Consider the following 56,415-nt stretch of genomic DNA (forward strand, 5'->3'; position numbering starts at 1 on the left):
TTTGTTGGGCTTAAATCTACTCTATTTAACCATCTGTATATCGAGGCTTTTCCTATTTTATATATCTTGGAAGCCTCAGTTATTTTTCCTCCAGCTTCTATATAAGCTACTACCCTTTGCCTTAAATCTAAACTGTAAGCCATTGTTTAAACCTGTTCATTTTGTACACTCCATAATTTTACATTAAATTCTCTCATCGTTAATTGAAATGACTATAAAGGTAGTATTAGCATATAGTGAATATGGAGAGAGCAGCGAGAACTTTGTAAGAGTATTAGAAAAAGAAAATCTAGAATATGTACTAGCTATAAGGAGTGATCATGGAGTCTGGCTTGGGAAAGAGGAAAGAGTAAGAGCGAACAAATGGAGAAAATTTGAGAGAGAATTTGCAAGTGGAAAGTCGGAAGTAAGATACGAATAAGATACGTGAGAGAAATTATTTATGGAAGGAGAGGGGAAAAAAGATATTAGCAAGTAACGGATAACAAGGAGAAAATGCCGTCAAATTCAACGTATTTTATTATGACAAAAGTATCAGAAATAAAATATAAAGAAGTGGGTAACTTATATGGAGCAAGGAACTGGATAGAGTATGGATTAAAGCAAATAAAGAATGAACTGGGGTGGGCAGATTTTAGAATGATGGACTATTCCAGAATAGAAAAATGGCGGGAAATAGTGATGAGCGTATATTTAATGGTAAGTCTTCAGATAGAAAATTTGCCTCCGCATGATAACTCCTTAAACAAATCAAAACAGACTAGGGAGATAGCTTATCAGAATATACAAAAACATCCTTGGTGGAATCAAAAAAGTGGATGGAAAAACATACTTAACAACATGAAATTAATAATTCAGCCATTATGTTACTTTAATTTATTAAAGCCGTGGATGACGGTGATTTATACACCTCAGTTATTGAAAAACTTCCATTGCTTATTTGACAGATTGAAGAAGGCAGTAATGGCTTTAGGAGACCTTATTATTGCTCCAATTATTTTACCTTTCCACCTACACTGATAGAAGAGTGATAAGTTGGAAATTAAGAACATCTTCGCTGATACTAAACATTAACCCGATCATATCTCAGCACTTTCTGTTTGATTAACTGTAGAGGACTAAAAAAGGTAGAAGAGAGAACCCCTTAGCAAATAGGATTAACTGACTTCTACCCTACAACCTATTGACAGGATGCTGTTTTGATGGATAATTTACTGTTTGGTCAAACGGGTTAATACCGCATTAGAGCGTTCAATGAAACCTTTCATGCCCTCCGCATCAAAACCTTTTTGGGCCATCAATGCCAAGTCATAAACATGTTGACAAAGGGATTTTGCTAATTCTGCTGAGGGAGATTCCCCACTGCCAGTGACAATACCGCCTTGGCTGAGGGAAAGAATGTTTTTAATTAGGGGGTGGTTGGTGTTAATGGCTAACACATGTTGTTCCGGGAAAGCCATCGCCTGCTGTTGCATCATGGCAGTCATTTCCTGGAGGCGTCGCATGGCTTCCGGTAGAAGTACCATGGCTGGAGGGGTAGATTGGGGATCGTCGGATTTTAATGATTGGGTTTTGATGTTGATGTTGGGATTATTGAGGGCCTTTTCAAAGATTTCTTTGATTTGCTCACTGCGGGATTTGTTGGTGGCGGGGTCCACAATGTCGCTGGCTTTATCCTCTTCAATCAAACTTTGATCCAGTTCTGAATCTACCCGGGAAAATTTGACGTCACTGTATTCTTTTTCTAGGAAAGGAATGAAGTAATTAGTGTCAATGAAAGAATCCATAAATAGGACCTCAATACCCTGGTTTTTATACAGTTCCACATAGGTGGCTTGGGTAGCTTGATCGGTGCAGTAAAAAACTCGATTTTCGTGGCGTTCTTTATTGCGTTCCAAATAACGTTTCAGGCTGGTGTAACCTTCTTTTTCGTAGGGATTAACCCCGTCACTCTGGTTAGTTTCAGCCCAGGCATCACCATCTTCGGTCAGAACTTCTACCTTTGGTTCCGTACTTTCTGCTGTGGCTTTATAGGTGGTGCGGTAGAGCAATAAATCTTCTACTTGTTGTTTGAATTTATCTTCCCGCAGGGAACCAAATTTGACAAAGGTACCAATGTCTTCCCAACATTTGAGATATTCTGCCGGATTTTCGTCGTACAAAGATTTAAGGCGATCGCCAACTTTTTTGGCAATGTAATCAGCAATGCGACGCACAGTGCGGTGATTAGTGAGGGCACTGCGGGAAACGTTGAGGGGAATATCGGGACTATCAATTACCCCCCGGAGCGGCATCAAAAATTCGGGAATGACTTCTTCGCAATGGTCACTGACAAAAACTTGATTGCAGAAAAGTTTAATTTGCCCTTTGGACACATCCACATCGGGGCGTAATTTGGGAAAATAGAGAATACCATTGAGCAAGAAGGGATAATCGGTGTTTAAATGCACCCACAACAGGGGATCTTCCTGGAAAGGGTAAAGATAGCGGTAAAACTCCAGGTAATCTTCTTTGGTTAAATTTTGGGGTGATTCCTTCCAGATGGCCCGCTGTTTATTTAGCGTTTCCCCTTCAAAGCGGATGGGCACTGCCATAAAGTCAGAATAGGTTTTCACCAATTGCCGGATGCGACCAGTCTCCAAATATTCCTGTTCATCGTCCAGCAAAGTTAGGGTGACTGTGGTTCCTACCTGCTGACGATCGGAATCCGTCAGTTCAAATTCCGGTGAACCGTCGCAACTCCAATGCACCGCCTGGGCCCCCTCTTGGTAAGAAAGGGTGTCAATTTCCACTTTTTGGGACACCATGAAAGCGGAATAGAAACCCAAACCAAAGTGACCAATCAAATCATTGGCAGACTTTTGGAACTTTTCAATGAACTCCTCCGCACTGGAGAAAGCCACTTGGTTGATGTACTTTTTCACTTCATCGGCGGTCATGCCAATGCCGTTATCGGTAATAGAAAGGGTTTTATTCACCTTATCCACTACCAGTGTAATTTGGGGATCGGGCACTTCTCCAGAGCCGTCGCTGGCAAAAGCAGCCATTTTCCGTTTACTAATGGCATCAACGGCGTTGGAAATTAATTCCCTTAAAAAGATTTCATGGTCAGTGTAGAGAGACTTTTTAATAATCGGGAAAATATTCTCGGTATGGATTGTGATATTGCCTTTTTCGAGTACTGCCATAGGTCTTTAGATTTAATGTTTAGGATTGTTAGGAAATTTAGTGGATTAGCAAAACTTCCAGGAACCTAGTCAGCTCCCCAGATTTGCCCAGCGCCCCAGCAATGGGGGTAACCCCATCATCATACGAAGCCAGGGACAGTTTACTCAGCGGCAGTTTCCGACCTTTGCCATTTCGGTTATCCGTACCCCCACAGTGATCTGACAACTCAGCTCCGAATCCCAACGGCGATCGCCATTCTTGCTTGGGGCATTAAAACCCGCTGGTTAGCCGGAATTTCCGTCCAGATTCCCTTTCCAGATGTCCCCCTCGGTTCTAAACTTGACTTCGAAGTGTGTTGTTGGCAATCGAGAGGTCTGCTTGTGAAACGTGTCTTAGCGATTATCCTGGGCGGTGGGGCCGGGACCCGCCTCTATCCTTTAACCAAACTCAGAGCCAAACCCGCAGTTCCCTTGGCCGGAAAGTATCGCCTCATCGATATTCCCGTCAGTAATTGCATCAACTCAGAAATCGTTAAAATTTACGTCCTTACCCAGTTTAATTCCGCCTCCCTTAACCGTCACATCAGCCGGGCCTATAATTTTTCCGGCTTCCAAGAAGGATTTGTGGAAGTCCTCGCCGCCCAACAAACCAAAGATAATCCTGATTGGTTTCAGGGCACTGCTGATGCGGTACGGCAATACCTCTGGTTGTTTAGGGAATGGGACGTAGATGAATATCTTATTCTGTCCGGCGACCATCTCTACCGCATGGATTACGCCCAATTTGTTAAAAGACACCGGGAAACCAATGCCGACATAACCCTTTCCGTTGTGCCCGTGGATGACAGAAAGGCACCCGAGCTGGGCTTAATGAAAATCGACGCCCAGGGCAGAATTACTGACTTTTCTGAAAAGCCCCAGGGGGAAGCCCTCCGGGCCATGCAGGTGGACACCAGCGTTTTGGGCCTAAGTGCGGAGAAGGCTAAGCTTAATCCTTACATTGCCTCCATGGGCATTTACGTTTTCAAGAAGGAAGTATTGCACAACCTCCTGGAAAAATATGAAGGGGCAACGGACTTTGGCAAAGAAATCATTCCTGATTCAGCCAGTGATCACAATCTGCAAGCCTATCTCTTTGATGACTATTGGGAAGACATTGGTACCATTGAAGCCTTCTATGAGGCTAATTTAGCCCTGACCAAACAACCTAGTCCCGACTTTAGTTTTTATAACGAAAAAGCCCCCATCTATACCAGGGGTCGTTATCTTCCCCCCACCAAAATGTTGAATTCCACCGTGACGGAATCCATGATCGGGGAAGGTTGCATGATTAAGCAATGTCGCATCCACCACTCAGTTTTAGGCATTCGCAGTCGCATTGAATCTGATTGCACCATTGAGGATACTTTGGTGATGGGCAATGATTTCTACGAATCTTCATCAGAACGAGACACCCTCAAAGCCCGGGGGGAAATTGCCGCTGGCATAGGTTCCGGCACCACTATCCGCCGAGCCATCATCGACAAAAATGCCCGCATCGGCAAAAACGTCATGATTGTCAACAAGGAAAATGTCCAGGAGGCTAACCGGGAAGAGTTAGGTTTTTACATCCGCAATGGCATCGTAGTAGTGATTAAAAATGTCACGATCGCCGACGGCACGGTAATCTAGGGCCAGTTTCTTTCCTCGCACCATAGCCATGACCGCTCCCGTTAAAGCAGTAAAATCCCTGAGCCAAAAGTTTGCCCCCCTCCGGTCTGTCCTGGATCAATTGGACGGCCTGGGCATTCTTGCCTGGGGGATTTTGATGCTCAAGTACTCTTTTTCTGGGGAATTGGGTTTACTCATTCATCCCAACTATTTTGGGTTGGTGACAGTGACGGGGTTCGTCCTATTGTTTTTGGGCGGCCTGCGATTGTTTCAAACCGGCAGACGTTGGTTAAAGAGAGCCCGCCGCAGTGGCAATGGTAACCAAGACAGTGTGACCCACGTAACGGTTTTACCCCTAGGACTGGGCACTGCCCTGTTGTTAGTTACCGCTGTGATGGGGCTTTTTATTACTCCGTCCGTTTTCAGCAGTCAATTGGCCATCCAACGGGGCATTAGTATGACTTTGCCCCCCACCCAAACCCAGATATCCAGCTTTGCCTCCCAGATTAAGCCGGAGGATCGCACCCTAGTGGACTGGGTCCGCACCATCAGCGCCTATCCAGAGCCTGACGTTTACGCCGGCCAAAAGGTTGATGTAACTGGCTTTGTCGTTCACCCTGAATACTTGCCAGATAACTACCTCCTCATTAGCCGCTTCATTCTGACTTGCTGTGCAGTGGACGCTTATCCTGTGGCTTTGACGGTCCGTTTAGAAGGTTCCCGTAGTCAATATCCCCCCGATACTTGGCTAACCATCCAAGGACAAATGGTGGCCGCAACCTTACCCAGCTCAGCGGATCAGGGCAGACAAGGGGCAGAAAAGCGTCAGGTTGTGGTGGAAGCTCAGTCGGTGGAAGTGGTGCCAACTCCGGCTGATCCCTATAGTTACGCCGATTGAACCATTGACAAAGGAACCTAATCTGTTCCGAATCCATCGATACAAAAGCGGGAATTACGTCAGAAACGATTAGCGATTCGCTAAGATAACTCAGCATTGTTACGTAAATGTGTTGACCAGTATGAAAGGTTTGTCTGGGCTGTTACAGTTTTTCATCGGCTTTATTTTGGGGGTAACCTTGTTTGTGGGGGGAATTTCCCTAGCCGGTTATCTGGTTTTTAATCGTTTTGCGGCCAGTCCGGAAAAGCCTTTATTTCCCGAAGAACAAAGTCAGCCCCAAGATGACCAGCCTTCCCCCACAGGGACAGAATCGCCCCAAGCATCACCGTCACCAAGTCCTTCCCCTTCCCCCACAGAGGAACTTCCCTCTGGGGCCTATAAAGCCAAGGTAATTTGGAATGGAGGCTTGAATGTTCGTACCGAGCCAGATCGGGAGTCTGATTCCCTTGCTACGATCAACTACAATGACGAAGTGGTGGTGCTGGCAACCCAGGGGGAATGGTCTAAGTTGAGGCTGTCTGGAGGCACAGAAGGATGGGTGAGATCGGGCAATCTGGAAAAACTCCCAACACCATAGCTACTCTCGGAGCAGAAACCCAGGCAAAGAAAAATAAAATAAAAGTTGATTAATTCCGACCATCCAAACATTTAGGGGCAGGACATTGTATTGCATTGGTTTAATTAGTGGCACTTCCGTGGATGGCATTGATGCCTGTTTAGTCGACATTAGTGGGTCTGGATTAGACCTCAAGGTTGATTTGTTGCGGGGGGAAACCTACCCTTACCCCGATGCATTGCGCCAGGAGATTTTAGCTTTGTGTGCAGGAACTCCCGTTAGTCCGGAGGCGATCGCCTTTTTGGATGACAGTATTGCCAAGGAATTTGCCCAGGCGGCCCAGCAAATTCAACAATCTTTGCCCCCAGCGGATCTCATTGGTTCCCATGGCCAAACTATTTTCCACCGTCCCCCCAATCCAGAGAAAGCCTTTTCCCTCGGTTACAGTTGGCAGTTGGGCCGGGGAGAGGCGATCGCCAATTTGACAGGCATTACCACGGTGAGTAATTTTCGGGCGGCGGACATTGCCGCAGGGGGCCAGGGAGCACCATTAGTTTCTAAAATCGATGTCTGCCTGTTGAGCCATCAAAATGAACACCGCTGTGTGCAGAATTTAGGTGGCATTGGTAATGTGACCTATCTCCCTCCCCGCAGTCAGACAAATTGGCAGGAAAAAATTTGTGGCTGGGATACGGGGCCCGCCAACGTCCTAGTTGACCTGGCAGTGCAAAAATTTACCCAGGGAGAAAAAACCTATGATCAGGGGGGACAATGGGCGGCCCAGGGTAAGCCCCGCCAAGAACTGGTAGACCAATGGTTACAAGAACCCTTTTTCGAGCAATATCCGCCTAAATCCACCGGGCGGGAATTGTTTGGGGCGTTGTACCTCGATAACTGTTGGATAGAAGCCCAGCGCCATGGCTTGAATGAAACCGATTTTTTGACCACTCTGACAGAATTTACGGCCCGCTCTGTAGTGACTGAATACCAAAGATTTTTACCCCAACTGCCCGATCGCCTGTTACTGTGTGGCGGTGGTGCCCATAACCTCTATCTGAGGGAGCGGCTCCAATATCACTTAGGCTCCAACACAAAAATTCAGCGCACCGACGATGTTGGTCTGAACAGCGATTTCAAAGAGGCGATCGCCTTTGCGGTGCTGGCCTATTGGCGTTTCCAGGAGCAATTTCCAGGTAATGTCCCCCTAGTCACCGGTGCTAGTCAAGATTGTCTGTTGGGGGATATTCACCTTGTCCCAGTTGGTAGTTAAATAGCTCCAAAGAACTACTTCACTTTGATCTTTGATTAATTGTTGGTAGCTTCCGCCAATTCCGCCAGTCTCTCCTGTTGATCCTGGGAAATGCAAGACTCGATGATAGTGTGAATTTCCCCTTCCAGAGCCGTGTTTAAATCAAAGTTGCGTCCCAAGCGGTGGTCGGTAACTCGATTATCTTTGTAGTTATAGGTGCGGATTTTCTCCGAACGGGAACCCGTACCCACCTGCGATCGCCGATTGGAACTGATGGCATCATTTTGTTCTTGGAGCATCATGTCATAGAGCTTGGCCCGGAGAATTTGCATCGCCCGTTCACGGTTTTGGAGTTGGGAACGTTCTTCGGTGCAAAAAATCCGAATACCTGTGGGTTTATGGAACAGATCCACCGCCGTTTCCACCTTGTTAACGTTCTGTCCACCGGCTCCACCGGAGCGAGCCGTACTCATTTCAATGTCTTTGGGATCAATTTTTACTTCCACATCATCCACTTCCGGCATGATGGCCACCGTAGCCGTGGAGGTATGCACCCGACCCCCAGCCTCCGTCACCGGCACCCGTTGCACCCGATGCACCCCTGCTTCAAATTTCAACTGGCTGTAAACCCGGTCCCCTTTAACTTCCAGAATGGCTTCCTTAAAGCCTCCCATATCTGCTAAGGACTCACTCAGCAGACTCACTTTCCAACCCTGACTTTCGGCATACCTGGTGTACATACGTACTAAATCTCCAGCCCAGATACTAGCCTCATCTCCCCCGGTGCCGGCGCGGATTTCCAACATAATATTTTTCTCATCGTTGGGGTCCTTGGGCAGAAGGAGGATAGTTAGGCGCTTTTCCAACTCCCCAATGGCATTTTCCAGTTCCTCCACTTCCAACTGGGCCATTTCCCGCATTTCTGGGTCATTGCCAGATTCTTTGACAATTTGTCGGGCCCCTTTTAAATCTTCCTGGCTTCTTTTCCAAGTCTCGTAGGTATCAACTGTTTCTTCCAAGGACGAGCGGGCTTTGGCTACCCGTTGCAATTCATCGGGGTTGGTGGCAATGTCCGGATCCGCCAGCATCCTAGTCAATTCCTGATAGGTCTGCTCCACAGAAGCTAGTTTGTCTAAGAGGTACGTTTCCGCCATGGTCTGCCTTGGGTCAAAATGCTCAGTCTTCTATTCTAACTCCCCCAAGACCCCCCTGCTTTTTCCCCTTGCATTGATCGCCAAATGGTTAGTCCGCATCTTCAAATAAAAGCTCTTCTAGAATATGTTTGAGTTCATCATTGTCGGGGTGCACCAACTCAATTTGTGTTTCACTAATGGCTTTAGCAAGAAATAATAAAGGCGCTAGGGGAGTGTAAATGCTATAGCGTTCTTCCTCGTGGTAAAAACTAGCCAGGAATTGCAATTCTTCCTCTTCCATTTCCCCAGCCGGATCGTTCCCTTCAATTTCCAGGGTGAGAATATCTTCATCTTCAATGGGGGGCAGTTCACCACTGACGGTGAGGGTGTAGGCAGTGTACTTCAACGACAAATCTAATTCTGCCAGTACGGCCTTAGCATCTGCAAAAATGCCACTAATTTCTTCTTGGTCCTCTAGTAAAATTGCCTCAGCATCTTCTGTTTCATCGTCATCTTCTTCCCAGGCAATAATTACCACCGGGATGTCAACGGGCATCAATAATAAGTATTGAGCGTCCTCTTGTTCGAGGGAGTTTTCCACGTAGCAATCTAAAGGCCGCCCCGCTTCATCGTAGAGCGTTATGCTATCGCTTTCATCCGGTTCATTTTCTTGATTAAACAGATAAGCAGACATATAACTTAATAATGTTATTGAGTATTAAGAGTATCACGGAAGAAGCAGATATTTAAGAAGAGAACTCAATCAAAGTTTAGATGATCTAGCCAATTAGTTTTTTCAATAATGTTAACTCCGTTGATATCCGTAAGATTATATTGCAATGGGGTAATGGTGATGAAGTTATCTTGGCTAGCCTGGACATCAGTGGGAATGCGGCGGTTGAGACGGAGATAGTCTGGTTGGGGAATTTCTTTTACCCTTTCCCCCGCTAGCCAGTAGTAGCGTTTTCCCCGGGGATCATACCTTTCTTCAAAGGTTTCGCTATAGCGTTGCAGTCCCTGGCGGGTGAGTCTAACTCCGGCAATCTGCTCCGCTGGTACCGCTGGAATATTGATGCTAAATAAGGTCGGTTCCGTCAATGGCGATCGCCAGAGGTGTTGGACAAAGCAATTGGCAAAGTCGGCGGCGGGCTGAAAATCGGTGGCGGTAAAACTGACCAAACTCAAAGCAATGCTAGGAATGCCCTCGATCAACCCTTCCATGGCGGCGGAAACTGTACCGGAATATAAAACATCAGTGCCGAGGTTAGCACCGTGGTTAACTCCGGAAAGGACAAAATCCGGATAACGGGGCATCACCGCATGGAGGGCAAACTTCACACAGTCAGCGGGGGTACCGGAACAGGACCAAGCCTTGATGCGAGGATCAAAAACATCCTCCACAATGCCCGCTCGAATGGGTCGATGGAGGGTCAGACCATGGCCGGTGGCGGATCTTTCCCGGTCAGGACAGACCACTGTGACTTCATGGCCTGCGGCGACTAGGGTGTTGGCCAAGGTACGTACCCCTTGGGAAAAAATGCCGTCATCGTTACTGACAAGGAGATTGAGGACCGGGGATGGGGTCATAGGACACCAAAGAATCGAGATTGTGCCTGCCAGCCTTAACGATATCAGGCTATGTCCCGCTTAAACTCTGATTCTTACCAGGTAACTCCTGGGCTCCATGGGGCCACAACCAGGCAGTATTTTGTTCCTTTGGCCAATGGGGCGATCGGGGAAAAATGGCTTGATCTGGCATTTACGAGAAAAATTTTTATTTTTTAATGATTTATTTTTTCCTATTAAAATCTTTTTTTTACCTTTGGAAACCAACTGCAATCTGAGAAACCATCTTGTTTTTTTAAAGAAATATTATTAATCTGAAATTCAAGGGAAGTTAATCAATGCCAATAATTATCTCGCATTATTAATCCCCCTTTATCTATCTGGTTGAGTTGGATTTAGCTGATAGTTTATCACCAAAATAACAAGCAAAATCAAATCCAAGCTTAAACCCAAAATCTTACTTCGTAATTATTCGCTATGACTACTACCCAATTAGGATTACAGGAACAAAGCCTGTGGTCACGGTTCTGTTGTTGGATTACTAGCACTTCTAATCGCCTTTACATCGGCTGGTTTGGGGTGTTGATGATCCCCACTTTGTTAACCGCTACCACCTGTTTTATTATCGCTTTCATCGCCGCTCCCCCGGTGGATATTGATGGCATTCGGGAGCCCATTGCTGGTTCTTTACTGTACGGTAACAATATCATCACTGCCGCCGTAGTGCCCAGTTCCAATGCCATTGGCTTGCACTTTTACCCCATTTGGGAAGCCCATAGCCTCGATGAATGGCTTTACAATGGTGGCCCTTACCAATTGATTGTTTTTCACTTTTTAATTGGGATTTTTTGTTATCTCGGTCGTCAATGGGAATTGTCTTACCGTCTAGGAATGCGTCCTTGGATCTGTGTTGCCTATAGCGCCCCCGTCGCCGCTGCCACTGCTACTTTGTTAATCTATTCCATTGGTCAAGGCTCTTTCTCCGATGGTTTACCCCTAGGCATCAGTGGTACTTTTAACTTCATGTTGGTGCTGCAAGCGGAACATAACGTATTGATGCATCCTTTCCACATGTTAGGGGTAGCTGGGGTGTTTGGTGGGGCTTTGTTTGCCGCTATGCACGGTTCCTTGGTTACTTCTTCCTTAATTCGAGAAACTACAGAAGTTGAATCCCAAAATCAAGGTTACAAATTTGGTCAAGAGGAAGAAACCTACAACATCGTTGCTGCCCACGGTTACTTTGGTCGCTTAATTTTCCAATATGCTTCCTTTAACAATAGTCGGGCTCTCCACTTCTTTCTGGGAGCTTGGCCAGTGGTAGGCATCTGGTTTGCCGCTTTGGCAGTTTGTTGTTTCGCTTTCAACCTCAACGGTTTTAACTTCAACCAATCCATTCTGGATGCCCAAGGCCGTCCCGTGAGCACCTGGGCCGATGTGATTAACCGTGCCAACATTGGTTTTGAGGTGATGCACGAACGCAACGTTCACAATTTCCCCTTGGATTTAGCTTCCGGTGATGCCCAAATGGTGGCCCTGAACGCCCCCGCCATTGAAGGCTAGTGCCATTGCCATAACTGCTTTCGGTTAGACTTCGTTTCATTTGGTTAATCAAGGGCACTCTCGCAATGGGGTGCCTTTTATGGTCCAAGGTTAAAGTTAAGCCAGTAAAGTTTAAGTCTATTTCTAGGGTGAAATGTAATGAATCAATTTAGGGACTGGGGTTTTTCCACTGATTGGTGGCAAGGCAAAAAAGGGGAATATTGGGTACTTGGGCAAACAATTCTCTCCGTTGGATTTGTACTGTTACCGGTTTATACTCCTACTAATTTACAGTTACTAGCTGAACAAAATCAGTGGATTGCCTGGGCTGGTACTCTGTTTTTTGGCATGATTGCGGCAGTTTTGCTGATTGGGGGGGGTCTGCATTTAGGGGAAAATCTGACTCCCTTGCCCCATCCTAAAAAGGATAGTCAATTGGTCACCACTGGTATTTACAGCATGGTCCGTCATCCCCTCTACGGCGGCGTGGTTTTTCTGGCGATCGCCTATGGCTTTTGGCAATGGAGTTTGACCCATTTAATCGGAGCAGTGGTGTTATTTATATTTTTTAATCTCAAAGCTAATCGGGAAGAAATTTGGCTCCAAGATAAATTTAACGACTATGGCAATTATCGAGACCAGGTGAAAAAGCTGATTCCTTGGCTTTATTAAAGGAATATGAAGAAAAATATGGGAAAAAACTATGTGGGATGAAAGATTTAGCCAGTCAGAATATGTTTACGGTACAGAACCGAATGATTTTTTGGTCAGTGTGGCCAATCAAATTCCCCAGGGAAAAATTCTTTGTTTAGCAGAAGGAGAAGGTCGTAATGCTTGTTTTTTAGCAAGTTTGGGTTATGAAGTGACCGCGGTGGATCAATCTTCGGTCGGTTTAGCCAAAGCAAAACAATTAGCCCAGGAAAAAGGTGTAAAAATTACCACTGTCCAGAGTAATTTAGCCGATTTTGACATTGTCGCGGATGCCTGGGAAGGCATTGTTTCCATTTTTTGCCATTTACCTTCTAGTTTAAGACAACAACTTTATCCCAAAGTTTATCAAGGCTTAAAACCTGGTGGAGTGTTTATTTTAGAAGGTTTTGCTCCAGAACAATTACAATACAACACCGGTGGCCCAAAGGATTTAGATCTATTGCCTAAGTTGGAAACGTTGCAGAGTGAATTGCCGAGTTTGAATTGGCTAATTGCCAACAATTTGGAACGAAATTTAGATGAGGGAGCTTACCATCAAGGGAAAGCCGCCCTAATTCAGCTATTGGGACAAAAGTAAACCACAATCGAATTTAATTATTCCATTTCCATGGCATCAATTGTTTTCCGCTACCTTACTGTTCTCGTTTTTTCTCTTTGCTTAATGGGGTTTTTTTCCCCGCCGACCCTGGCGGCAGGTTCTCCTCCCTTGCTGAATTCAGAGCTCAATCCCCAGACTCAAACAATGGATTTGGCGATCGATAGCTTTTTAGATTCTATCCCTGCCAATTATTATGCTATTCGTACACCGGCAGCCCTGAAAAAACGATTAGATGATGCAAAAACTACCTTAGTGGATGTGAGGGAAGTTAAGGAATATCAAGCTGGACATATTCCCGGAGCAATCAATATTCCCTTGCGGACTTTAAGCCATAATCTGGCACAGATTCCCCCAGACAGAAAGGTTATTTTTTACTGTTCCACTGGCTACCGTTCCGCCATGGCGATGATGGCTTTAAACCTTTTAGGCTACGAAAATGTTCTGGCATTTTCTCCTAGTTTTACTGGCTGGCAAGCGGCAGGGGAAGCAATTGCCAAAGCTTGATTAATGAATCCGACGAAATCTTCCTTTGTGCATAGTTAAATTACCCCCTTAACAAAAATTTATTGTTATAATAAAAAAAGTAAAGACAAGAAGAATAGTTTCAATATTTTATCCTTTACTTAATTGCGTAAGGATTTCAATTAATCTTAGGAAGAAATTTTTCCATCCCCCATACGGAGATTATAATCATGGCTACTAACATGGGTTCCATTGATCGTTTGATTCGCTTAGTTATTGCTTCAGCTCTGCTCTATCTTGGTCTTTTTTTCTACTCCGGCACTAGCCTGGGACTTGGACTTACTGCCGGAGGCGGATTGATGCTATTTTCCGCTACTTTTGGCTTTTGTGGGCTGTATAAATTGCTCGGCATTAGCACCAAATAGATCCGTATTTTGACTGTTACTGCTCACATTGTTTTGTTCTTTTCTCACCCTATTTAGCACTAATTTAATCATGGATAACACACAGGCGATCGCCCCCCCTTCCTATTCCCGTCGTCAATTACTCAACTTTTTAGCTGGCACCACCGTTGCTGTCACCGCCAGTGCAGGAGCCTACGCCATGGGGAAATTCTTTGTGCCCCCGGCTGAAAAAGGTGGAGCCGGAGGAGGCATTATTGCCAAGGATGTTTTGGGTAACCCCATCCCTGCTTCCCAAATTTTGGCGGAAGCTCCCGGCACCAGGGCTTTAGTGGCTGGTTTGGCTGGTGATCCCACCTATTTGATTGTTAAAGAGGACGGTAGCCTCGACAGTATCGGCATTGTTGATAGTTGTACCCACCTGGGTTGTACTTTTCCCTGGAATGGCAATGATCAAGAATTTCAATGTCCCTGCCATGGTTCCCGCTACCATCCCGACGGCTCTGTGGCCCGGGGGCCCGCTCCTTTGCCCTTGAAAATAGTGCAGGTGGCCGTGGTAGATGATCAAATTTTCATTTCCCCTTGGACAGACCTGGATCCCCGCACGGGAGAGAAACCCTGGTGGGTTTGATAATTTTCAATTTTTGGCCAACAATCTTCAAAAGCTAAACTATTTTGGTCTTGTTAACTTATGTGGATTAGTGCCACCGTTGCGTATATTCATTACCTCAGTTTTATGGTTGCCTTTGGGGCATTGGTTACGGAGGCCCTGACTTTGAAAAAAGACCCTAATCTGGAGGAGTCCTGGCGATTGGTCATTGCCGATGCCGTTTATGGGCTGTCCGCCACGGCCGTCTTGGTTACGGGAATTTTGCGGGTGATGTATTTTGGCAAAGGCACGGATTATTACCTGAGTCATCATATTTTCTTTGCCAAAGTGGGACTATTCATCGTGGTGGGGTTACTTTCCCTCTATCCCACTTTCTCGTTTTTGATGTGGATTAAAGCCCTACGCGATCGCCAGGCTCCCGTGCTGGAGGAAGGCAAAGTGTCTGTATTGCGGTGGTTGATTCGGGGAGAATTGGTTGGATTGGCCCTAATTCCCTTCACTGCCGCTCTGCTGGCTAGAGGTTTATAACAGTCAAGGGTGAATCATACCTAGGAACTAGGTCAATTAACTCCTGGTCATTGTTAGGGATGCCAATTGGGACCATCCCTGGGCTAGAATATCGCTCAGACTCACACCTCCATAGTTCTAAGCTTGTTTGACTTTGCCCTAACCTGAATAAACCGCCGTTGCTTGGTGGCCTCGCCATGACTGACTACTCCGCCCTTGATAAATCCTCTTTCGCTGCCAGTGAGTCTGACTACATTCAAGCAGAGCTAATGGCCGAGGAGGAAACTGGCCCTAGGGTGAGCTATGACCCAGGGGAGTCTAGCTTGGCCGCCCTAGAGCCGCCCCTAGAAGCAACAGGAAGTTTTGAGTTTAATTTTATTGACCGCCCAGTCCCCCAAGAAGAGGTACAGGGCACCCATCCTGCGGAAGAAGTTCTTACCCGTTTATTTACCCCTTGGAGTTTGGCGGGGTTGTTGATGTTGGTGGTGGCCAATGGACTGTTAACAATTTATGGTTTGACGGCTCGATCGCCGGGACCGACGATGGCGATCGCCCATTTTGACGGTTTGCCCCCCATTCCTCCTGGCTTACCTCCAGTGGCCGATGCTGGCCCTGGACTCAATCTACAAAAGCTCAGCGAAATGGCTGTGGTACGAGATCCTCAACCTACGGCTCCTTCTGCTCCCCAGGCGATCGCCAGTCAGAATGTGCCAAGTAACCCTCCCGCCGCAATGGTTCCCCAGGCCCAGCCAGTGCCCATGGCCGGCTACAGCCCCTATTTAAATGCTCCTGGTTACACAGCCGCCGTTCCCGGTGCCATTACCCCTCCCCAATCCGTGCCTTCAGGGCAGCCACTGCCCACCATTGCCATTCAACCTATCCGTCAGGCCCCCACCCCTCCTTTACCCCCTCCCCCTCCGCCGCCGATAAATACGGGCATTGGTAATGGGATTGTTTCCCCACCGCCAGTGGCCAGGGCCGATTACGGTAATCAGGTTAGTGCTGCCCCTAGTTCCTCCTCTGCCGGTGGAGCCACTGTGGAGTCGCAAATGTATCAACAGTTGCCCAGTGGATCTGCCCCCAGTGCCGTTGCCAGTAGTCAATCTCCCAATCAAAAAAACTTTCATCAAGTGACAAGAACTTATAATCAGGGAGGAAGCGCTAGTGAGCGGGAAACTAACCCCGCCACCCAACAGTTAGTGCAGGAATTGGAAAGCCTTAACCAGGCTCCCTATTAGGGTTGGCCCTCTTTGTCATGGAACTTTTTAATCGGGTTGGACGGGTGTTGAAATCCCAGTTAACCCATTGGCAACAGCAACAGGAAGCGCCGGAGGATCTCCTCGAACGTCTATTGGGCGAGATGGAGTTGGAGCTGATCGAATTGCGGCGGGCCTTGGCCCAAACCATTGCTACTTTTAAAAGTACGGAACGACAGAGAGATGCTCAGCAGTTAATTGCCCAACGCTGGTACGAAAAGGCTCAGGCTGCCCTGGATAGGGGTAATGAGCAATTGGCTAGGGAGGCCCTTGGGCAAAGACAGTCCTATCAGAGTCATACGGAAGCCCTAGGTAAATCCCTCGGGGAACAACGGGCCCTGGTGGAACAGGTGCGGGGACAATTACAAAAGCTGGAGCGCAAATATCTGGAGCTGAAAAGTCAGAAAAATCTTTACCTCGCCCGCTTAAAATCGGCGATCGCCGCCCAAAAAATTGAAGAGATTGCGGGCAATTTGGACAATGCCAGTGCCAGTAGTTTATTTGAGAGAATTGAAACCAAAATCCTGGAGTTGGAAGCGGAACGGGAATTGCTCAACCCTCCCCCATCCCCGCTAGATAAAAAATTTGAGCAGTGGGAGGAACAACAGGCGGTGGAAGCAACCCTTGCGGCCATGAAAGCTCGACGCTCTCTCCCTCCCCCTTCCTCGTAAAAACCATAATTGCTAACGATAAATTAGCTGTCAAAATGACCAATCTTCCCCACCAATGTGAGCAAATTTTTCTCTTGGACGGTGGCCTGGAAACGGAAATGATCTTCAACCGAGGTTTTGATCTACCTGCCTTTGCTGCCCATACCCTACTGTCCGATCCCCTGGGACGGGAAGCGTTAAAGAACTACTTCCATGGTTTCTTAGATTTGGCCAAAGAAAAGCAATTTGGCTTTTTGATCGACGCACCCACTTGGCGGGCTCAACCATTTTTTGCGGAAGAGTTGGGGGTGAGCCTGGAAGAAATTCGGCAGGCTAATTTTCGAGCGGTGGAATTTGCCAGGGCACTAAAACAGGCTTATGTTAACGAGATCCAGCCCTTGCTAATTAATGGTTTGATTGGTCCCTGTGGAGATGCCTATGGTGGCGAACATTTCAGCAATGCGGAGGCAGCCCAAGTCTATCACCGGCAACAAATTAGCTGGTTAGCGGAGGCCGGAGTCGATCTATTGGGAGCATTTACCCTGACTAGCGTTAATGAGGCGATCGGTATTGTCCGGGCTAGCCAAGAATTTTCCTTACCCGTCTCCATTTCTTTCACAGTGGAAACGGACGGTCGCTTGCCTACGGGGACGGCCCTGTCGGAGGCGATCGCCATTGTTGATGAAGCTACCAATCAGGGAGCGGCATACTTTATGGTTAATTGCGCCCATCCCGACCACTTCCGTGCCGTAATCAGAGAAGAAGCTTGGCTGAGTCGCTTGGGGGGTTTTCGCTGTAACCCTTCCCGTCGTAGTCATGCCCAGTTAGATCAAGCAAATTTTCTCGACATTGGTAACCCGGTGGAATTGGCCCACTCCTATTGGACGCTGAAACAAAAAGTCCCTTCAGCCAATGTTTTTGGGGCCTGTTGTGGTTCTGACCTCCGGCATATCAGAGAAATTGCCAAGGTCTTTGACGAAAAAATCTCGAAGATTTAAAAAACGTCTAGAACTGTCTGCGGGCAAAAATCAGATTTGCCAGGGTCAGCATCAGCACGATGTAGAGAATGCCATAGAGAAGGTTCGCCCAAAGTTCACCGCTGGCGGGCAGAATTCCATACACCGCCTCATTTTTCAGGTTAAATCTCTCCAGGTTAGGCAATACCAGGTAGAGATATTTGGTCAGGGTTTCGATGTTGGCATTTTTGGTAATTTCCCCCAATTTAAGCAAATCACGACTGATATGCCCCATAAAATACACCCCAAAACTGAGCAGGGTGGCCAAAATTGAACTGGTGAATACCCCAAATAAAATGGCGATCGCCGTGAGAACTGCTAATTCTAATAACAGAAAAGCTTGGGAAATGAGAATGGCAGTGGGGGAAAAGGGGATTTTGGCCCAGGCCAACATGACCAAGTAAATGCTGGTCATAATCACCAACATGGCAGTCAGCACCCCCGATAATCCCAGATGTTTGCCGATAATAAACTCACTGCGGCTGAGGGGCTTGGGAATGAGCACCAACACCGTGCGCTTATCAATTTCTTTGTTAATCAAACCTGTACCGACAAAAATCGCCACGATCGCCCCCAACAGGGAAGTGGCCGCTAAACCGAGGTCGAGGAAAATTTTGCCATCCGCCCCAACGGAAATTTCTGGCAGGATCCGCAGGGCTAAGGCCATTAAAATGGCGAAAAATCCGATCACATAAAGAATTCGGTCCCGAATAACTTCCCGAAAACCATTGGCGGCGATCGCCCAAATTCTGAAAATATTGACCATAATTTTTCAGTCAATCCACTTAAATCGCAATGATCCTAACGATCAATTAAATAATAAAAAACCCACCGAGCTCGAACAAGATGGGTCATGGCAAAACTTCTATTCTCAAAGCGCTGGCATAAACCAGACCTATTCCGCCGCTGGGACGCCATCCAATAAACCATGGCGATCGAGCACTGCCTGTAACTGAGACTCCTCATCCTGGGAAAGGGAAGTTCTCAGCACTTTACCGCCGTATTTGCTCACATCGGCCAAAACCTTATCGGGGGTAACTTTTTTGACTAGGACAAATAGGGCCGAACTACCGGGGCACATGGTTTCCCCCAGTTCCCGCATAAAATTGTCATCTACACCAATGTCACTGAGGGCACCGGCCAAGGCACCACTGGCAGCTCCCACCGCAGCTCCCAACAGGGGATTGAAAAATAAAATACCGATCAATAAACCCCAAAAGCCGCCACTAACGGCGCCGGAACTGGTGAGATTAATGGCTTGCTTGAGCTTGACTTTGCCCTTTTCGTCTTTGACCACAACGGCGGCATCTTCCATTTCGATCAAATGCTCTACTTGTAGCTTGGCCAGGGCAAGGCGTACTTCCTCTGCCTTGTATTCATCATCGTAGCCGATAACAATTAAGTCACTCATAAAACTTTACTGAAAATAATTGGTGATTACTAGGCTCCATGGTAGCAGTTGGGTTCAATCTTGAAAGTTGGGGTAACCGTCAATACAACATTGGCTCCATGGCTGGTCAATCCATTACAATTTGGGTTATTCGGTGACGCCCCAACCTCCACACCTCCGTTAGATCCCATCTGGATAAAACTAATAAACTCTATTACCCATGATTAAAGCCTACGCTGCCCTGGAAGCCAACGGAAAACTCCAACCCTTTGAATACGACCCCGGTGCCCTGGGTGCTAATGAGGTGGAGATTGAGGTGCAGTATTGTGGGGTGTGCCACAGTGATTTGTCCATGATTAATAACGAATGGGGCATTTCCAATTACCCCCTAGTGCCGGGTCATGAGGTGGTGGGTACTGTGGCCGCCATGGGCGAAGGGGTGAACCATGTTGAGGTGGGGGATTTAGTGGGGCTGGGTTGGCATTCGGGCTACTGCATGACCTGCCATAGTTGTTTATCTGGCTACCACAACCTTTGTGCCACGGCGGAATCGACCATTGTGGGCCACTACGGTGGCTTTGGCGATCGGGTTCGGGCCAAGGGAGTCAGCGTGGTGAAATTACCTAAAGGCATTGACCTAGCCAGTGCCGGGCCCCTTTTCTGTGGAGGAATTACCGTTTTCAGTCCTATGGTGGAACTGAGTTTAAAGCCCACTGCAAAAGTGGCAGTGATCGGCATTGGGGGCTTGGGCCATTTAGCGGTGCAATTTCTCCGGGCCTGGGGCTGTGAAGTGACTGCCTTTACCTCCAGTGCCAGGAAGCAAACGGAAGTGTTGGAATTGGGCGCTCACCACATACTAGATTCCACCAATCCAGAGGCGATCGCCAGTGCGGAAGGCAAATTTGACTATATTATCTCCACTGTGAACCTGAAGCTTGACTGGAACTTATACATCAGCACCCTGGCGCCCCAGGGACATTTCCACTTTGTTGGGGTGGTGTTGGAGCCTTTGGATCTAAATCTTTTTCCCCTTTTGATGGGACAACGCTCCGTTTCTGCCTCCCCAGTGGGTAGTCCCGCCACCATTGCCACCATGTTGGACTTTGCTGTGCGCCATGACATTAAACCCGTGGTGGAACAATTTAGCTTTGATCAGATCAACGAGGCGATCGCCCATCTAGAAAGCGGCAAAGCCCATTATCGGGTAGTGCTCAGCCATAGTAAAAATTAGCTCTGCAAAGGTTGCTTCTGGGTCCGTGGAATGGTCAAACGGAGTCGATCTCAGTTTTGATACGCTCTATCTGGAAAGCTTGACATTCGATGGGGTGTGAGATTCAACGGGCTAGGCAAAACCCCTGACAGATAGCCGAGGCAAAGGATTTCGGCAGTGTTAAAACAAACAATTCTGACCAAGACATTACTGCTAGAATGGCACATTGAACCAGTTCTTCAGGTAAAAGCAGTATGGGTCGCGCCAAGAAAGTCGTTCTCGCCTATTCCGGTGGGGTAGATACATCGGTTTGTATTCCCTATTTGATGCACGAATGGGGCGTTGAGGAAGTTATTACCCTCGCGGCGGATTTGGGCCAGGGGGATGAACTGGGGCCGATCCAGGAAAAAGCCCTGCGGTGTGGTGCGGTAGAATCCTTGGTTATTGACGGCAAGGAAGAATTCGTTAAGGAGTATGCTTTTCGTTCTATCCAGGCCAATGCTCTCTACGAAAACCGTTATCCCCTCTCCACAGCCCTAGCCCGGCCCTTAATTGCCAAAATGCTGGTGGAAGCGGCGGAAAAATACGGTGCCGATGCGGTGGCCCATGGTTGTACTGGTAAGGGCAATGACCAAGTGCGGTTCGATATCAGCATTATGGCCCTAAACCCCAATTTGAAGGTGTTGGCCCCAGCCCGGGAATGGAAAATGAGCCGGGAAGAAACCATCGCCTATGGGGAACGGTATGGCGTAGAATCCCCCGTGAAAAAGTCTTCCCCCTACAGCATTGACCGCAACATTCTCGGCCGTAGCATTGAAGCGGGGCCTCTGGAAGACCCCATGACCGAGCCCACGGAAGAAATTTATCTGATGACCAAGGCGATCGCCGACACCCCAGATGAACCGGAATATGTGGACATCGGCTTTGAAAAAGGTATTCCCGTTAGTTTGAATGGGGTGATGCTAGACCCCGTTACCCTGGTGGAACGCCTGAACGAAATTGCGGGGAACCACGGGGTAGGCCGTTTGGATATGGTGGAGAACCGGGTGGTGGGGATTAAATCCCGCGAGATTTACGAAGCTCCGGCTTTGCTAGTTTTAATTGATGCCCACCGGGATCTGGAAAGTTTGACCCAAACCGCCGATGTTACCCACTATAAAAACACCGTCGAAGAAATTTATAGTCAGTTAATTTACCGGGGATTATGGTACAGCCCCCTCAAAGAAGCCCTGGATGCTTTTATTGTCAAAACCCAGGAACGGGTTACGGGCATGGTGCGGGTGAAATTCTTCAAGGGCAATGCCAACGTTGCCGGTCGTAAATCCGATTACTCCATCTATGATGCGGAATTGGCCACCTACGGCATGGAAGACCAATTCGACCATAAGGCGGCGGAAGGCTTTATCTATATTTGGGGCTTACCCACCAAAGTTTGGGCCCAGAAAATGCGCGGTTAAGTCCTCACTGCCCTAGTTTTTCCTCCATTACTCGGAAATTCTAGTTCTTTGAACAATTGCCAACTAGTTAGACCCCGATCGCCAGGGATATGAACTTTGGACTGTCGGGGTTTTTGCTGTGGCTAATATGGTGCAGAAGCTCGGGACTGTGGAACAAATTACGGTTAAAATTTGGACTGTTGCTTTTTCTTTCTTCCCCATGCTGAGACTGATTACCGACTGTGATGGCCCGATTATGGATGTTTCTGATCGGTACTATCAGGTCTATCAGTACTGTCTTGAGCAGGTTAAATTGCCTGGACAAGATCTTAATGTATTGAGTAAAGCAGAATTTTGGCAAAGGAAACGGAGTAAGGTGCCCAAGGCACAGATTGGTCTGGACTCTGGCTTAACTAAGGAGCAAACGGAAGAATTTGTCGCTATCCGCAATCGCACCGTCCATAGCCAGCCCTATTTACCCTATGACCAGCCCCTGGCTGGAGTGGAGGAAATATTACAGGACATCAAAGACCGAGGCATTGATCTGGTGCTAATGACCATGCGGCGGGAAAGTGAACTGCAAGAAGCCCTAGACCGCAATCACTTTAACCATTTTTTTCCCATTGATCGCCGTTATTGTTTGGCTAATGATTATGTCAAAACCGGCGACACTAACGATAAACCCCGGTTGATGGAACGGGCCCTAGCGGAATTACCTCCGGCGGATAGTGTGTGGATGGTGGGGGACACCGAAGCGGATATTTTGGCGGCCCAGCGGGGCAATCTGCCGGCGATCGCTGTTTTGTCTGGCATTCGTAACCGGGAACAATTGGAACGTTATCAACCGGATTTTATTGTGGACAATTTAGCCGAAGCAGTGAATTTGTTTTACCAACACCATGGGGTTGAATAGGGATTAGTAGCAGTTGAATAAGTTTTGTGCCAACCCCTAGAAATCCAGTTCGCAAATCGTCCATACTAAATACTAGGGACTAACTAAGGCCCTGGTGGGGAGTGAAAATCAATAACACCAAAGCACCGAGTTGAGATCCTAGGAGCAAAATATGATTACCGTCGCACGAAAAACTACCATAACCTTAGGGCTAATGGCGATCGCCGTTAGTTCAGTGTGGCCAGCCCAAGCCCAAATGATGACCGAAGAAAATCTTAATCCCTTGCCCCAATCGGAAGGCAGTGCGGCGGATTTGGCCGGTATTTTGCCCAAGGATAGTGCCCTTTGGCTGGGAGGCGTGGGGGGAGAAGGGGATATCGATGCCGAGGGAGACTATAGTCCCTACGAAATCCGTTCCGACCAATTTGAAGGACAACTAACGGAAATGGAGGAACAGCAGTTACTAGAAAGCTCCCAACTACGCTTGGGTGTTGGCAGATTCTAGCCATTTTTGCAGTGTAGTTCTCTAATCTGTTTCTCCTTCACTTAATCCGGATACCAAATCGCCTCTACTTGTTTCACCAAATCTTCAGCCCAGGCAGTGGAAGGTTCCGATTCAACATCAGGGTTTAACAAAGTCACATGGCCCAGCTTCCGACCGGGACGACAGTCTCCTTTGCCGTACCAATGGACGTGGCTATGGGGCAGAGCGGCTAGTTTATCCAACTGTTGCTGATAATCCCCTGTAGATACTTCGTAGCCCAATAAATTCACCATCACCGCTTGGCCGCAACGCAAAGCCGATGAACCCAATGTTTGCCCAGTTACCGCCTGCAGTTGCAGAGCAAATTGGGAAGTGTGGCAAGCATCTAAGCTGAAATGGCCAGAGTTATGGGTGCGGGGGGCCAACTCGTTTACCAGTAACCTTTGCTCCGGGGTAGGGGTTTGGGTAGATGCTGGTAATAGAAAAAACTCGATCGCCAAAATACCCACGTAATCTAAATGGTTGAGAATGCGACGGCAGTAATCCTGGGCCGTGGCGGCAATGGCGGCATCAATGGGGGCAGGGGCCACCACCCAACGACAAACCTGGTCAATTTGCTTGGTTTCCACCACTGGGTAAATTTCCATTTCTCCCCTGGCATTGCGGACACCGATAACGGCCAATTCCCTTTCGTAGGGGACAAAACTCTCCACCATCCAACTACCGGGGGGAGCTTTACTTAAATCTGGTAAATCCGCTGGGGAATTAATAATTTGGGTTCCTTGGCCATCATAGCCATGGCGACGGGCCTTTAACACCCAGGGAAAATCGGGCAATTGGGCGGGCAACGATTCCAAAGCCCAAAAATCCGGTACGGGTAAACCGAGGTTTTGCAAAAAATGGCGTTGTTCCCATTTATCCAACAAAGGAGCGAGGGCATCGAGGCGGGGATGAAAAGTAATTCCTTGTTGGGCTAACTTTTCCAGGCTGGGCAGATCGACAAATTCATTTTCAAAGGTGATCACCCCACAGTGCTCTGCTAACTCCCTAGTTCCTTCCCCATCGGCGATCGCCGTCAATACCACTTTGTCCGCCAATGCCACGGCCGGATCACTTTCCCCAGGGGTTTGCACTGCAAGTTTTAATCCCAATCGGGGGGCTTCCTGGGCCATCATCCAGGCCAACTGTCCACCACCAATTACCCCCACTGTGGTTAATTTTGTTTCCATTGAGCTACAGACTACCGCCTAATCAATGGCGAAGTTTACAAGTTTACGTTTACGTCCGAAATTTCGCCGAACATCCTAGGAACAACCTAAGGATTCCCTCGTACTGATGCCAGTTTTGGGATTCACCCCATCCGCCACTTTACAAAGAGCTGCTATCTGTTCCGTGTCCAACACAGCGAGACTAAAATCAGCCCCTTGGATTTTGGCATTTTTAAAAGAAGTCCGGAGCATAATCGCTTCGGCTAAAATGGCGTTTTCCAAATTAGCCCCATTGAAACTGGTCAAATAGGTCAAACCATTGGTCAAATCCACCCCCTTCAAGTTGGCATCGGTGAGGTTAGCGCCATTAAACACTGATCCCCGCAAATCCATTGCTTCAAAAATGCTGCTGGTCAAATCCACATTGGTGAACTGGGCGGTGAGCAGGTCTTGGTCCCGAAAATCCGTTTCCGCCAACACCATATTTTCGAAAGCTGAAGCTCCCCCGGTTACGGAAGAAGAACTAGCGGCGATCGCCGGGGCAGACCAAATCAAACAAGCCACGGTGAGCACAACAAGGAAGGACTGACGAAACACTTTCAGCATTGGGGAAGCGATGACCTGAATTCAATGTGGCATAGACACCAACTAGATTATCAGTAATCAAGGCGCGGGCATACCCCCAATGGCAGGGAGAGGTTATGTTCCACTGATTTCCTCGGCGGCAAGAATTGGTAATCGACTCCGGAAGTAACTCATTCAACCAAAGATTTGTCCGGGTAAATTAAGTCTGACCTTGCTATGATCAGGGATGTCTTTTATCTTCTTTCATTAAATATGTACTATTTGCCCCAGCCTCCCTATTTTTTAATTGCGGTAGGGCTTTTTGTTGGGATTACCTGTGGCGCGGCCTTTGAAGCCACCTTAAAACAGAAAGTGAAGCTTTGGTTAAATACCCCCGCCAGCACACTAGCCGACCTGGATTTACAACTACCTTTCATGGGTATTTGTGTAGGGGTTTGTGTATTCCTAGCTTCTGGAGTGCAAATTTTTTTGGGTAATGGTTGGATTTCCTACGCCATTTCTTTGCCCATTACCGTTTTTATTGCAGCATTGGTGTGGCGACAATTAGATAGCTTACTAAAACAATTAAAAAGCGGTGGATCTGCGGCCATTGATTTAGATATTTTCTAGCTAGTGAGAAGGTTTGCCACAATTTTGTTATGGATGTTATGGATTTACCTGTTCTCGGCTCCACCCTATTTTTTACTATTTTTTCCCTAATTGGCTTGATATTTTTCATTCGTTCTTCAGTTAAAGACCGGACCCAAAGAATCCGGGCTTGGATCGATAACCCCGAAGCGGGCATATTGGATGAAATCAAAACCTATTTCAATAACCGAGCCTACCGCATTACCAACATTGACCCAGTCCAACAGGCAATCACCTTTGAAGGTAATGTACAAGCTAGCCCCTTTCTGGCAGTATTTTTGAGTCTGTTAGCTGCCCTAGGACTGCTCTGTTTAGCCTTGGTGTTAGCGGTATTTTGGCCCCAACGGGGTTTTCTATTTTTCTTCCTACTGTGGTTAGCGCCCTTAGCGGGAACTTTCTATTGGCAAAAAGCGGCCAGGGTAGAAGCAATTACATTGGAAGTGGGAGATCCGGATCAACCTTCCCATCCAGGACAATATCCCCTAACTATCACCGCCCATCGGGACGAGTTGCGGGAACTGCAAGCTCAATTTCCTTTGGATTGGCAAGGGGGAAGTTCCCATTAATATCAGCGATATTTAGCGATATTTTGGGAGATTTTTCCAATATTACCTGGTTATTCTTTCAATATTTGTTCCATTAACGTTGCTTGCTAACAACTAAATTTCAAATCCATGGGCTTAGCCGTTGACAGTAATTTAATTGGTAAAATTTTGGCCCCTGCCCTGAGGCTCTGGCTCCGCTCCCAGGTGGAAACAGTGGAGAGTTTGGAACTGGAAATTGATGGCAAAGACCGACAAATTTTACGGGGCTATGTGCCTAGGGTTGCCCTTAGTAGTGACAGGGCCATTTACCAAGGTCTACAACTAGGACGGGTGTTACTGCGGGGAGAAAATATCCGCATTAACATTGGCCAGGTAATCAAAGGCAAACCCCTAAAACTATTGGAGCCAATTCGGGTTAGCGGAGAGTTACAAATTTCCCAAAGCCATCTGCAAGCATCCCTAGCTTCTAATTTACTTGCCAGTGCTTTTGAGGAACTATTAGTAGCTTTGTTGGCAGAACAGGGAGTGGAAAATCCCCAGGGCAAGTTGAAGAATTACACTTTCCATTGGCAGGCGATCGCCTTAGAGCATCAATCTTTTCAGCTCAAAGGTGAAGTGCAAGACCCCCAGGGTCAAAGCCATGAGCTTTTGGTGCAGGCCCGTCTACAGTTGGCCAGCTCCAAAACCCTACATCTAGAAGACATTACCCTACTAGGATTACCGGCGATCGCCAACCGAAAGTTAGAGCGTTTGACCGTTGACCTAGGGGAAGACGTGGACCTTGAATCCCTCGATCTAAACAATGGCGAGCTTTTCTGCCTTGGGCGGGTATTAGTCCGCCCTTGAACCTTGGCAATCCGTCGGTAAAGTTGTCATTTACCCCCTAAATTCCCCAACATTTGGTGATTTGTATTTAGTTTCTCCAAACTTAGGGAACCAAGGGGCGTTCAAACAATTTATTAAACGTTGGAATAAACGCTGTTTCTCAAGATAGTGTAACCCTTGATTAACTCTTGAATACCCCGTCCCAAAGACCAGTCGGGAGTAAAGCCAGTGCTCAAAATTCTTTGGTTAGAAACAATGTAATCCCGCTTATCCGGATCCTCCCCGATGGGCGCTTCTAGATACACAAAATTGGGCAGATATTTACGGATTTCTGCACAAAGTTCCAGTTTGGATAAATTAGCATCCTCTAAGCCAACGTTATAGGGCTTACCCTTCATGGATTCAAAATTTTCCAAGCCATGGAGAAACACCTTGGCCACATCCCGGATATGAATATAATTGCGTTTAAAATGACCTTCAAAAATAACCACCGCCCGGTCATAAAAAGCACGGTAGACAAAGTCATTGACCAACAAATCCACCCGCATCCGGGGAGCCATACCAAATACTGTCGCCAGGCGAAAAGTCATACTGTTATCCCGGGCTAACACCGCTTTTTCCGCTTCCACCTTAGTTACTCCATAGAGGGAAATGGGTCGCAGGGGACTTTCTTCGGTACAAAATTTACCCTTTTCCCCAATGCCATAGCCACTATTGGTAACTGGCATCAAAATCCGCTGTTGGGGGCTGGCTAGTTGACAGATCATTTCCACCGCCGTCTGGTTAGTGGTTTTAGTGCCAATTTGATCGCGACTGCACAGGGGAGCTCCCACTAGGGCCGCCAGGGGAATTATGACATCGGCGGTTTTTAGCTGTTCTTTAATCAGGTCTTCCTTGCGGCAATCCCCCCGGATAACGTTAAAAGTTTCATACTGACAGCATTCCGCCAAGCTATTTTGCTGGAACATGAAGTTGTCTATCACCGTTACCTGGTATCCCGCCGCCAGCAAAGTGGGGGTCAGGACAGAACCAATGTAGCCACCGCCACCGGTAATCAAAATTTTCATAATCACTCCTCCATGTTCTCTTTAACTATTTTTGAGCAAAAAATATCCGTTCCCAGTAAAGCAAAAAAAGGGCAACTTGCCAGAATTATTGGGGAATGGTGAGAGCATCGTGGCGTTTGACCTCCTCCAGGTATTGCCCGATCGCCTCGGAGGTTTTGCCCATATAACGCACCACCCCCCGGTCTAACCAGATAGTGGTGGGACAGGCATCTTGAATAAAGCCCAGGCTATGGGAAACCACGAGAATCGTCGTATTGTGTCCCCAGAGCTTATCCATTCGGGCTTGGGATTTGTGCTTGAAACTTTCATCCCCCACAGATAAAACTTCATCCAAAATTAGAATATCCGGTTCCACATCGGTGGCAATGGCAAAACCCAACCGGGCTGACATCCCCGAAGAAAGGGACTTCACCGGCATATCCCCCAACGTTTGTAACTCAGCAAAATCCAGGATAGAATCCACCCGCTCCAACATTTCCTGGCGGGAAAATCCCAACATCACACCGTAGAGAATAATATTATCCCGCACACACAAATCCGGGTCAAAGCCAGCCCCCAGCTCGATCAATGGTGCTATTTCCCCCCTCACCCGCAAACTCCCAGCAGAGGGTTCCAAAATACCGCAAATTACCTTGAGCAGGGTGGATTTCCCCGAACCATTGGAACCAATAATGCCAACTTTCTCCCCCGTCACCACCGTAAAATCTATATTGTCTAGGATTAGCTTACGGGAGGGCTTACGATACTTACCCTCAATGAAAGATAGTACGGTGCGCTTCAGGTCGTAGGAAAATTCCTCCTGGGTTCGACGGTACAAAGAAACTTTATCAAGACGAATAACTTCAGACATCTAAAATTAGCTTTACAACAGATCCATGAAATTCTTTTGCCAGGAGCGAAAGCACAACCAACCCAGGGCCAATAAAATTAAACCATTTAATAGTCCATGAACAATCAAACCAGACTCGGGCAAATCCCCCGACAGGGAAATTTGACGAATACTGTCAATGATCGGTAACAGGGGGTTGATGACCAAAAAGCGGCGCACTTGTTCCGGCACAATTTCGGATGGATAGAAAATGGGAGAACCGATCCAGAGCATGAAGGTTACTAGCTCATAGAAGTAGGGCAAATCCCGGAAAAATACGTAAAGGGCACTGACAAAAAAGCCTACCCCGGTGCACACTAGGCTCAGAGCCAACAAAGGAAAGAAAAGAGAAATGGCGTTAACAAACCACCAACCAGATTCCCAAGACTTATAAATGGTGACGATCGCCAATAGGGGTAATGGCCCCACCACAAATTGGAACACGTTGGCGACGATCATGGAGAGGGGAAAGACACTGATGGGGAGCTTGATTTTATTCATGAGTCCCCCGCTGGCCACCACACTCGATAAAGCTTGGCTAGTGGAAGCAGAAAAAAAGTTAATCACTAACAGCCCCGTAAAGGCCGCCAGCACATAGTTCAGGGCAGACCCATAGAAGGAGGCAAAGGCCGCTCCGAAAATAGCCGCATAAATCCCTGTCATAATCAAAGGGTTTAGCAACGACCAGTAAACCCCCAAAAAGGAACCCCGGTAACGGCCTTTCAGGTTGCGCTCCACTAATATCTGTAAAAGTTCCAAGTAGCGCTGAATCGGGGACCAGTTCACCCTTGTCGGTAGCGAAAGAGCCATAAAAAATTCTAAAAGATTGCGGGGCGGCGCCGAGCTAAACAAGAATTGTATAGAGTTGTGTGACCTTTGTCGAGATGACAAGAACAAGAAAACTATGTAAGAGGGACTTTAGTAGTCCACCTAAATTACTCTTGGTTGATCAAGACTGCCCAAAGAAACTGGGTTAGAATAGGTCGGTTCACAATTTTCCTTACTGCCCAAATTCCATGGTTGTCAGCACCGTTAATCCCACAGCGCCCATGCCTGTGACCCCCATTTTTAACCCCACTGGCAACGATTCCGTCGAGAACCGCACCATTTGGTTTGGCAACACTACCAACTTGATGCAGTTGAATGATGTCCGCTACAACTGGGCAGTGGGATTGTATCAACAAATGCGGGAGAACTTTTGGATTCCCCAGCGCTTAGACATTACCCAGGATGTCACCGATTACTGGAATTTAACCAACGAAGAGCGTTATGCCTTTGATGGTATTTTGTCCTATTTAACCTTTCTTGATTCTGTTCAAACCTGTAACATTCCCCATTTAAAAAGTAGCGTTACCGCGCCGGAAATTAGCCTGTGTATGGCGGAGCAAATTTCCCAGGAGGGTATGCATAACCAAAGCTACCAGTACATGATCGAGACGATTATTCCCACGGAAAAGCGGGATAAGGTGTACGAATTTTGGCGCACAGACCGGGTGTTAAAGGAACGGTGCGAGTACATTGCCATGCTCTACCAAAAATATGTCGATCATCCCACCCAGGAGAATTATTTTATTGCCTTGATGGCGGACTATTTGCTGGAAGGATTATATTTTTACAACGGTTTTATTTACTTCTATAACCTTGCTTCTCGTATGTTGATGCCGGGTTCTGCGGACATTTTTAAGATGATCAACCGGGATGAGTTGAGTCACGTGCGGCTATACCAAAAGCTAATTCCCGAAGCCATGCAGGTCTTCACCCACTCCACGGATCAGATTTATGAAATGTTTGATAAGGCGGTGGAGTTTGAATGTCGCTGGACTAACCACATTGTCGGTAATAATATTCTCGGTATTACGGAATCTAGTACGGAACAGTACACTAAGTATCTTGCTAATAGTCGTCTACGGGCGATCGGTTTAGATCCCCTTTACACGGATGCTCGCTACGGGAAAAGTCCCTACACCCACTTGGAGCGTTTTTCCGACACGAAAAAAGAGGCTCACACTAAGGCGAATTTCTTTGAAGCAACGGTGACTAGTTATGTGATGTCTTCTGGGGTATCCGGTTGGGACGAAATTTAGGGCATCACCACTGTCCCTGCTTTCCCGTCAATAATGTCTAAGGCTTGATCAAGTTTGCCGATGCCACACCATTGCCCGGTGGTTTCTACAAAGCGACAGGCCGCTTCTACCTTTGGCCCCATGGAACCCGCTGCAAATCGGTAACGGCGTAGATTTTTCGGGGTGGTTTGCTCAAAACAGTGAGCGTAGTTGGTGCTCCAATTTTCATACACACCATCGACGTCCGTTAGGAGTAGTAAACCTTGGGCTTGGAGATTTTGCGCCAACAGAGCAGCGGCTAGATCTTTGTCAATCACCGCTTCCACCCCTTGCAATCCTCCGGCTTCATTAACCACCACAGGAATGCCACCGCCCCCGGCACAAACCACTAATGCGCCGCTCTTCACCAACAATTGAATGGTGGGTAGCTCAATAATCCTTTTGGGTTCTGGAGAAGCCACTACCCGGCGGTATCCCTGGCCGTCGGCGGCGATCGCCCAACCCCTTTCCTGGGCCAACTGTTGAGCTTGTTCCAGGGTATAAACCGGGCCAATGGGTTTGGTGGGTTGCAAAAAAGCTGGGTCCTGGCGATCGACCACAATTTGGGTCAATAGGGTGACCACATCCCGCCCAGGTAGTTGATTGCGTAATTCCTGCTCCAACAGGTAACCGATCATGCCTTCCGTTTCTGCCCCTAACACGTCCAAGGGATAGGGCTTACAGGATTTTTCGCACTCCCCCTGTAGGGCCAGTAACCCCACTTGGGGGCCGTTGCCATGGGTGACAACGACGGGATAATGCCGGGCAATTTTGGCGATCGCCAGAGCGGCAATGTGAATGTTAGCTTTCTGAATTTCCGCTTCCGGAGGTTGGCCCCTTTGCAGTAAAGCATTTCCGCCCAAAGCAATGACAATGGGTCTGGTGTTTTGGTTAGGAGAATTCATTGGCTTTGCTCCCTAGCCCCCGACGGGCTAAAAACAAATCCAAAGCTTTACCTAATCCCGGTTCTTTCGCCTCGGCGTAATCATAAAAAACCCGCACCAATGGTTTATTCAATGGGATTAATCGGCCCAGATCACTGGGGGTACCGGATACCACCACGTCAACTTCAGCGGCATTGAGGGTATCCGCTAAAGCTTGTAATTGGGCGGGGAAATAACCCATCGCGGGCAAAATTTTCGTTAAATGGGGAAATTTAGCATAAACAGCGGCAATTTCCGGCACAGTGTAGGGTCGAGGATCAACTATTGTAATGTTCTCAATTTCCTTCACTGCCTGGTAACCAGCACCGTAGTCCATGCCCCCGTGGGTAGTAGTGGGGCCATCCTCCACCACAATCACCCGTTTACCCCGCAGATCTAGGGGAGGTTCCAACCGCAAGGGCGATCGCCCTTGGATAATTTGGGCATCAGGGTTTAACTGGGCAATGGAACTAAGAACCTGGGTGATTTGGGCCACTGTGGCTACATCGGTTTTGGGAATCAGGACAATGTCTGCCATCCTAAGCACCGCTTCCCCTGGATGGTAAAGGCTTTCGTCCCCCGGTCGTAGGGGATCCACAAGGACAATGTGTAAATCCGGTTGCACAAAGGGAAAATCATTATTCCCCCCGTCCCAGAGAATGACATCACTTTCTAAAGAAGCTTTTTCCACAATTAGGCCGTAATCTACCCCGGCATAGACCACATGGCCCGCCAGAATATGGGGTTCGTATTCTTCCCGTTCTTCTACTGTGCAGTCCGCTTGGTCTAAATCTTCCAACTTGGCAAATCGTTGCACCGCCTGTTTTTGCAAATTACCGTAGGGCATGGGATGGCGAATGGCGCAAACCCTCAAACCGAGTTGCCGTAACCGTTGGGACAGCCAGCGACTCACCTGGGATTTACCGCAACCGGTACGCACCGCTGACACTGCGATGACGGGTACTGTGGTTTTAATCATGGTTTGATTTGGCCCCAGTAGGACAAAATCTGCTCCGATCGCCAAACTGCGGGAAGCGAGATGCATGACCTGGTGGTGGGACACATCGCTGTAGGCAAACACAATTTGATCAACCCGATGTTCCCGGCAAAAATTTTCCAACTGCCCTTCTTCAAGGATGGGAATACCGTGGGGATAAAGTTCCCCCGCTAAACTCGGCGGATAACGGCGATCGGCAATGCCCACAATCTGGGTCGCAGTGAAGGCCATCACTTCATACCGGGGATTATCTCGATAAACCTGATTGAAATTGTGAAAATCCCGCCCGGCAGCCCCTAAAATCACCACCCGCCGACGGTTGTCAGTAATTCTGTTTGTAACCATAACCCCTTCCCTCCGGACAATAGGCCACGCCGTCACCACTTCCTACAGGGCAACGTCCGTTCAATCAAATTTTCAACCTTAAACACCAGCTCGAAATATGATTAACCAGGGTATTTTTTCTCTTGCTTTGCATTGATCCCCGGTTGCTTTTCTACCTTTTATCATAAACAGCAACGGGATTATTCCCAGAACCTTTGTTACAATACTTTGCCTGGGAACCTTCTCCCCAATCTTGGTTCGGCCAAAAAATTGCCCATTTTGATGGAGAAAAACCGCTAGGATATGGCAAATTTAAACTTTGATTATTAATCCACTTTTCCTCACTTACTCCCCGAATCATTGCACCATGGCGATCGCCACAATCTTTGCCCAAATCTGGCAGTATTGCAAAAAGCCATTCCTCCACAATCTTGTTCTAGGTTTATTAATCAGTTTGGCGATCGTCCATCCCTTTTCCTTATTCAACCAAGTCCAAGCCCAAAATGCCTTTCCAGAAATCCGTGGAGTTTGGATCACCAATAATGACACCGTTCATTTTTTAGACCAGAACCGCACCACTGAATCCATTAACCTCCTAGCGGATCTAAATTTCAATACCATCTACCCCGTAGTCTGGAACTCCGGTTATGTTCTCTACGAAAGTGAATTTGCTAAAAGGGAAGGCTTACAACCCTTTAGCCCCAGGGGAGATCAAGGTCAGGATGTGTTAGCAGACATTATCGATAAGGCCCATCGGCGCAACATGTTGGTTTTGCCCTGGTTTGAATTTGGCTTTAAGGCTCCCCCGATGTCGGAACTGGTTAAGCGCCATCCCTGGTGGTTTACCCAAAAGCGGGACGGCACTAAAACTTCTGTGAGCGCTGCCGGAGAAGTGATGTGGATGAATCCTTTTCACCCTCAAGTCCAGACTTTTATTACGCAACTAGTCATGGACGCAGTTAATAAATACGATTTGGACGGGGTTCAGTTCGACGATCACACCGCCCTGCCCAACGAATTTGGCTACGACAATTACACCATTTCTTTATATCAACAGGAAACAAAAAAAACTCCCCCCAGCAATCCTAAAGATCCGGCCTGGATTCGCTGGCGAGCCGATAAAATTACCGCATTCATGGTGCAGTTAAATGCCCGCATCAAAGCTGCTAAACCGAACATTCTCGTATCCGTCTCCCCTGCCACCTACAATCTCGCTTACAACACTTTTTTGCAGGATTGGTTGGATTGGATCCGCAAAGGCATTGTTGATGAAGTGATAGTTCAGGTTTATCGTACATCTCTACCCACTTTTACTGAGCCGATCCAGAGGGCGGAGTTTAGGGAATCTAAAACCCTAATTCCCACCGCCGTTGGAATCTTAACCGGATTACCCACTAAGCAAGTGCCCATGCCTTTAGTGAATGATAAGGTCTATGCATCCCGAGCCCAGGGAATGGGAGTTTCCTTTTTTTATTACCAAACCCTCTGGGACATTGCACCGGAAGAAAAAGATGATCGTATTCAATCCTTTCGCCGCCTATTTCCTTTCCCAGCCCCCCGTAGTTTAGTCAGAATTGCCCCGCCTCCCCCAATTACTCCGCCCCCATCTCCCCCTCCCGTTAATAATCCCGCAGCCCCTAACCCTAATCCGGCTCCACCACTCCAAGGCATTCCCATTCCCGTTGAAATGCCCACCAGTTCTGCCCCTAGCAATAATCCTGTTTTGCCGCAGAATGATCCCTTCCCCCCAAATACACCACCACCGACTCCAGTGCCCCAGGAACCAGGCGGTTTTCCACCGGAACCGGTTTTGGACGACTCCATTCCCGTGGATTGGTACTAAATAGTTAATATTTTTTCAACATTATTCAACGGCTTACCCCCTAAACAACTGATTCCCCTTGCCGCTAGCCCACCCTCTGGCAGTTAATGGAACTGGGAAAGATTAGTCCAATAATCATAAATTTGCTTAAAACGGTGGAAAACTTTGCTTTGACCGCCTTCCTTCAGGGGATTTTGGGTGCTTCTAGCATGGCCCTGGGGGCTTTAATTGCTGTGGCTTGGCAACCGGGAAGAAAATTTTTAGCCGCAGTGATGGCCTTTGGTAGTGGCACTTTGATGGCGGCGATCGCCTTGGAAATTGCCAGTGCTGTTTACCGCAGTGGCGGAGTTTTGGTTCTGGTAGGGGGCTTTTTACTGGGGGGAATCCTGTTTATTAGCTTGAGTAAATACATTGATGAACAAGGGGGATTTTTACGTAAGCCCGCCGCTAGCCGTCGCTATGTGGTGGAACATAAAATGCTGGAATCCCATGAGTTGGTAGATTATTTAGCCCACAGTGAAGTGATGAATGCTCTGCCAGAGCAGGAAAGGCATCAACTTGCTGGTCTGCTCACTCCTCACCATGCCTACCCCAGAGAAGTACTTTGTCGGGAAGGGGACCAGGGGGATTATTTTTACTTTATCGGTGGCGGGGAAGCGGATGTGTATAAGGGCACAACCTGGGTTAATCGGCTCACATCGGGCGATATTTTTGGGGAAATGTCTTTACTGACAGGAGAACCCCGGTCCGCTACGGTGGTGGCCGTCACTCCGATGGAACTGTATCAGTTGGATAAGGAAAACTTTGCCAATATTCTCAGTCAATCTCCCCATCTAGCCTTGGCCCTGAGCCGCAAACTCGCCCGCCGTTTACAGTCAGCCACGGACTTTGAGGCAATTGTCCCTCCCGAAGATAAGGTTTCGGTGTTGGAACCACTGGTAGAAGGCGATCGCCAGATGTTGGCCAAATTAGCCCAAAGCTCTGCTCCCATGGCCATCCTGGTGGGCACGCTGTTTGATAACATCCCGGAGGCTATGGTTATCGGCATGAACACCAATGTCACCCCCTGGGGTGGAGCGTTTCTGTTTGCCGTATTTATTTCCAATTTTCCCGAAGCCCTTTCCAGTTCCTTTGGCATGAAACAGGCCGGCATTTCCAACCGAAGAATTTTAACTCTCTGGTTTGGGGCGGTGGTGGCCAGTGGTCTGATCGCCATGGTGGGCTACTCCATTGGCCAAGGTGGCACTCTATTACTGGTGGCGGTGGCCCAGGCGATCGCCGGAGGGGGAATTTTAGCCATGCTAGCCAGCACCATGATGCCGGAAGCCTACGAATTGGGCGGCAGTTCCGTAGCCTATGCCACCATTATTGGTTTTTTAGCCGGGTTTTTGATTTCCGCCTCCCATTTTTGACCATACCCACGTCTAAGAGCCTGTTTGGAAAGTTGAGTTTTGGCTGTTTAATCCCCCCTAGCCCCCCTTAAGAAGGGGGGAACTGTCACAAAAGTACCCCTTTTTAAGCCGGAGCTTTAGTGAGGAGATTTAGGGGGATAAATACCTAGTGTACTTTTCAAACACTTTCTAAAACCGGGAAATTCCCGACCACTTGACATAAGCCACGACCAAAAGCAGAGGCTTTTGGGCAAATGATCGGATTAGCTCCTAAAAATCCCCATCTTCCCCCTGCTCTTCCGCTCCATCCTCTGTTTCCACCGGGAAAACCGCATTAACTAAAGATAATTTTTCCCGCACCTGTTGGTCGATGGTAGCGGCGATTTCAGGATTTTCCTCTAAATATTTCATGGCATTATCCCGACCCTGGGCAATGTTTTCGCCGTTATAGCTATACCAAGCCCCTTTGCGGGTGATGACTTCGCATTTTTCCGCCAGGTCGATGGTGCAACCCATGCGGGAAATGCCCTGGCCAAAAATAATGTCAAATTCAGCGATGCGGAAGGGGGGAGCCACTTTGTTTTTAGCCACTTTCACTTTGGCTCGGATACCGTATTCCCCTTCGGTGCCTTTTTTCAGGGTTTGAATGCGGCGAATATCTAAACGTACGGAGGCGTAGAATTTCAGGGCATTACCTCCGGTGGTCACTTCGGGACTGCCGTAGGTCACACCAATTTTTTGCCGTAACTGGTTGAGGAAAATTACCAAACAACCCGATCGCCCGATATTACCAGCAATTTTCCGCATGGCTTTACTCATCAAGCGAGCTTGGGAACCCACCGAAGTATCCCCCATTTCCCCTTCAATTTCCGCCCGGGGCACTAGGGCCGCCACGGAATCCACCACAATGATATCCACCGCAGTGGAACGCACCAACTGGTCAACAATTTCCAAGGCTGATTCGCCGTTATCTGGTTGGGCCACCAATAAATTATCAATGTCCACCCCCAGGGCTTTGGAATAAACGGGGTCAAGGGCGTGTTCTGCATCGACAAAGGCCGCGACTCCCCCCGCCTGTTGGGTGGCCGCCACCGCATGGAGGGCCAAGGTGGTCTTCCCGGAACTTTCCGGGCCGTAAATTTCCACAATCCGACCCTTGGGCAAACCGCCCCCCAGGGCCAAATCCAAAGTTAGAGCCCCAGTGGAAATGGTTTCAACTCGCATTTGGGTGGCATCTCCCAAGCGCATAATCGCTCCCTTCCCGAAGCTCCGCTCAATCTGGGCTAGGGCGGCGTTGAGGGCTTTTTCACGGTCGGAAATGTTGGTGCTGGCCATGGATGTATGGGGATTGCAGAAGGAGATTCTATCTTAGATGCTCGGGAGAAAATTTTAACTTAATCCTAGGGCCAGGGGCGGTCAAATTGAGCGAATGGATAAAATAGACTAGCTAAAGATCCTAGAACCGAGGTAACGGTGATTGAATTTCGGGAAAGTCTCAAAATGGCCACTAGCATGTTGCTGGCTAATAAGCTTCGTAGCAGTTTGACTATGTTGGGCATTGTCATTGGCAATGCGTCCGTGGTGGCCATGTTGGGCATTGGCCAGGGAGCCCAGGAGTTGGCCACTTCCCAATTGGAAGATTTAGGCCCCAATGTGTTGTTTGTGTTGCCCGGTTCCCAACGCAACCGTCGGGCTAGTTTCAATTTACCGAAAACTTTGGTTTTGAGTGACGCCGAGGCGATCGCCGGTCAAGTGCCTAGTGTGGCCGGGGTAGCCCCCGAAATTAACCGGAGGTTACTGGTGTCCCATCGGAACCTCAACACCAATGCCACCATTGTGGGCACTACCCCCGAATATCCCGCCATCCGTAATTTTTCCGTGGCCCAGGGACGCTTTCTCAACATTTTGGACCTGGAGCGCCATCGCCGGGTGGCCGTGCTGGGCAGTGAAATTGCCGATCGCCTTTATCAAACCCAAACTCCCCTTGGTCAGAATATCCGCATCAACAATATTACGTTTGAAGTCATCGGTGTGATGGAAACTAAGGGGTCTTCCCTGGGCAGTAATCAAGATGAATTTATTTTCATTCCCCTAGACACCATGGTGGCCCAACTGGTGGGGCGGACTTCCCCCTACGGCATTGAATTGAGCTGGATCAATGTGAAGGCTAAGGATGGTGACTCAGTGGGGGCGGCCACTTTCCAAATGGAAAACCTCCTGCGCCTACGGCACAATATCAAAAACGGGGAGGATGATTTTGGCGTTAGTTCTGCCAAACAAATGCTAGATATTGTCAACACTATCACCGGGGGGCTCACCATCCTCCTGGCGGCGATCGCCGGTATTTCCCTGATTGTGGGAGGTATTGGCGTAATGAACATTATGTTGGTGTCCGTAACGGAGCGCACCCAGGAAATTGGCCTGCGTAAAGCCCTCGGAGCCGGGGAACAGGACATTCTCAGTCAGTTTCTTATTGAAGCAGTAATCGTTTCCGCCAGTGGTGGAGTAATTGGCGTCGTCTTGGGCATGGCCATCGTGGCAATCGTGGGTAGTCTTTCCCCCCTGATTACAGTGATTTCCCCTGCCGCCGTGGTGGTTTCCCTCACCATTTCTGGCAGTATTGGTCTATTCTTTGGTGTTGTTCCCGCCCGTCAAGCGGCTAAATTAGACCCCATTGTCGCCCTGCGTAATGCTTAGGAGAACCGATTAGTCGTCTCTGGCTATTGAACTGGTGGGAAAATAATGCTTTGTATTCCTGCGAAAATCCTATCCTAGGCCAAGGAAATACTGCGGGTGCAAGCCCAATTACTAGGCAGAGTGGAGGGCCAACCCATGCGGATTGCTTCAGGACAAATGGTGGTGACGGTTAGCTGACAATCGATCAACTGAAAACCCTCTTTTTCACACTGCTTCAAGCTCTGCTTGAGAATGGAATCATTCTTAAATTCGATGGTGCGATTACATTGCACACAGACTACATGGTGATGGTGATGGGGGGAAGCCTGTTGCAATTCATAGTGCTTGTGCCCCTCCGCCAATTCCAACTCCCGCAGAATGCCCATGCGGGACATCAACTTAACACTGCGATAAACTGTGGAGAGGCTAATCTTTTCCCTTTCTTCTTCCAGACGATGGTGTAACTCCTCGGCACTGAGATGTTCCCCCTCCGGCAAATTTTGAAAAATGGTGAGGATTTTTTCCCGCTGGGGAGTCAGTCGCCAACCACGGGCATTAAGTTCGGCTTTGAGGGAATCGGCGGTGTAGGACATGTTCTATGGGGGCGCTTAGAAGCAGTCTGGGCGATGGGATCCATCATAGTCCCTTGGCTCAGCAGTTGCAATAGTGGAGTCTTATTGAGAATAGATCCTAGAAAAAGTTTTATTTATCTTCCCCCGTCTGAAAATCTGAACCATGCGACCTTCCGCCCTTATTCCCCCCCAGCGTTATTTTGCCTACCTAACGTGGACCGATATTGAAGCTCTGCCGGATAAGGACAAAACCATTATTATTCAGCCCCTGGGTTCCATTGAACAGCATGGTCCCCATTTACCATTGGTGGTGGATGCAGCCATTTCTGAGGGGGTTTTGGGCAAGGCATTGCAAACTTTGGCACCGGAAATTCCGGCCTACGTGCTCCCAACTTTGTACTATGGCAAGTCCAATGAACATATGGGTTTCCCTGGGGTAATCACCCTCAGCGCAGAAACTTTGTTGGTTATTCTCAAGGAAGTGGCGGCGAGCTTGTATCAATCGGGCTTCCGTAAATGGATTTTGCTCAACTCCCACGGTGGCCAGATTCAGGTGTTGGAAATTGCGGCCAGGGATCTGCACCAGATTTATCCAGATTTACAAATTTTCCCCTTTTTTACTTGGCGGATGCCCCATTGTGCGGCGGATTTACTCACTCCCAAAGAGATGACCCACGGTATCCATGCGGGGGATGGGGAAACCAGCTTAATGATGGCCCTCTGGCCTGAACTGGTGCGGGAAGATCGTTTAGTAAAGGAATTTCCCCAGGGCATTCCCGCCGATGATGAACTTTTGAGTATGGAAGGAAGTTTGCCCTTTGCTTGGTTAACCAAAGAAGTGAGTCGCAGTGGGGTGATGGGGGATGCCACCGTAGCCACCAAAGAGAAGGGAGAAGTTTTACTAGATTGTTTGGCAGATGGTTGTCGTCAGGCGATCGAGGCAGTGTACCATTTCCAACCGCCTAGTCTGGACAGGAAAGGGTAAGGGAGACCAACTCCTGGGGGATAATGGGGGATGGAAAAATTACCAAGAGGAGAAGGCAATGGCCCGTTTAGCCCTGCTGAGTGTGTCCGACAAAAGTGGCATTGTGGAACTGGCCCAACGGCTAGTGAATGAATTTCAGTTTGACCTGATCAGTAGTGGTGGTACTGCCAAAACCCTCAAAGAAGCTGGGGTTCCTGTCACCAAGGTGAGTGATTACACCGGGGCACCAGAAATTTTGGGTGGACGGGTCAAAACGTTGCATCCCCGCATCCATGGGGGTATTTTAGCCCGGCGGGATTTGCCCAGTGACCAGGCGGATTTAGAAGCTAACGATATTCGTCCGTTAGATCTGGTCGTGGTTAACCTTTATCCCTTTGAGCAAACCATTGCTAAACCGGGGGTCACCGTTGCTGAAGCAGTGGAACAGATTGATATTGGTGGCCCGGCCATGATTCGAGCCACCGCCAAAAACTTTGCCCATACCACTGTCCTCACCAATCCCAACCAGTACGAAGCCTATCTCCAAGCTCTGCAGGAACAGGGGGAAATACCCTTGGCTTTGCGCCAACAATTCGCTGGGGAAGCCTTTGCCCTCACCAATGCCTATGACCAGGCGATCGCCAATTATTTCAGTGGTTTAAGTGGGGACAGTGCAAACCAATTTGGCCTTAGCGGTACATTGCGGCAACCGTTGCGGTATGGGGAAAATCCCCACCAAAGTGCAGGTTGGTATCAAACTGGGCGGGAAGCCACCGGCTGGGCCAAGGCCGAGAAACTCCAGGGCAAGGAACTGAGCTATAACAATTTGGTGGATTTGGAAGCAGCCCGGCGCATTATCAACGAATTCGATGTCAGGGAACCGGCGGCGGTGATTTTAAAGCACACTAATCCCTGCGGTGTCGCCCTGGCCCCCACATTGGTAGAAGCCTATCAAAAAGCCTTTAATGCTGATGCCACTTCCGCTTTTGGGGGCATTGTCGCCTTGAATCAACCCCTGGATGGACCCACGGCGGCGGCCATGGTCAAAACTTTTTTGGAATGTATTGTGGCCCCGGGCTGTGATGCTGAAGCCCAGGAAATTCTAGCTAAGAAAAACAATTTGCGGGTATTGATTCTCCCCGATCTGGCCACCGGCCCCAGCCAAACCATTAAGGCGATCGCCGGAGGATTTTTAGTACAGTCAGCGGATGATGAACGGGAAGACCCCAGCACTTGGCAGGTGGTGACGGAAAAACAACCCAGTGGGGAGGAGTTGGCGGAACTAGCTTTTGCCTGGAAAGTGTGCAAACACGTTAAATCCAACGCCATCACCATCACCAAAAATAAAACCACCTTGGGGGTGGGAGCAGGACAAATGAATCGAGTCGGCTCGGTGGAAATTGCCCTTAAACAAGCGGGCACAGAAGCCCAGGGAGCTTGCTTGGCCAGTGATGCGTTCTTTCCCTTTGACGATTCTGTCCGCACCGCCGCCGCCGCCGGCATTACCACCATCATCCAACCGGGGGGGTCCATGCGGGACCAGGATTCCATCCAAGCGGCCAACGAATTGGGCTTAGTGATGATTTTCACTGGGGTGCGCCATTTCCTCCACTAGAGGGCAGGGGAAAAGTCCCCTAGCTTCTCAACTTTGAAGTTGGGGGAAACTGACAAACTTTAAAATTCCCTAGTTTTAGCCGCTCGCTGGAGACCCGAATTAATTTTTAGCAAAACTTTTCCAGGGTTGGCCAATGCTAACCTCAATTGTTGGCAGACTGTTTACCCAACCCAGCTTTTTAGGGCCCAACCCAGCACCAAACCCAGACCGCCAAAGCGGATAATTTGCCAAAACACGTCCCCCATTAACCCCCGCCGTAGGCCATCCCAAAACATTTTTTGCAACTGGCGATCGGTCAATAGTTCACTTTCTAGTTCAAGGGACAACGCTTCCAATTCCGAGCGGATGCGGGCCAGTTCCTGCTCCAATTCGGTCTGGGCTTCTCCCTGGAGCCTGGCTTCCACATCAGTACGATATTCTTGGATTTGTTGTTGCTTAGCCCTTTGGGACTGAACTTCGTCGTAACGAGTCTGCAATTTTTGCAAAGACTGGGTCAGGGCAGCCAGAGCCAAGCCGAAATTGCTATCACTATCTCCGTTCGGTGCGACAAAAGTTTCTTCCATAGCAAATTAGGACGGGTCAGAGTTGGGAATAGTCCCTAGGGTTGTACGGAAGCGATGACAGTGCGGTGTCGAGGGCTATTAGGTTGGATGGTCACCCGATCAAAACCAGCGGATAGTAATTCCTGCTCCACATCCAAAGCAAAATATTGGTCCATGAACGGTTCCGTACTTTTGAGCAGGGTCATAATATGGGGTGGCATAGTCAGATAAGCCTGGGAACGGGGATTCATATCCATAAAAGTGAAATGACCGCCCGTTTTCACTAAACGCCGAGCCTCCCGGAAAATTCGCCTGGTGGGTTCCTGGGGCATTTCGTGGAACAGCAAAAAAGCGGAAACTAGGTCAAAAGTCTGGGCTTTTAATCCAGTGGCCTCTGGTAGGGCATGAACCCAATTGATATCGGTTTCCCTTTCTCTGCCATGGTGATGGGCAAGGGCGACGTAATAGGGGGAGAAATCTAGCCCAGTTAATTTTGCTTCTGGGTAGCAGGCTTGCAAGGTAAAGCTACTCAAGCCCACGGTGCAATGTAAGTCCAGGATGGTTTGGGGCGCTTGGGGCAATTGAGCTAACAAAACATCGTGGTAACTACGTCGTAACTCGGCATCCCCTTGGGCCCCTGCTTCTGGGTAAAGGCTCGAATGGACAGCGTTGGCCGCCACTTCAAATTCAAAGGCTGCGTCCCAACACATGTGCCCCTGGTCATAGCCGTGGAAGGAGGCGTTGTAATAATCGGGATAGGTTAACTCTTCATCCACCACCGATCGCCAATGGCTTTGCCAGTCCTGCTGTTGATAATTTTTTACTGTTTCCCGCCAGGGGATCCCCAATCTTTCTGCCCGTTTGATCATCATGGAGCGGGCTTGCCATTTGGCCACGTTCCACAGGGGCTTGACGGCCAATAAACCATTGACGACCTGGCTCATGGCGGTGGGGGCAGGGGTGGCGGTGCTGACAGTCATGGAATGCTTTAATGGGACTAGGGAAAATTGTCGCTGAAAAATCCAAACCTGTCTAGGCATGGGTATCAAGCGGCGATCGCCTGGGGCAATTTCGGTGTTGAACCATGACCGGTAAACAGTTACACCAGTTGATTGTGGATAAATGGGGTTATTCTTTCGATGTGCAATTGCGACGCATCAAAGACCGCATTTTTCTACAGATTATGTGGCGGTACCTAGAACAGGCTTCCTTTCCCCTCTCGGAAGAGGATTATTTCGCTAATCTAGAGGCGATCGCCCAGTATCTCCAGGCCTGGGGAGGGGGGGAGCAGGTGCAACAGTTCATTGCCCAAACCAAAGAAAAACCCCGCCTAGGCAAAGCAGTTAGTATTCCCCTGGAACTTGGGGCCAGGGCCGCAGAATGGTTTATTTGAAAGCTGGACAAGCTAGGAGCATAGGGCATTGCTATGGTTACCCCACTCAAACTACTCAACAATCGCTACAGAATTATTGAAACCCTGGGCAGGGGAGGATTTGGGGAAACTTTTTTGGCCCAGGACACCCACATGCCCTCCGCCCGGAAATGTGTGATCAAGCACCTCAAACCAGTGCTGGAAAATCCAGAAATTCCCTCATGGTTGCGGGAAAGATTCCATCGGGAGGCGGCCACCCTAGAGGAGTTGGGGGAGAACCATCCCCAGATTCCCCAACTGTATGCCTATTTCAGTGAAGGGGAAGATTTTTACCTGGTGCAGGAGTGGATTCCTGGGCTGACCCTCACCCAAGCCCACGCCCAAAAGGGTAATTTTTCCAGTACAGCGGTGGAGGAATTATTGCTGGGGATTTTGCCTGTGTTGGAGTTTATCCATCAACGGCGCATTATCCACCGGGACATTAAGCCCGACAATATTATCCTGCGGGAAGCTGATGGTAAGCCTATTCTGATTGATTTCGGCATCATCAAAGAAACCATGGGCACGTTGGTTAATCCCGATGGCCGTAGTGCCTATTCTGTGGCGTTGGGTACCCCCGGTTACATGGCTTCGGAGCAAGCCGCTGGACGGCCAGTTTTTTCCAGCGATCTGTACAGTTTGGGACTAACGGCTATTTTTTTGCTCACCGGTAAAACCCCCCAATATCTAACCAGTGACAGCCGCACCGGAGAAATCCTTTGGCGACAGGGGGCTCCCCAAGTCAGTCCTACCCTAGCTAAGGTCATAGACCAAGCAGTGCGCTACCATCCCCGGGAAAGATTTAATTCCGCCACTGCCATGGCCCAGACCCTCCAGGGCAATTTCAGCAATGTGCCCATGACCAAAGGCGATCGCCCGGGAAACACCGTTGCTAATGGCAAGACCAAATCTAATCACCAACCTACGGCCCCAACCCTAGTGGTGGGCACTCCCTACAACGCCAACGACACCCAAGCCACCAAGGTTTACACTCAAGAGTTTACCGGATACACCGAAACCCAGGAGGGTTCACCATTGATGAAATGGGTTGTTATGCCCCTTGTCGTACTGCTAGTGATTGGCGGCGGCATGGCGGCGGGATTTTGGGTTACCAGTCAACGGCGCAATAATCCTCCCCCAGCGGTGGAAGAACCCACAGAGGAAACGCCCATTCCCCTGCCCTCCCTGGAGCCTAGACCCAATTTATTTGAAACTCCTAGCCCTATTCCCACTCCAGCAACCCCTAGCCCGGAACCCACCCCCAGCCCCAGTCCCAGCCCGGAAACCACCTCTAGTCCAACAGAGGATACGATCACTCCCATGGAGCCGGAACCCAGTTTGGACGAACCTGCCCCTATTCCTGAACCTAAACCCAGTCCATCCCCCACCATCAGTCCTCAACCATCACCCACTATTTCCATTCCTGTTACCCCAGCCCCTGTACCAAAACCTAGTCCTTCTCCCACCCCCAAGCCCACTGTTCCTCCCCAGATTTCCCCTACTCCCCAGCCCAGCAATACGGTGCCTGTGATCCCACCACCGGAAAATCCCAGTGCCGAGACTGAGCCCAATCTGCCGGCTCCCCCAGTAGGGGAAAAGCCCATCGACCCCGAGCAAAATTAGGGATTTATACTAAGAATAGAAACTTTGGATGAGCTAAAACCTAGCTCCGTATTTATTTGTCCATTTAGTTCTGTCATTAGTTAACCAATATTAAGCCGAGGAGAGGCCCCGTGAAATTATCCAGCAAAAATTTAGATGCCCGTCTCGACACGGTTTACGATGCCATCGTTTTAGGGGGAGGCATGGGGGGTTTGTCCGCCGCCATCTATTTAGCCCGCTATGGACTGAAATGTCTGGTGGTGGAAAAAGGGCGGGGCCGATCCTTCTGGATGCAGGATTTACGCAACTATGTGGGGCTAGATCCCGATACACCGGGGCGGGACATCATCACCCACAGCACCCAACAGGCTCTCCATTGGGGCGCAGATTTGTTGCGGGGTTATGTGGAAGATGTAACCGATGAGGGAGATACCCTTGCCGTGAAGGTGAAAGTGGGTAAGAAAGATAGTCTTTATCCGATTTTTCGGACTAAATATGTCATCGCCGCCACGGGCATTATCGACAATCTACCCCAGTTGGAGGATATGCAAAATGTTTATGACTATGCCGGTTACACTCTGCACGTTTGCATGATTTGTGACGGGTTTGATATGTGGGATCAAAAGGCTGTGTTGATTGCGGGCACCGAAGGACAAATTAATGCTGCCTTTGTTTTGAATTGGTTTACGCCCTACATTACTGTTTTGACCCATGGGCTTTGCACTGTCGGTGATGAAATGAAAGCTAAGTTAGCAGACCACGGTTATCCTCTCCACGAAGCGGCGATCACCAAATTTTTGGGAGAAGACCACAAAATGAGTGGGGTGGAATTGGTAGATGGCACTGTGGTGGAAGCCACAACGGGTTTGATCAACATGGGTTCTGTGTACCATAACCATTACCTCAAGGGCATTGAAGGTTTGGAATGGGACGGGGAAAATTTGGTCACCAATGACATGGCCCAAACCAGCCATCCCCGGATCTTTGCCCTGGGAGATTTGAAAAAAGGTTTAAACCAGGTATCCGTAGCAGTGGCCGATGGCACCCTGGCCGCCACCCAAATTTGGCGCAACATTCGCCGGGCCAGTGAACCCCGCAAATGGATTCATTAGATAAATTATTGGCACATAAAATTAGTGGACTTTCGCCCTAGCCCGCCGGGAAACCAAGTTTGACGGGCTGTCTTTTGACCCTTGAACGTTATTCTGCCTAGGATAGGGGGCATTCTTTTAGCAGAAATTTACTAAATTTCCCCATGTCCACGGAAAACCCCATCGAAACCAAGTCACCGGAAAACAATCAGTCTTTAGACTGCAGCAGCCCGGATCCTTCCCGTAAATGGTACCAAGCCCGCCTATTTTCCTTTGGCATTACTCCAACGGGTTATGTGGCAGTGGGGGTAGCTCCCATGGGGGTAGTGGCCATTGGCATTGTGCCCATGGGGGTGATTTCCGTTGGCATGGTAGGTATGGGGGCGATCGCCGCTGGATTTGTCACCATGGGGATGGTAGCGTTTGGTGAAGTGAATATGTCCTACTTCGGTGGTCACAAAGGAGGCAAGGGCCATGGTGCAATGCCCACCCAGGAAATGCCCATGACCGATAAACCCATGGAAAAACCCATGGAGCACAGCAATCACTAAAGCTAGAATTGGGAAAACTCCTTCACCCCAGTCACCCCAGATTCTATGCTTTCCTCCCTGTTCTCCGGTGGTTTAACCCTCACTCTAGCCCTTGCTCCTGTGGGGGCATTCACAGTCGAACCGACTCAAATTATTCGAGTTAATTCCCCTACTCTGCAAGCCCAGGCGATCGACCTTAACGAAGTACAACAACAATTGGAGCAAAATCCCCAACTTATTCAACAGGCAGAGCAATTACTGAGGGAAAATCCTGACCTGGTGATTAAAACCATGGAGCAGATATTGAGGAATAATCCCACCATCATTCAAGAAATCCAAGCCATGCCGGGGCTAATGAATGAGATGGCCCGTCAGGCGGGTGGCATTGTTGATTATCTACAAAAAAATCCTGAATTGTTTCGCCAATTAGAACAAATGATAGTGGTACCCCAATAGGAAGTTAGTCTTAACGTTTAATTTGCTTGTTGTTCTAATTTACCTAACATAATTAAACTTTCCAAATCTTCTGTTGCTGTGGGCAAGTGTTTGGCGACCATCATTCTAACTTTTTCGAGTTGAGTATCTGTAGCACCTCCAACCATTCGACTGATGTCAGCTAAATCTTGGCTGCGGCTGGCATTTAACTTCATTAAAATCAAATATGGCAAGTCAATAATTGGCAAACCATCAGGAGCGTAATTGGGAAACTTAAGAGCTGTTTCTAACCAAGGTTCATCAACTTCGAGCACATCCAATGAAGTTCCATTAGGCAAATTCCACTGACTACCGGGAATTGTTAAATCGCTCACTTTGGTTGCCCCGGCATCTCTTAGATTTTGATAGGCTAGTTGTGCTCTATCAGCTGGAATTATGATGTCGAGGTCTAATGTCATACGTTCCGGCATGTAAAGCCTAGTTGCTACTCCCCCGACTACGGCAAAGGGAACATCTTTGATTAATTGACGAATATCAGTCACGGGTAAATTCCAAGTTCGTTTATTTAAAAAAATGAGGCTACTGCCAGTACCAGGTTTGACCCTTTTTTTAATTAGGGAAAGGAAAATTTGTCTACGTTTTAAATGGGGGTCGGTAAGTAGGGTTGACATAAAATGAGATATTTTTTTGTATATTACTTCAGAATACAATCGAGGAAATCTTAACGATATTCTTGTCCTTGAATGAACTTAACTAACAATTTAGGTGCTAGTCCCCATTGTAAAAGGTTTATCATAGGGGTCTGTTGTTATATTTCTAGCCATGTCCTTCGTCGGTCTCCATATCCACAGCGACTATAGCCTCCTGGATGGGGCTTCCCAATTACCCGCCTTGATTGACCGGGCCATTGAACTGGGTATGCCGGCGATCGCCCTGACGGACCATGGGGTGATGTATGGGGCGGTGGAATTGCTGAAAGTCTGCCGGGGCAAACCGATTAAACCCATCATTGGCAATGAAATGTATGTGATAAATGGTGACATTGAAATTAATAAGCGTCACCGTCGTTTCCACCAGGTAGTTTTAGCGAAGAATAATCAGGGTTACAGAAATTTAGTTAAACTCACCACCATTTCTAACTTGAAAGGTATTCAAGGCAGCGGCATTTTTGCTCGACCTTGTATTAACAAAGAGCTGCTAGAACAATACAAAGAAGGGTTGATAGTTACCAGTGCTTGTCTGGGGGGTGAAGTGCCCCAAGCAATTTTAAAAGGAGATTTAGACCATGCCCGCCAAGTAGCTAAATGGTATAAGAATTTATTTGGCGATGACTACTATTTGGAAATCCAAGACCATGGTTCTGTGGAGGACCGTTTAGTTAATATTAACTTGGTCAAAATTGCCCAGGAATTAGACATTAAAATTGTTGCCACCAACGATTCCCATTTTATCTCCTGCAACGATGTGGAGGCCCATGATGCCCTCCTTTGTATTCAAACGGGTAAGTTAATTACTGAAGAAAAAAGATTGCGCTACAGCGGCACAGAATATCTCAAATCCGCCGAAGAAATGCATTTGCTTTTTCGGGATCATTTGCCGGACGATATCATCGAAACGGCGATCGCCAACACTCTGGAAGTAGCCGATAAAGTTGAAGCCTACAGCATTCTAGGGGAACCCCGCATTCCCCATTATCCCATTCCCCCCAACCATACCCCTGAAACCTATGTGGAAGATATTGCCTGGGATGGTCTGTTAGAAAGGTTGAAATGTCGAGAAAGGGCTGATATTACTCCGGTGTACAAAGAACGGCTGGAATATGAATTAAGAATGTTAGAAAAAATGGGTTTTTGCACCTATTTTCTTGTAGTTTGGGATTACATTAAATATGCCCGAGATCATGGCATTCCCGTAGGACCAGGGCGAGGCTCAGCAGCGGGATCTTTGGTGGCCTATTGCATGAAAATCACCAACATTGATCCAGTACACCATGGACTAATTTTTGAGCGCTTTTTGAACCCAGAACGGAAATCTATGCCCGATGTAGATACGGATTTTTGTATTGATCGCCGGGATGAAATGATTGAGTATGTTACCCAAAAGTATGGGGAAGATAAGGTTGCCCAAATTATTACCTTTAACCGCATGACTTCCAAAGCGGTGCTTAAAGATGTAGCTAGAGTATTAGATATTCCCTATGCAGAATCGGACAAAATGGCCAAAATGATCCCTGTTTCTAGGGGTAAACCAGCCAAATTAAAGGTGATGATTTCCGACCAAACTCCGGAGCCCCAATTTAAAGCTCGCTATGATAATGAACCTTGGGTAAAAAAATGGATCGATATGGCCATTCGCATTGAAGGAACGAACAAAACCTTCGGCGTCCATGCTGCCGGGGTGGTAATTTCTTCTGAACCTTTAGATCAAATTGTGCCGTTGCAAAAGAATAATGATGGGGCAGTAATTACCCAATATTACATGGAAGATGTGGAAGCCATGGGTCTGTTGAAAATGGATTTTTTAGGCTTGAAAAATCTGACTACCCTACAGAGAGCGGTGGAGTTAGTCGCAGAAACAAAAGGTATTGAACTAGATTTGGACGACTTACCTTTACAGGAGCGAAAAGCCCTACAGATTCGTGCCCGCACTGGTTCAAAAAAGTTACCCGACGACGTTAAAAAGACCCACAAACTACTAGAAGCAGGGGATTTAGAGGGAATTTTTCAATTGGAATCCCAGGGCATGAAACAGATTGTGCGGGATTTAAAACCATCTGGCATTGAAGATATTTCATCCATTTTGGCTTTATACCGCCCTGGACCGTTGGATGCAGGACTAATTCCTATTTTCATTAACCGTAAACACGGCCGGGAAGAAATTTCCTATCAGCATAAACTTTTAGAACCCATTCTTAACGAAACCTATGGAGTTCTCGTGTACCAAGAGCAGATCATGAAAATGGCTCAGGATTTAGCTGATTATTCCCTAGGAGAAGCGGATTTGTTGCGGCGGGCGATGGGTAAAAAGAAAGCTGAAGAAATGCAAAAACATCGGGCGAAATTTGTCGATGGTTCCACTAAACATGGAGTGCCTTCCCGCATCGCGGAAAATTTATTTGACCAGATGGTTAAGTTTGCGGAATATTGCCTCAGTTTTGGCACCGAAATTTTAACCGTTGAGTACGGCCCATTGCCCATTGGCAAAATTGTGAGTGAAGAAATTAATTGTTCTGTGTACAGTGTTGATCCAGAAGGGAGAGTTTACACCCAGGCGATCGCCCAATGGCATGACCGGGGAGAGCAGGAAGTATTGGAATATGAATTGGAAGATGGTTCAGTAATCCGAGCTACCTCTGACCACCGCTTTTTAACCACCGATTATCAACTGTTGGCGATCGAAGAAATTTTTGCTAGGCAACTGGACTTGTTGACTTTAGAAAATATTAAGCAAACTGAAGAAGCTCTTGACAACCATCGTCTTCCCTTTCCATTACTTGACGCTGGGACAATTAAATAAATATTATGTACCAAACTGCGTCCCAATTTGAAGCACAAATGCCCGATGCAAGACTGTTGCTAAGTGATGAACCAGAAATGAAAAGCTCCCTACATTCAGATCAATTAATGACTGAGGATGGAGTCCGCAATTCTAACCGAGGAAAGGATTACAATGTGAAGGCGATTTATTGATCACACTTCCATTGCCCTGCCCCCCATGACCGACGTCCCCGTTAGCCGCATCCGCAATTTCTCCATCATTGCCCACATTGACCACGGTAAATCCACCTTGGCCGATCGCCTGTTGCAGGTGACAGATACGGTGCAACAACGGGAAATGAAAGAGCAGTTCCTGGACAATATGGATTTGGAGCGGGAGCGGGGCATCACCATCAAGCTCCAGGCCGCCCGCATGAATTACAAGGCTAAGGACGGTCAGGATTACGTACTTAACCTGATTGACACCCCGGGCCATGTGGACTTTTCCTATGAAGTTTCCCGTTCCTTAGCCGCCTGTGAAGGGGCGTTGTTGGTGGTGGATGCCTCCCAGGGGGTGGAAGCCCAGACGTTGGCAAACGTTTACCTAGCGTTGGATAACAATCTAGAAATTATTCCCGTCTTAAACAAAATTGACCTTCCCAGTGCGGAGCCAGACCGGGTGGCAGCGGAAATTGAGGAAGTGGTGGGGCTCGATTGCAGCGACATTATCCAAGCTTCTGCTAAAGCTGGCATCGGGGTAGACGACATTTTAGAGGCGATCGTCCAACAGGTTCCCCCCCCAGCGGATACGGTGGATCAACCCCTGCGGGCGTTAATTTTTGACAGTTATTACGATGCCTACCGGGGGGTAGTGGTTTACTTCCGGGTGATGGACGGCCAGGTGAAGAAAGGCGATAAGGTACGTCTGATGGCTTCTGATAAGGAGTATGTCATTGATGAATTGGGAGTTTTATCCCCCACCCAGGTACAGGTGGAAGCGTTACATGCCGGGGAAGTAGGCTATTTTGCGGCGGCCATTAAGGCGGTGGCCGATGCGAGGGTAGGGGACACCATCACCATGGCCAACAGTCCTGCGGCGGAACCGTTACCGGGCTATACCGAAGCTAACCCCATGGTTTTTTGTGGGCTATTCCCCATTGACGCGGATCAATATCCCGATTTAAAAGATGCGTTGGAGAAGCTAAAGCTCAACGATGCGGCCCTGTCCTACGAGCCGGAAACTTCCAGCGCCATGGGATTTGGTTTCCGTTGCGGCTTTTTGGGATTACTGCATATGGAAATTGTCCAAGAGCGGTTGGAACGGGAATATAACCTGGATTTGATCACCACTGCCCCTTCGGTAATTTACCGGGTCACCACCACCGACGAAGAAGTGATTGAAGTGGATAACCCCAGTCTGTTGCCTCCCATCCAAAAACGGCTGAAGGTGGAAGAACCGTTCATCAAAGTGGAGATGATCACCCCGGAAACCTATGTGGGCACGTTGATGGAACTGTGCCAAAGTCGGCGGGGGGTGTTCAAGGATATGAAATTTTTCACCCAAACCCGAACTGCTTTAATTTATGAATTACCTTTGGCGGAGGTGGTCACAGACTTTTTCGACCAGTTAAAATCCCGCACCAAGGGCTATGCTAGCATGGAATATCAATTAATTGGTTATCGGGAAAATCCCCTGGTCAAACTGGACATTTTGGTTAACGGTGATGGGGTGGATGCATTGGCCATGATTGTCCACCGGGATAAGGCCTATTACGTTGGCCGGGCCATGGTCAGTAAGTTAAAAGAATTAATTCCCCGCCATCAGTTCAAAGTACCCATCCAGGCGGCGATCGGGGCCAAGGTCATTGCCAGTGAGCATATTCCTGCTTTGCGTAAGGATGTTTTGGCCAAGTGCTACGGTGGCGACATTTCCCGTAAGAAAAAGCTGTTGCAAAAGCAAGCCAAAGGGAAAAAACGCATGAAGGCGATCGGGACAGTGGATGTGCCCCAGGAAGCATTTATGGCGGTGTTGAAGCTGGATCCCCAATAGTTTGGGATAACTATGGCTGACTAACGGTGAGAAATATTCTCCATTGGCGATCGCCGATCCAGGCGGCAACTTTCATAATGGGATAATGGCAATCTTCAGCGCAGGGACATTATGGGCTTACTCGTCAACGGCATTTGGCAGGACCAATGGTACGACACGGAAAGTACAGGGGGCCGATTTGTGCGGCACGATTCCCAATTTCGCCATTGGATTACCCCCGATGGATCGCCTGGGCCGACGGGGCACGGTGGGTTTAAAGCGGAAGCAGGGCGCTATCATCTTTACGTTTCCCTGGCCTGTCCGTGGGCGCACCGTACCTTGATTTTCCGTAAACTCAAAGGTTTAGAAGGAATGATTGATGTTTCCGTTGTCCATTGGTTGATGCGGGAAAATGGATGGACCTTTGCCCCCGGCCCTGGGGTAATGCCCGATCCGTTATTTAATGCGGAGTATCTTTACCAAATTTATACCAGGGCAGATGCCCAATATAGTGGTCGGGTGACAGTACCAATCCTTTGGGACAAACAAAAGCAGACCATTGTTAATAATGAATCGTCGGAAATTATCAGAATTTTCAACAGTGCCTTTGATGGGCTGGGCGCAAAATCTGGGGACTATTATCCCAAAGCTCTCCGTACCCAAATTGACGCCCTCAATGACCGGATTTATCACACCATTAACAATGGCGTTTATAAATGTGGATTTGCCACGACCCAAACGGCCTATGAAGAGGCGATCGCCCCGTTATTTGAAAGCTTGGATTGGTTAGAAGGAATTTTACAGGGGCATCAATATTTAACAGGGGACGAAATTACGGAAGCGGACTGGCGCTTATTTACCACCTTGATTCGTTTTGATGTGGTCTATGTGGGGCATTTCAAATGTAACTTGCGGCGGATTCAGGACTATCCCAACCTGTGGCGTTATCTACGGGATTTATACCACCAACCTGGCATCGCTGAAACTGTTAATTTTCAACATATCAAGGGCCATTACTACGAAAGTCATTTGAATATTAATCCCACGGGAATCGTACCAATGGGGCCAGCGTTGGATTTATCGTTAGCCTAAATATTGTCTTCGATTATCCTTGTCCCTAGACCAATCTCACCTTGGCTAATAATTCCTGACGCTCATACTACTGTGGGGCCTCCAGTGTCCTAAATTTGGCATTAGTCGTAAGCTCCGAGTCCAAACCAGGGCAGGGTAAGTATGGGATCATTGGCAAAAAATTATCGCTATGGAAGTTTTGCGGTGAAGGAGAGTCCTCCTTGTTAATTGTCGAGGATATTGCTGAGGCGGGGATTGGCGAAAAAGTTGCTATAGTGAATCTGATTAAAACGCCCTTTGCTGCTGTTTCAGCTTTTGAACAATGCGCATCCTAGCCCTTGTCCCCGGTGGAATCTCCGAGCAAATCCTGTTTTTCCCAACCATTGCCACCCTCAAGGCGGAATACCCCCAGGCAACGATTGACGTAATTGTGGAACCTAGGGCCAAGTCGGCCTACAGGGTTTGTGCCCAGGTCAATGAGGTGCTGGCCTTCGATTATCGGGATCGTAACGGTCTGGCGGACTTTTTAAATCTGTTGGGCGTTATCCGTGACCGGGAATATGAAGCGGTGCTAACGGTGGCCCGGCAATGGACAATTGAGTTGCTTCTCTGGCTCAATGGCATTCCCCAGCGGGTGGGTTACCAGAGCAGTGCTGGTTTCTTTTTGTCGGCGACGGTGCCTTTTAAACCGGATCAGTATGTTCCTTTTCTTTTTCATGATCTGACCCAAGGTTTTGGCATTAACCGGCCCTGTCCTCCGCTCCAAATTAGTCTGCCCAAGGCTGACATTGAGTGGATGGAGGCAACCCAGAAAAAGTTAGACCTGGGAAGTGGTGGTTATGTGGTGCTCAATGGCGGAGCCATACGTCAACCGGACACGGGGGATTTCCCTTATCCCATTGCCCAATGGCATGAAATCATTGCAGACATTAAGCAAAAACAACCGGGGTTAAAAATTGTGCTGATTCCCCCGGCGGAGAATACGGGCTGGGTGCAGGCCATGCAGGATCAACATCCGGGGGTAGTTGCCATACGTCCAGGGGATGTGGGTAAAATGGCGGCTCTGTTGGCTGGAGCTAACTTAGTGGTTTGCACGGAGGGGATTCCCATGCATTTGGCGATCGCCGTTGGGACCTACACCGTCGCTATTTTGGGTAAAACCCCCGCAGCCCGCATTATTCCCCCGGACCAAGAAAAATTTATTGGTTTACAGGTGCCCAGTGGCAAGGAAGCAGATGTGAAACCAGCCCTAGTATTGAAGAAAATTTGGCGCTAAACAATCGGTTTCGGCACAGTTTAAGAAAACTATAGAGATTTGTTAAAGGCTATCATTGCCTCTTTCACTGATAGGATAGGTGAAAAACTTAGTGGCCTAATTTCTTGGGCTAGAGTCAATCTTCTTTAACCTTCTCTTAACTTTGGAAGAAATTTGTTATGACTAGCATTATGATGAATACCGTGCAAACGTATGGTAAGACGGTGGAAAAGAACTACAAAGCTGGGGAGGTAATTTTCCAGGAAGGCGCAGTGGAATTGTCTATGTTTGGGGTGTTGGAAGGCGAAGTAGAGATGACTTTGCAAGGTAAGTTTATTGAAACCATTGAGGCCGGAGGCATTTTTGGCATAGGAGCCATTGTCCACAGCGATCATCAAAGGGCTTCCACGGCGATCGCCAAAACCGATTGCAAGTTAGTGGCTATGGACCGGGAACATTTTCTGTTTGCAGTGCAACAAAC

58 protein-coding genes and 1 pseudogene (1 of these 59 only partly in view) are annotated in these 56,415 nt (G+C 48.2%); 39 read left to right on the forward strand and 20 right to left on the reverse strand.

Annotated features, from left to right (window positions below; translation table 11 throughout):
* Nucleotides 1-143 (reverse strand): IS630 transposase-related protein (locus H6G46_RS10595; protein ID WP_190759821.1); only part of this gene is annotated, 143 nt, incomplete at its 3' end.
* Between the two features lie 71 nt (nt 144-214).
* Between H6G46_RS10595 and H6G46_RS10600 the strand changes: the two are divergent.
* A pseudogene (locus H6G46_RS10600) lies at nt 215-844 on the forward strand (IS701 family transposase); the annotation flags it as partial.
* Nucleotides 845-1,211: 367 nt separating this feature from the next.
* Here H6G46_RS10600 and htpG read toward each other — a convergent pair.
* On the reverse strand, nt 1,212-3,188 hold the full coding sequence (htpG, locus tag H6G46_RS10605; protein WP_010874301.1) for a molecular chaperone HtpG: 1,977 nt from the start codon (nt 3,186-3,188) through the stop codon (nt 1,212-1,214).
* 330 nt (nt 3,189-3,518) lie between these two features.
* On the opposite strand from htpG, the gene H6G46_RS10610 reads away from it, so the two are divergent.
* From H6G46_RS10610 to H6G46_RS10625, 4 genes are all read left to right on the forward strand, one after another.
* Nucleotides 3,519-4,838, forward strand: coding sequence for a glucose-1-phosphate adenylyltransferase (locus H6G46_RS10610; RefSeq protein ID WP_010874302.1), 1,320 nt, complete (start codon nt 3,519-3,521; stop codon nt 4,836-4,838).
* Between the two features lie 28 nt (nt 4,839-4,866).
* The gene (locus H6G46_RS10615) at nt 4,867-5,715 is read left to right on the forward strand and encodes a TIGR03943 family protein (protein ID WP_010874303.1); all 849 of its coding nucleotides are present in this window, start codon (nt 4,867-4,869) and stop codon (nt 5,713-5,715) included.
* 121 nt (nt 5,716-5,836) lie between these two features.
* Nucleotides 5,837-6,292 carry an SH3 domain-containing protein gene (locus tag H6G46_RS10620; RefSeq protein WP_020861883.1) on the forward strand — a complete coding sequence of 152 codons (456 nt, stop codon included), beginning with the start codon at nt 5,837-5,839 and terminating at the stop codon, nt 6,290-6,292.
* Between the two features lie 85 nt (nt 6,293-6,377).
* Nucleotides 6,378-7,541: an anhydro-N-acetylmuramic acid kinase gene (locus H6G46_RS10625; RefSeq protein WP_020861882.1), complete on the forward strand. Its 1,164-nt coding sequence runs from the start codon at nt 6,378-6,380 to the stop codon at nt 7,539-7,541.
* 35 nt (nt 7,542-7,576) lie between these two features.
* Here the strand turns inward: H6G46_RS10625 and prfA are convergent, their stop codons facing one another.
* The 4 genes from prfA to H6G46_RS18670 form a co-directional block, all read right to left on the reverse strand.
* Entirely contained in the window at nt 7,577-8,674 is a 1,098-nt protein-coding gene (gene prfA, locus H6G46_RS10630) for a peptide chain release factor 1 (RefSeq protein ID WP_010874306.1), read from the reverse strand.
* An 88-nt stretch (nt 8,675-8,762) separates the two neighbouring features.
* Nucleotides 8,763-9,347, reverse strand: coding sequence for a DUF3727 domain-containing protein (locus tag H6G46_RS10635; RefSeq protein WP_010874307.1), 585 nt, complete (start codon nt 9,345-9,347; stop codon nt 8,763-8,765).
* A gap of 65 nt (nt 9,348-9,412) precedes the next feature.
* Nucleotides 9,413-10,240, reverse strand: a complete 828-nt coding sequence (gene surE / locus H6G46_RS10640; RefSeq protein ID WP_010874308.1) for a 5'/3'-nucleotidase SurE — start codon at nt 10,238-10,240, stop codon at nt 9,413-9,415.
* Between the two features lie 49 nt (nt 10,241-10,289).
* Nucleotides 10,290-10,412 (reverse strand): hypothetical protein, encoded by a 123-nt coding sequence (locus H6G46_RS18670; protein WP_256366306.1) that lies wholly within the window; start codon nt 10,410-10,412, stop codon nt 10,290-10,292.
* Nucleotides 10,413-10,696: 284 nt separating this feature from the next.
* Between H6G46_RS18670 and psbA the strand changes: the two genes are divergently transcribed.
* From psbA to H6G46_RS10695, 10 genes are all read left to right on the forward strand, one after another.
* Nucleotides 10,697-11,779 (forward strand): photosystem II q(b) protein, encoded by a 1,083-nt coding sequence (gene psbA / locus H6G46_RS10650; protein WP_010874309.1) that lies wholly within the window; start codon nt 10,697-10,699, stop codon nt 11,777-11,779.
* A gap of 138 nt (nt 11,780-11,917) precedes the next feature.
* Complete coding sequence (locus tag H6G46_RS10655) at nt 11,918-12,430, forward strand: isoprenylcysteine carboxylmethyltransferase family protein (RefSeq protein WP_010874310.1); 513 nt, start codon at nt 11,918-11,920, stop codon at nt 12,428-12,430.
* A gap of 31 nt (nt 12,431-12,461) precedes the next feature.
* Nucleotides 12,462-13,046: a class I SAM-dependent methyltransferase gene (locus H6G46_RS10660; protein WP_010874311.1), complete on the forward strand. Its 585-nt coding sequence runs from the start codon at nt 12,462-12,464 to the stop codon at nt 13,044-13,046.
* A gap of 30 nt (nt 13,047-13,076) precedes the next feature.
* On the forward strand, nt 13,077-13,571 hold the full coding sequence (locus tag H6G46_RS10665) for a rhodanese-like domain-containing protein (RefSeq protein ID WP_010874312.1): 495 nt from the start codon (nt 13,077-13,079) through the stop codon (nt 13,569-13,571).
* 188 nt (nt 13,572-13,759) lie between these two features.
* The gene (locus tag H6G46_RS10670; protein ID WP_020861878.1) at nt 13,760-13,954 is read left to right on the forward strand and encodes a DUF2892 domain-containing protein; all 195 of its coding nucleotides are present in this window, start codon (nt 13,760-13,762) and stop codon (nt 13,952-13,954) included.
* A gap of 70 nt (nt 13,955-14,024) precedes the next feature.
* Nucleotides 14,025-14,561, forward strand: coding sequence for a cytochrome b6-f complex iron-sulfur subunit (petC, locus tag H6G46_RS10675; protein WP_010874313.1), 537 nt, complete (start codon nt 14,025-14,027; stop codon nt 14,559-14,561).
* 60 nt (nt 14,562-14,621) lie between these two features.
* Nucleotides 14,622-15,068: a DUF2214 family protein gene (locus H6G46_RS10680; protein WP_010874314.1), complete on the forward strand. Its 447-nt coding sequence runs from the start codon at nt 14,622-14,624 to the stop codon at nt 15,066-15,068.
* A gap of 176 nt (nt 15,069-15,244) precedes the next feature.
* Nucleotides 15,245-16,285, forward strand: coding sequence for a hypothetical protein (locus H6G46_RS10685; protein ID WP_010874315.1), 1,041 nt, complete (start codon nt 15,245-15,247; stop codon nt 16,283-16,285).
* Between the two features lie 17 nt (nt 16,286-16,302).
* A complete protein-coding gene (locus H6G46_RS10690) occupies nt 16,303-16,974 on the forward strand; it encodes a PspA/IM30 family protein (protein WP_010874316.1) in 672 nt (223 codons plus the stop codon).
* 35 nt (nt 16,975-17,009) lie between these two features.
* The gene (locus H6G46_RS10695) at nt 17,010-17,951 is read left to right on the forward strand and encodes a homocysteine S-methyltransferase family protein (protein WP_020861876.1); all 942 of its coding nucleotides are present in this window, start codon (nt 17,010-17,012) and stop codon (nt 17,949-17,951) included.
* Nucleotides 17,952-17,958: 7 nt separating this feature from the next.
* Here H6G46_RS10695 and H6G46_RS10700 read toward each other — a convergent pair whose 3' ends face one another.
* Nucleotides 17,959-18,735, reverse strand: coding sequence for an ABC transporter permease (locus tag H6G46_RS10700; protein WP_010874318.1), 777 nt, complete (start codon nt 18,733-18,735; stop codon nt 17,959-17,961).
* Between the two features lie 129 nt (nt 18,736-18,864).
* Nucleotides 18,865-19,380, reverse strand: coding sequence for a DUF1269 domain-containing protein (locus H6G46_RS10705; RefSeq protein WP_010874319.1), 516 nt, complete (start codon nt 19,378-19,380; stop codon nt 18,865-18,867).
* Between the two features lie 199 nt (nt 19,381-19,579).
* Here H6G46_RS10705 and H6G46_RS10710 point away from each other — a divergent pair, with 199 nt between their 5' ends.
* The 4 genes from H6G46_RS10710 (at nt 19,580) to H6G46_RS10725 (ending at nt 23,402) form a co-directional block, all read left to right on the forward strand.
* Nucleotides 19,580-20,590 (forward strand): NAD(P)-dependent alcohol dehydrogenase, encoded by a 1,011-nt coding sequence (locus H6G46_RS10710; protein WP_010874320.1) that lies wholly within the window; start codon nt 19,580-19,582, stop codon nt 20,588-20,590.
* Between the two features lie 233 nt (nt 20,591-20,823).
* Nucleotides 20,824-22,026, forward strand: a complete 1,203-nt coding sequence (argG, locus tag H6G46_RS10715) for an argininosuccinate synthase (RefSeq protein ID WP_010874321.1) — start codon at nt 20,824-20,826, stop codon at nt 22,024-22,026.
* A 199-nt stretch (nt 22,027-22,225) separates the two neighbouring features.
* Nucleotides 22,226-22,918: an HAD family hydrolase gene (locus tag H6G46_RS10720; protein WP_242021175.1), complete on the forward strand. Its 693-nt coding sequence runs from the start codon at nt 22,226-22,228 to the stop codon at nt 22,916-22,918.
* Nucleotides 22,919-23,069: 151 nt separating this feature from the next.
* Nucleotides 23,070-23,402, forward strand: coding sequence for a hypothetical protein (locus tag H6G46_RS10725; protein ID WP_010874323.1), 333 nt, complete (start codon nt 23,070-23,072; stop codon nt 23,400-23,402).
* 41 nt (nt 23,403-23,443) lie between these two features.
* Here the strand turns inward: H6G46_RS10725 and purK are convergent, their stop codons facing one another.
* Together purK and H6G46_RS10735 are read right to left on the reverse strand one after the other, a co-directional pair.
* Nucleotides 23,444-24,610 carry a 5-(carboxyamino)imidazole ribonucleotide synthase gene (purK, locus tag H6G46_RS10730; protein ID WP_010874324.1) on the reverse strand — a complete coding sequence of 389 codons (1,167 nt, stop codon included), beginning with the start codon at nt 24,608-24,610 and terminating at the stop codon, nt 23,444-23,446.
* A gap of 75 nt (nt 24,611-24,685) precedes the next feature.
* Nucleotides 24,686-25,195, reverse strand: a complete 510-nt coding sequence (locus H6G46_RS10735) for a pentapeptide repeat-containing protein (RefSeq protein ID WP_010874325.1) — start codon at nt 25,193-25,195, stop codon at nt 24,686-24,688.
* Between the two features lie 231 nt (nt 25,196-25,426).
* Here H6G46_RS10735 and H6G46_RS10740 point away from each other — a divergent pair, with 231 nt between their 5' ends.
* The 3 genes from H6G46_RS10740 (at nt 25,427) to H6G46_RS10750 (ending at nt 27,192) form a co-directional block, all read left to right on the forward strand.
* Nucleotides 25,427-25,783, forward strand: a complete 357-nt coding sequence (locus tag H6G46_RS10740; protein ID WP_041425893.1) for a hypothetical protein — start codon at nt 25,427-25,429, stop codon at nt 25,781-25,783.
* A 38-nt stretch (nt 25,784-25,821) separates the two neighbouring features.
* A complete protein-coding gene (locus H6G46_RS10745; protein WP_041426084.1) occupies nt 25,822-26,367 on the forward strand; it encodes a cofactor assembly of complex C subunit B in 546 nt (181 codons plus the stop codon).
* A 108-nt stretch (nt 26,368-26,475) separates the two neighbouring features.
* The gene (locus H6G46_RS10750) at nt 26,476-27,192 is read left to right on the forward strand and encodes a DUF2993 domain-containing protein (protein ID WP_010874328.1); all 717 of its coding nucleotides are present in this window, start codon (nt 26,476-26,478) and stop codon (nt 27,190-27,192) included.
* A gap of 113 nt (nt 27,193-27,305) precedes the next feature.
* On the opposite strand, the gene H6G46_RS10755 is transcribed toward H6G46_RS10750, so the two are convergent.
* The 3 genes from H6G46_RS10755 to H6G46_RS10765 form a co-directional block, all read right to left on the reverse strand.
* Complete coding sequence (locus tag H6G46_RS10755) at nt 27,306-28,238, reverse strand: NAD-dependent epimerase/dehydratase (RefSeq protein ID WP_020861875.1); 933 nt, start codon at nt 28,236-28,238, stop codon at nt 27,306-27,308.
* An 85-nt stretch (nt 28,239-28,323) separates the two neighbouring features.
* The gene (locus H6G46_RS10760; protein WP_010874330.1) at nt 28,324-29,088 is read right to left on the reverse strand and encodes an ABC transporter ATP-binding protein; all 765 of its coding nucleotides are present in this window, start codon (nt 29,086-29,088) and stop codon (nt 28,324-28,326) included.
* 12 nt (nt 29,089-29,100) lie between these two features.
* The gene (locus H6G46_RS10765; RefSeq protein ID WP_010874331.1) at nt 29,101-29,916 is read right to left on the reverse strand and encodes an ABC transporter permease; all 816 of its coding nucleotides are present in this window, start codon (nt 29,914-29,916) and stop codon (nt 29,101-29,103) included.
* 206 nt (nt 29,917-30,122) lie between these two features.
* On the opposite strand from H6G46_RS10765, the gene H6G46_RS10770 reads away from it, so the two are divergent.
* The gene (locus tag H6G46_RS10770) at nt 30,123-31,190 is read left to right on the forward strand and encodes a ribonucleotide-diphosphate reductase subunit beta (protein WP_010874332.1); all 1,068 of its coding nucleotides are present in this window, start codon (nt 30,123-30,125) and stop codon (nt 31,188-31,190) included.
* Here H6G46_RS10770 and arcC read toward each other — a convergent pair.
* The gene (gene arcC / locus H6G46_RS10775; RefSeq protein WP_010874333.1) at nt 31,187-32,113 is read right to left on the reverse strand and encodes a carbamate kinase; all 927 of its coding nucleotides are present in this window, start codon (nt 32,111-32,113) and stop codon (nt 31,187-31,189) included. The genes H6G46_RS10770 and arcC overlap by 4 nt on opposite strands.
* Nucleotides 32,100-33,473, reverse strand: a complete 1,374-nt coding sequence (locus H6G46_RS10780) for a cyclic 2,3-diphosphoglycerate synthase (RefSeq protein WP_020861874.1) — start codon at nt 33,471-33,473, stop codon at nt 32,100-32,102. The genes arcC and H6G46_RS10780 overlap by 14 nt, the downstream gene beginning before the upstream one ends.
* A gap of 346 nt (nt 33,474-33,819) precedes the next feature.
* Between H6G46_RS10780 and H6G46_RS10785 the strand changes: the two genes are divergently transcribed.
* Both H6G46_RS10785 and H6G46_RS10790 read left to right on the forward strand, forming a co-directional pair.
* Nucleotides 33,820-35,295 (forward strand): family 10 glycosylhydrolase, encoded by a 1,476-nt coding sequence (locus tag H6G46_RS10785; RefSeq protein WP_010874335.1) that lies wholly within the window; start codon nt 33,820-33,822, stop codon nt 35,293-35,295.
* Between the two features lie 149 nt (nt 35,296-35,444).
* Entirely contained in the window at nt 35,445-36,686 is a 1,242-nt protein-coding gene (locus H6G46_RS10790) for a cyclic nucleotide-binding domain-containing protein (RefSeq protein WP_223211314.1), read from the forward strand.
* Between the two features lie 249 nt (nt 36,687-36,935).
* Here the strand turns inward: H6G46_RS10790 and recA are convergent, their stop codons facing one another.
* Nucleotides 36,936-38,000, reverse strand: a complete 1,065-nt coding sequence (gene recA / locus H6G46_RS10795) for a recombinase RecA (protein ID WP_010874337.1) — start codon at nt 37,998-38,000, stop codon at nt 36,936-36,938.
* Nucleotides 38,001-38,138: 138 nt separating this feature from the next.
* Between recA and H6G46_RS10800 the strand changes: the two genes are divergently transcribed.
* Entirely contained in the window at nt 38,139-39,362 is a 1,224-nt protein-coding gene (locus tag H6G46_RS10800) for an ABC transporter permease (protein ID WP_010874338.1), read from the forward strand.
* 74 nt (nt 39,363-39,436) lie between these two features.
* On the opposite strand, the gene H6G46_RS10805 is transcribed toward H6G46_RS10800, so the two are convergent.
* Nucleotides 39,437-39,934 carry a transcriptional repressor gene (locus tag H6G46_RS10805; RefSeq protein WP_010874339.1) on the reverse strand — a complete coding sequence of 166 codons (498 nt, stop codon included), beginning with the start codon at nt 39,932-39,934 and terminating at the stop codon, nt 39,437-39,439.
* Between the two features lie 142 nt (nt 39,935-40,076).
* Here H6G46_RS10805 and H6G46_RS10810 point away from each other — a divergent pair, with 142 nt between their 5' ends.
* Nucleotides 40,077-40,898, forward strand: coding sequence for a creatininase family protein (locus H6G46_RS10810; protein ID WP_010874340.1), 822 nt, complete (start codon nt 40,077-40,079; stop codon nt 40,896-40,898).
* 58 nt (nt 40,899-40,956) lie between these two features.
* Complete coding sequence (purH, locus tag H6G46_RS10815; RefSeq protein WP_014407167.1) at nt 40,957-42,492, forward strand: bifunctional phosphoribosylaminoimidazolecarboxamide formyltransferase/IMP cyclohydrolase; 1,536 nt, start codon at nt 40,957-40,959, stop codon at nt 42,490-42,492.
* Between the two features lie 161 nt (nt 42,493-42,653).
* Here the strand turns inward: purH and H6G46_RS10820 are convergent, their stop codons facing one another.
* Both H6G46_RS10820 and H6G46_RS10825 read right to left on the reverse strand, forming a co-directional pair.
* Nucleotides 42,654-43,055 (reverse strand): hypothetical protein, encoded by a 402-nt coding sequence (locus H6G46_RS10820; RefSeq protein ID WP_010874342.1) that lies wholly within the window; start codon nt 43,053-43,055, stop codon nt 42,654-42,656.
* A gap of 35 nt (nt 43,056-43,090) precedes the next feature.
* A complete protein-coding gene (locus tag H6G46_RS10825) occupies nt 43,091-44,074 on the reverse strand; it encodes a class I SAM-dependent methyltransferase (protein WP_010874343.1) in 984 nt (327 codons plus the stop codon).
* Between the two features lie 44 nt (nt 44,075-44,118).
* On the opposite strand from H6G46_RS10825, the gene H6G46_RS10830 reads away from it, so the two are divergent.
* The 5 genes from H6G46_RS10830 (at nt 44,119) to H6G46_RS10850 (ending at nt 48,124) form a co-directional block, all read left to right on the forward strand.
* Complete coding sequence (locus H6G46_RS10830) at nt 44,119-44,427, forward strand: DUF3067 family protein (protein ID WP_010874344.1); 309 nt, start codon at nt 44,119-44,121, stop codon at nt 44,425-44,427.
* 33 nt (nt 44,428-44,460) lie between these two features.
* Complete coding sequence (locus H6G46_RS10835; RefSeq protein WP_010874345.1) at nt 44,461-46,068, forward strand: serine/threonine-protein kinase; 1,608 nt, start codon at nt 44,461-44,463, stop codon at nt 46,066-46,068.
* Between the two features lie 110 nt (nt 46,069-46,178).
* Nucleotides 46,179-47,159: an NAD(P)/FAD-dependent oxidoreductase gene (locus tag H6G46_RS10840; protein ID WP_010874346.1), complete on the forward strand. Its 981-nt coding sequence runs from the start codon at nt 46,179-46,181 to the stop codon at nt 47,157-47,159.
* Between the two features lie 143 nt (nt 47,160-47,302).
* Nucleotides 47,303-47,689, forward strand: a complete 387-nt coding sequence (locus H6G46_RS10845) for a hypothetical protein (RefSeq protein ID WP_010874347.1) — start codon at nt 47,303-47,305, stop codon at nt 47,687-47,689.
* A 45-nt stretch (nt 47,690-47,734) separates the two neighbouring features.
* The gene (locus H6G46_RS10850) at nt 47,735-48,124 is read left to right on the forward strand and encodes a hypothetical protein (RefSeq protein WP_010874348.1); all 390 of its coding nucleotides are present in this window, start codon (nt 47,735-47,737) and stop codon (nt 48,122-48,124) included.
* A 17-nt stretch (nt 48,125-48,141) separates the two neighbouring features.
* Here the strand turns inward: H6G46_RS10850 and H6G46_RS10855 are convergent, their stop codons facing one another.
* Nucleotides 48,142-48,645 carry a hypothetical protein gene (locus tag H6G46_RS10855; protein WP_223211315.1) on the reverse strand — a complete coding sequence of 168 codons (504 nt, stop codon included), beginning with the start codon at nt 48,643-48,645 and terminating at the stop codon, nt 48,142-48,144.
* 280 nt (nt 48,646-48,925) lie between these two features.
* On the opposite strand from H6G46_RS10855, the gene H6G46_RS10860 reads away from it, so the two are divergent.
* From H6G46_RS10860 to H6G46_RS10885, 6 genes are all read left to right on the forward strand, one after another.
* Nucleotides 48,926-51,619, forward strand: a complete 2,694-nt coding sequence (locus tag H6G46_RS10860) for a trans-splicing intein-formed DNA polymerase III subunit alpha N-terminal partner DnaE-N (RefSeq protein WP_010874350.1) — start codon at nt 48,926-48,928, stop codon at nt 51,617-51,619.
* A 198-nt stretch (nt 51,620-51,817) separates the two neighbouring features.
* The gene (gene lepA, locus H6G46_RS10865; RefSeq protein ID WP_010874351.1) at nt 51,818-53,629 is read left to right on the forward strand and encodes a translation elongation factor 4; all 1,812 of its coding nucleotides are present in this window, start codon (nt 51,818-51,820) and stop codon (nt 53,627-53,629) included.
* Between the two features lie 111 nt (nt 53,630-53,740).
* The gene (locus H6G46_RS10870; RefSeq protein WP_010874352.1) at nt 53,741-54,700 is read left to right on the forward strand and encodes a glutathione S-transferase family protein; all 960 of its coding nucleotides are present in this window, start codon (nt 53,741-53,743) and stop codon (nt 54,698-54,700) included.
* 95 nt (nt 54,701-54,795) lie between these two features.
* The gene (locus H6G46_RS10875; protein ID WP_041428206.1) at nt 54,796-55,014 is read left to right on the forward strand and encodes a hypothetical protein; all 219 of its coding nucleotides are present in this window, start codon (nt 54,796-54,798) and stop codon (nt 55,012-55,014) included.
* The gene (locus H6G46_RS10880) at nt 55,002-55,955 is read left to right on the forward strand and encodes a glycosyltransferase family 9 protein (RefSeq protein ID WP_010874353.1); all 954 of its coding nucleotides are present in this window, start codon (nt 55,002-55,004) and stop codon (nt 55,953-55,955) included. The genes H6G46_RS10875 and H6G46_RS10880 overlap by 13 nt, the downstream gene beginning before the upstream one ends.
* A gap of 158 nt (nt 55,956-56,113) precedes the next feature.
* Nucleotides 56,114-56,415 carry the 5' portion of a cyclic nucleotide-binding domain-containing protein gene (locus tag H6G46_RS10885; RefSeq protein ID WP_010874354.1) on the forward strand. The gene runs 88 nt beyond the window's last position, so the window shows 302 of its 390 coding nt (coding positions 1-302); the start codon lies at nt 56,114-56,116; its stop codon lies off the right edge, out of view.

It is taken from the genome of Synechocystis sp. FACHB-908 (assembly GCF_014698595.1).
GTDB lineage: Bacteria > Cyanobacteriota > Cyanobacteriia > Cyanobacteriales > Microcystaceae > Synechocystis.

Bases quoted from the DNA above. Each gene is read 5' to 3' on its own strand.
- H6G46_RS10785 (WP_010874335.1), top strand. From the start codon at position 33,820: ATGGCGATCGCCACAATCTTTGCCCAAATCTGGCAGTATTGCAAAAAG.
- H6G46_RS10690 (WP_010874316.1), top strand. From the start codon at position 16,303: ATGGAACTTTTTAATCGGGTTGGACGGGTGTTGAAATCCCAGTTAACC.
- H6G46_RS10710 (WP_010874320.1), top strand. From the start codon at position 19,580: ATGATTAAAGCCTACGCTGCCCTGGAAGCCAACGGAAAACTCCAACCC.
- H6G46_RS10655 (WP_010874310.1), top strand. From the start codon at position 11,918: ATGAATCAATTTAGGGACTGGGGTTTTTCCACTGATTGGTGGCAAGGC.
- purK (WP_010874324.1), bottom strand. From the start codon at position 24,610: ATGGAAACAAAATTAACCACAGTGGGGGTAATTGGTGGTGGACAGTTG.
- H6G46_RS10680 (WP_010874314.1), top strand. From the start codon at position 14,622: ATGTGGATTAGTGCCACCGTTGCGTATATTCATTACCTCAGTTTTATG.
- H6G46_RS10740 (WP_041425893.1), top strand. From the start codon at position 25,427: ATGTACTATTTGCCCCAGCCTCCCTATTTTTTAATTGCGGTAGGGCTT.
- surE (WP_010874308.1), bottom strand. From the start codon at position 10,240: ATGACCCCATCCCCGGTCCTCAATCTCCTTGTCAGTAACGATGACGGC.
- H6G46_RS18670 (WP_256366306.1), bottom strand. From the start codon at position 10,412: ATGCCAGATCAAGCCATTTTTCCCCGATCGCCCCATTGGCCAAAGGAA.
- H6G46_RS10870 (WP_010874352.1), top strand. From the start codon at position 53,741: ATGGGCTTACTCGTCAACGGCATTTGGCAGGACCAATGGTACGACACG.
- H6G46_RS10665 (WP_010874312.1), top strand. From the start codon at position 13,077: ATGGCATCAATTGTTTTCCGCTACCTTACTGTTCTCGTTTTTTCTCTT.
- H6G46_RS10830 (WP_010874344.1), top strand. From the start codon at position 44,119: ATGACCGGTAAACAGTTACACCAGTTGATTGTGGATAAATGGGGTTAT.
- prfA (WP_010874306.1), bottom strand. From the start codon at position 8,674: ATGGCGGAAACGTACCTCTTAGACAAACTAGCTTCTGTGGAGCAGACC.
- H6G46_RS10860 (WP_010874350.1), top strand. From the start codon at position 48,926: ATGTCCTTCGTCGGTCTCCATATCCACAGCGACTATAGCCTCCTGGAT.
- H6G46_RS10845 (WP_010874347.1), top strand. From the start codon at position 47,303: ATGTCCACGGAAAACCCCATCGAAACCAAGTCACCGGAAAACAATCAG.
- H6G46_RS10880 (WP_010874353.1), top strand. From the start codon at position 55,002: ATGCGCATCCTAGCCCTTGTCCCCGGTGGAATCTCCGAGCAAATCCTG.
- H6G46_RS10670 (WP_020861878.1), top strand. From the start codon at position 13,760: ATGGCTACTAACATGGGTTCCATTGATCGTTTGATTCGCTTAGTTATT.
- H6G46_RS10635 (WP_010874307.1), bottom strand. From the start codon at position 9,347: ATGTCTGCTTATCTGTTTAATCAAGAAAATGAACCGGATGAAAGCGAT.
- htpG (WP_010874301.1), bottom strand. From the start codon at position 3,188: ATGGCAGTACTCGAAAAAGGCAATATCACAATCCATACCGAGAATATT.
- H6G46_RS10725 (WP_010874323.1), top strand. From the start codon at position 23,070: ATGATTACCGTCGCACGAAAAACTACCATAACCTTAGGGCTAATGGCG.
- H6G46_RS10700 (WP_010874318.1), bottom strand. From the start codon at position 18,735: ATGGTCAATATTTTCAGAATTTGGGCGATCGCCGCCAATGGTTTTCGG.
- purH (WP_014407167.1), top strand. From the start codon at position 40,957: ATGGCCCGTTTAGCCCTGCTGAGTGTGTCCGACAAAAGTGGCATTGTG.
- H6G46_RS10750 (WP_010874328.1), top strand. From the start codon at position 26,476: ATGGGCTTAGCCGTTGACAGTAATTTAATTGGTAAAATTTTGGCCCCT.
- H6G46_RS10835 (WP_010874345.1), top strand. From the start codon at position 44,461: ATGGTTACCCCACTCAAACTACTCAACAATCGCTACAGAATTATTGAA.
- lepA (WP_010874351.1), top strand. From the start codon at position 51,818: ATGACCGACGTCCCCGTTAGCCGCATCCGCAATTTCTCCATCATTGCC.
- H6G46_RS10765 (WP_010874331.1), bottom strand. From the start codon at position 29,916: ATGGCTCTTTCGCTACCGACAAGGGTGAACTGGTCCCCGATTCAGCGC.
- H6G46_RS10805 (WP_010874339.1), bottom strand. From the start codon at position 39,934: ATGTCCTACACCGCCGATTCCCTCAAAGCCGAACTTAATGCCCGTGGT.
- psbA (WP_010874309.1), top strand. From the start codon at position 10,697: ATGACTACTACCCAATTAGGATTACAGGAACAAAGCCTGTGGTCACGG.
- H6G46_RS10780 (WP_020861874.1), bottom strand. From the start codon at position 33,473: ATGGTTACAAACAGAATTACTGACAACCGTCGGCGGGTGGTGATTTTA.
- H6G46_RS10770 (WP_010874332.1), top strand. From the start codon at position 30,123: ATGGTTGTCAGCACCGTTAATCCCACAGCGCCCATGCCTGTGACCCCC.
- petC (WP_010874313.1), top strand. From the start codon at position 14,025: ATGGATAACACACAGGCGATCGCCCCCCCTTCCTATTCCCGTCGTCAA.
- H6G46_RS10620 (WP_020861883.1), top strand. From the start codon at position 5,837: ATGAAAGGTTTGTCTGGGCTGTTACAGTTTTTCATCGGCTTTATTTTG.
- argG (WP_010874321.1), top strand. From the start codon at position 20,824: ATGGGTCGCGCCAAGAAAGTCGTTCTCGCCTATTCCGGTGGGGTAGAT.
- H6G46_RS10615 (WP_010874303.1), top strand. From the start codon at position 4,867: ATGACCGCTCCCGTTAAAGCAGTAAAATCCCTGAGCCAAAAGTTTGCC.
- H6G46_RS10850 (WP_010874348.1), top strand. From the start codon at position 47,735: ATGCTTTCCTCCCTGTTCTCCGGTGGTTTAACCCTCACTCTAGCCCTT.
- arcC (WP_010874333.1), bottom strand. From the start codon at position 32,113: ATGAATTCTCCTAACCAAAACACCAGACCCATTGTCATTGCTTTGGGC.
- H6G46_RS10760 (WP_010874330.1), bottom strand. From the start codon at position 29,088: ATGTCTGAAGTTATTCGTCTTGATAAAGTTTCTTTGTACCGTCGAACC.
- H6G46_RS10820 (WP_010874342.1), bottom strand. From the start codon at position 43,055: ATGGAAGAAACTTTTGTCGCACCGAACGGAGATAGTGATAGCAATTTC.
- H6G46_RS10825 (WP_010874343.1), bottom strand. From the start codon at position 44,074: ATGCCTAGACAGGTTTGGATTTTTCAGCGACAATTTTCCCTAGTCCCA.
- H6G46_RS10660 (WP_010874311.1), top strand. From the start codon at position 12,462: ATGTGGGATGAAAGATTTAGCCAGTCAGAATATGTTTACGGTACAGAA.
- H6G46_RS10810 (WP_010874340.1), top strand. From the start codon at position 40,077: ATGCGACCTTCCGCCCTTATTCCCCCCCAGCGTTATTTTGCCTACCTA.
- H6G46_RS10720 (WP_242021175.1), top strand. From the start codon at position 22,226: ATGCTGAGACTGATTACCGACTGTGATGGCCCGATTATGGATGTTTCT.
- H6G46_RS10745 (WP_041426084.1), top strand. From the start codon at position 25,822: ATGGATTTACCTGTTCTCGGCTCCACCCTATTTTTTACTATTTTTTCC.
- H6G46_RS10685 (WP_010874315.1), top strand. From the start codon at position 15,245: ATGACTGACTACTCCGCCCTTGATAAATCCTCTTTCGCTGCCAGTGAG.
- H6G46_RS10735 (WP_010874325.1), bottom strand. From the start codon at position 25,195: ATGCTGAAAGTGTTTCGTCAGTCCTTCCTTGTTGTGCTCACCGTGGCT.
- H6G46_RS10695 (WP_020861876.1), top strand. From the start codon at position 17,010: ATGACCAATCTTCCCCACCAATGTGAGCAAATTTTTCTCTTGGACGGT.
- H6G46_RS10755 (WP_020861875.1), bottom strand. From the start codon at position 28,238: ATGAAAATTTTGATTACCGGTGGCGGTGGCTACATTGGTTCTGTCCTG.
- H6G46_RS10705 (WP_010874319.1), bottom strand. From the start codon at position 19,380: ATGAGTGACTTAATTGTTATCGGCTACGATGATGAATACAAGGCAGAG.
- recA (WP_010874337.1), bottom strand. From the start codon at position 38,000: ATGGCCAGCACCAACATTTCCGACCGTGAAAAAGCCCTCAACGCCGCC.